This is a genomic window from Ruegeria sp. CH11 (assembly GCF_056537105.1).
In genome coordinates this window covers 1-55,251 of the sequence record NZ_JBQFQX010000003.1, presented here as the reverse complement: position 1 = coordinate 55,251, position 55,251 = coordinate 1, and the positions used below count along the sequence as shown (strand labels likewise).

Below are 55,251 nucleotides of genomic sequence, written 5' to 3'. Positions count from 1 at the left end.
CCGTCTGGCAGGCGGTACGTCCCGGTGCCGTGGCGTAGGCCGCCTTGAAATGTTCCTTCGTAAACACCGCCGACCTCATCATCCTTGGTGACGATCTGGCCATCTTCTTGCGCGACAGCGAGCAGGGGTGTCAGGGCAAAGGCTGTGACAGCTATGAAAGTGCGGATTGCGGTCATGGATCTACCTGCCTGTTTTTTGCGCGGCACTGGTTCGGTTGGGCGCAAAACTAAGATACCGCAGGGGGTAGGGCAACGGCTTTTGCCGCATTGGGCTTTTCCTTGCGGCGTGATCTGATAAACGCGTTCAAGAGACTGACGAAGGCAAGAGGGCAAGCATGGCCGACCGGTTCCGCATCACGCTGGCACAATTGAACCCCACGGTAGGGGATATTGCCGGAAACGCGGCCAAAGCGGTCGAGGCGTGGAAACAGGGGCGCGATGCCAATGCCGATCTGGTGGCGTTGCCCGAAATGTTCATCACCGGCTACAATACGCAGGATCTGGTGATGAAGCCGGTCTTTCACCGGGCCGCGATGGCTGCGGTTCAGGACCTGGCAGAGATTTGCGCGGAAGGCCCGGCGCTTGCCATCGGCGGGCCGTGGGTTGAGGATGACAAACTTTTCAACGCCTATCTGATCCTCAAGGGCGGGCGCATTTCCAGCAAGGTTCTGAAACATCACTTGCCGAACGAAACGGTATTTGACGAGGTTCGCCTGTATGACGTTGGCCCGATGGGCGGGCCATACGCCGTGGGCAATACCCGTATCGGCAGTCCGATCTGCGAGGATGGCTGGCACGAGGATGTTGCCGAAACGCTTGAAGAGACCGGAGCGGAGTTTCTGCTGATACCCAACGGGTCGCCCTATTTCCGCGACAAATACGATGTCCGACTGAACCACATGGTTGCGCGCGTGATCGAAACCGGGCTTCCGGTGATCTATCTCAATATGGTCGGCGGGCAGGACGATCAGGTTTTCGATGGCGCCACATTCGGTCTGAACCCGGGCGGAGAGCTGGCCTTTCGCATGCCGGTATTCGATGAGGCAGTCAGCCATATCGATCTTGCGCGGGCCGATACAGGCTGGCGGATCGACCCAACCGAGGTGGTCCCGCAGCCCGACGCGTGGGAACAGGACTATCGCGCGATGGTGCAATCCCTGCGGGATTACATGGCCAAAACCGGGTTCAAGAAGGCTGTATTGGGCCTGTCCGGTGGCGTGGATTCGGCACTGGTCGCAACGATCGCGGTGGACGCAATCGGGGCCGAGAACGTGCGCTGCGTAATGCTGCCGTCGGAATTCACCAGCCAGGGTTCGCTGGATGACGCCGAGGCCGTGGCCAAGGCGCTGGGCGTTCATTACGACTATGTTCCGATATCCGAGAGCCGGGCGGCGGTGACCGATACTCTGTCGTCGCTGTTTGCTGGCCGCGAGGAAGATCTGACCGAAGAGAACATCCAGTCCCGCCTGCGCGGTCTGCTGTTGATGGCGATTTCCAACAAATTCGGTGAGATGCTGCTGACCACGGGCAACAAATCCGAGGTTGCGGTGGGCTATGCCACGATCTACGGCGACATGAACGGCGGCTACAATCCGATCAAGGATCTGTACAAGACGCGCGTGTTCGAGACTTGCCGCTGGCGCAATGCGAACCACCGCGACTGGATGCGCGGCCCGGCGGGTGAGGTCATCCGGCCTTCGGTCATCGACAAACCGCCAAGTGCAGAGTTGCGGGCCGATCAGAAGGACAGCGACAGCCTGCCCGACTACCCGGTTCTTGACGCTATTCTCGAAATTCTGGTGGATCGGGACGGATCGATTGCCGATTGTGTGGCGGCCGGATTTGCCGAAGCAGACGCGAAGCGGGTCGAACACCTGATCTACATCAGTGAATACAAGCGGTTTCAATCCGCACCCGGAACGCGCCTGACCCCGCGCGCTTTCTGGCTGGATCGTCGATACCCAATCGTGAATCGCTGGCGCGACAAGGGGTGATCTCGCACAGGCTTGGGCCTGATCCACAGGCGCGTGAAGCCATTGTTGCAAATTTGGCTACAGTCCTGCTGAATAGTGGATATTGTTCGTTTATGTAAGCTTTTACAAAGCGTTAACCCAAAAACCAACCTTGCGTTTTGGCCCATATTTTGCCACATTTATGACAGGGGTTTGCCCCTGTTGGGGCGAACGTGACGCAATCCGGCAAGGTGCCGGGTCTGTGGAACTGGGTGAATGCACCTGTGTGTTTGGGTGCAGTGAATGGTATTGGTGGTCAAAATGATTGATAACTATGACAAATCGCTTCATGCGCCGTTGCAGTACAAGACAATGGAATCGCCGGCGCAGGAACTGGATGAGGTTGCTCTGGACGCGGCGATTGCCGATTTGATCGGCGAAGAAACACCTGAAAATCCTCAGGGTGCCGCAAAAACGGTGCATCGTCCGGAGTTTCCCGAATTGCGGCCGCAGGAGCCGCGCGTGTCGCAGACCCGTCAACAGGATACGGGTGTGGCCGCTGTTCTTCGCCAGAAATGGGCGCAGCTTTCCGGCGCAGCTTAATCCAGGCTGATTTCTTAACGATCTGAGCGCCGCTAAACCGCGACGCTTCGACCGATTGGCCACAGGTCTGGCCAATTCCCCTGCTTGCCAGATTTTGAGCATTGCCAGCACTGCTGTCCTTGGGCTCCATACCCATCCGAGGAATTGAAGCTGAGCGGTAGATGCCGGGCCCCAAACCAACCCCCGTTGAGTCTGATTTGCACCTGCCCAAGCAGGTTGATGTTGTCGTTATCGGCGGCGGAATCATCGGCGCAAGTGCGGCGCTCGAACTTACCGAGCGCGGTGTTTCGGTCCTGTTGTGCGAGAAAGGGCATATCGCAGGCGAACAAAGTTCCCGCAATTGGGGCTGGGTCCGGCTGGGCATGCGCGACCCGCGCGAAATACCGTTGATGCAGGAAGCTTCGCGGGCCTGGCAAGGCATGGACGAACGGATTGGTCGCAAGACCGGATACACACGCTCGGGCATTCTGTTCGGGGCATCCGGCACCCGGTCGCGTGGCAATCTGGAACGCTGGATGCAGAACGTAGACGGGATGCAGACCGGGGCGAAACTCGTGTCGGGTTCCGAGTTGGATCACCTGCTGCCGGGCAATACCAACGGGTTTGATTGCGCGCTGTACATGCCGCAGGACGGTCGCGCCGAACCGCAATGGGCGGCCCCTGCGATGGCCGAGGCAGCGCGCGACCGGGGCGCAGTGGTGGTAACGAATTGCGCGGTGCGAAGCCTCGATTTACAGGCCGGTCGCGTTGCCGGTGTTTATACCGAGCGCGGGCGGGTCGCCTGCAACCAGGTCGTATTGGCAGGCGGTGCCTGGTCACGCCTGTTTGCTGGCAACGCCGGGATCGATCTGCCGCAGCTTAAAGTCCTGAACACGGTGCTGAGGACCCCTCCGGTCGAAAACGGTCCCGAGGCCGCATTGTGGTCCGACGATTTCGCCATTCGAAAGCGCGCGGATGGCGGATACTCCATCGCTTCGGGCCATGAAAACACTGTCGATATCGTGCCGGACTCATTTCGGCTGGCCAGACAATTTCTACCGGCGTTCCGGCAAGAGTGGCGTTCCTTGCGGTTCCGGCTGTCGCGCCGATGGGCCATCGAAGTTGGTCAGGACCGCAGATGGCTGCCCACAGATGTAACCCCGTTCGAGCATTGCCGCGTCCTTGACCCCGAGCCCTCGCAAAAGGTGTTGAGGCGTGCCTGGATCAGTGCACGCAAAGGTTTCCCTGCGCTTGAAAGTTCGGAGATCGTGCAAAGTTGGGCCGGGCTGATCGACGTGACACCGGATGCGATTCCGGTGATTTCGCTTGTGGATCAGATGCCGGGCCTGTGCATCGCGACCGGGTTTTCCGGCCACGGTTTCGGTATCGGACCGGGCGCAGGCAAGTTGGTCGCTGATCTGATCACGCAAAGCGAACCTTGTGTTGATCCGACCGCCTTTCGCCTGTCTCGCTTTGTGGACGGTTCGAAAGTGCGGCCTGACCCGGGGTATTAACCCATCATCTGGTAGCTGACGGGTACAAAGCGGAATCCGTCACCACGGGTTTCCACATAACCCGCTGCGGGGAAGGGCATGTGGTATCCGATCATCGGCACCTTGTCTGCAGCCAACAGGCCCAACACGTTGCGGCGCGAGGCTGTGGCGGCGGCCTTGTCCATATCAAAGCGCACTTCCCATTCGGGGTGGGCGAACGACCAGACATAGTGGTTTGCCAGGTCCGCTGTCAGGATCAGCCGTTGGCCATTGCTTTCAAGATGATAAACCATGTGCCCGGGCGTATGACCAAAGGCCCCCATCGCCGTGATACCAGACGCAACTTCTCCGCCATCTTCGATGAAGCTCATCTTGTCGGCAAGCGGGGTTACTTTGGCAGCGACCAGATCGCCGACGCGGTTGCCCGCTTCCTGAGCGGCCCAGAAGTCATATTCCGGTGCAGCCGTTACATATCGCGCGTTCGCAAATGTGGCCGCGTCATTGGTGGTCATTCCGCCGATATGGTCGGGGTGCATATGCGTCAGGACGACGACATTGATCTGGTCTGGTGTGACGCTTGCATCGGCGAGCGCTGCCTGAATGCCGCCCTGCCCAAGCCCGGTATCAAACAGAACCAGCTCCGAGCCCGTATTGACCAGTGTTGGGGTGAAGAAGAATTGCGCCACATCGGGTGAGATGAAGTTGTCGGCGGACACTTGCGCAAAGTCTTCGTCCGAAGCACCGCCGCCGAAGATCTCCTGCGCCCCGTCGCGTGGCAGGCTGCCATCTAGCAAGGTGGTGACGGTGAAATCGCCCAACTGGAACGACTTTGCGACGGTCGAGTTTGCTTTGGTTTCGGTCCCTGCGGCCAGAACCGGAGCTGCTGCGGACGCAAATGGTAGTGCGGCAGCGGCTCCCAGTGCCGCTCTGCGTGTCAAATTGATGGCCATGTCAGTATCTCCCTGTCAGAACGCCATCGGTTGAATTAGCTCGGTATCAGTCGCTTGCCAGTTCATACCGCAACAGATGGGCTGTGCGGATGAACATTACGTGTTAATTTTTGTTTATGTCGCGATCCGAGAATAAAACCATACCCACCGGGCAGAGCGTCAAGGACTTTCTGGCAGGCGTCGCGCCGCCCAGAAAAGCGCAAGAGGCGCGCGTGCTTGATCGACTGTTTCGCAAGGTAACCGGGTTTGAGCCACTGATGTGGGGCCCAACGATCGTGGGCTATGGACGCTATCACTATCGCTATAAATCAGGTCGCGAAGGGGAATTTCTGGCAACCGGGTTTTCCCCGCGCAAGGCGGCGCATTCGATTTACATCATGCCCGGATATGCCGATTTCAGAGAGATACTGGGTCGGTTGGGCAAACACAAACTTGGCAAATCGTGCCTCTATGTGAACAAGCTGGCTGATATCGACCTTCAGGTCCTTTCTGAACTCATTCAAGCCGGTCTTGCGGATCTGGATCGCCACTGGCCGATCGAGCCGACCTGATAACCCCTGCTGGACAAAAACGCGCTCATATGACATGAGCCGCGCCAACAGGAGAACTCCATGACCACGACCCGTTTTGCCCCGTCGCCCACCGGTTACATCCATGTGGGCAACCTGCGCACCGCCCTGATGAACTATCTGATCGCCCGCAAGGCCGGCGGTACGTTCATCCTGCGCATCGATGATACCGACCCCGAGCGGTCGAAAGAGGAATATGTCGATGCCATCAAGCAGGACCTGGAATGGCTGGGCCTTCATTGGGATAAGGTAGAGCGTCAGTCGGATCGGCTGGACCGCTATGCCGAGGCCGCTGACAAGCTGCGCGAGATGGGGCGTTTTTACGAAGCGTTTGAAACGCCGACCGAATTGGACCTCAAGCGCAAGAAGCAACTGAACATGGGCAAGCCGCCGGTTTATGACCGCGCCGCGCTGAATCTCAGCGATGCCGAGAAAGAAGCGCTGCGGGCTGAACGTGGCAATGGCGTCTGGCGCTTCAAGCTGGATCACGAACGTATCGAGTGGACCGATGGTATTCTTGGCGACATCTCGATTGACGCCTCCTCGGTGTCTGATCCGGTGCTGATCCGTGGCGATGGTCAGGTTCTCTATACGATAGCGTCAGTGGTCGATGATACCGAGATGGGTGTCACCGACGTCGTACGCGGGTCTGATCACGTGACAAACACAGCGACTCAGATCCAGATCATCAAGGCGCTGGGCGGAACCTGCCCGCGCTTTGCGCATCACTCGCTGCTGACCGGCCCGCAGGGTGAGGCGCTGTCGAAACGTCTTGGAACGCTGGCCCTGCGCGATCTGCGCGAACAGGGGGTCAAGCCGATGGCCCTGCTGAGCCTTATGGCGCGTCTGGGATCCTCGGACCCGGTCGAGCTGCGCGCGGATATGGCGGAACTGATCGAGGGCTTTGATGTAAGCCGGTTTGGTGCGGCACCAACCAAGTTCGATGCGCAGGATCTGTTCCCGCTGACCGCAAAACATCTGCAGTCGCTGCCTTTGGCCGATGTTGCCGATGCCGTGGCTGACGCAGGCGTACCAGCAGACCTGGCCGAGCCTTTTTGGGCAATGGCGCGTGAGAACATCACCACTCTGGCTGACCTCAAAGGCTGGTGGGAGCTGTGCCGCGACGGGGCCGAGCCGCTGATCGCCGACGAAGATCGCGACTTTGTTGCCGAGGCCGTCGCACTGCTGCCGGAGGGACCGTTTGACGGGGACACCTGGAGCACCTGGACCAAAGTGGTAAAGGACGCCACTGGCCGCAAAGGCAAGGGTCTGTTCATGCCGCTGCGCAAGGCGCTGACCGGAATGGAGCGCGGGCCGGAAATGGCGACGCTGCTGCCGTTGCTGCAAGTGATCCGCGCGCGCGGTTGATCGATCCTAGAATGTGAAAGAGGAAGGCAGTTCATCTGCCTTTCTTTGCTGATCAGGCTGGATGATCCTTACCGACATACGGTTCAGGGATTCATCAACAAACTTGGTCTCGGCCGCGCTGAGTGGCTGGTGGCGCGGATAGCGCGGCGCGGCGCGATCGTCCAGAATCGGCGCATCCCAACCCTCGGTCGTGGCGAAGAACCGATCCGCGCCTTCTGCGCCGAAGGCCCTCAGATACCCCTGCACAACCACATCGATATAGCTGATCAGCAACGGATGGTGATTGTTCGGTGCGGTGTGGCGATCTGTTGGCACGGCGTAGACCGCGATCTCAACCTCATGGCTCAGCGGGTGCGTGACCGATTGCGTGGCAGCAATCCGATCATAGGCCCATTCACGCTCGTCCAGCGCGGCCCAGTCGTTCTTGGGAACATGCGCGATCATGCCGTCGATTTCGCAATCAGGATCCGGCACGGCGGTCAGAAATGCCACTGGACGCAGATCAGTATGCCGCCAGGCGCGCCGCCAGCCTTTCAGCCGGGCCGGGCGCGGGTCTGGGAAATCATGCGTGGAAAGGTTCACAAGGCTGCCATAGCCAAAGAAATATGGGTCTGCCATGGGCTGCCATCTCCGGTTCAAGCGATTGATGTATGTCAAACCGTTTTTTTGCCGGACATGCAATAAGACTGCATCCAAAAATCAGGGAGGTCCTTATGCGGATTACCAAACGGACGAACATTGCTGTGCGGCTGTTGATGTATTGTGCCGCGCATCAGGACAGGCTGGTGACGAAATCCGAGATCGCCGAGGTGTGCAACATCTCGGAAAACCATCTTGCGCAGGTTATCAACCAGTTGAGTCAGCTGAGCTATCTCAACACGCAGCGCGGGCGCAACGGTGGAATTGCGCTGGGCCGCTCCGCCGAACAGATCCGCATTGGTGAGGTCTTTCGTGACGTCGAAGGTGGCTTGCCGATCGCCGAGTGTTTTGCTGATGCGGACAACACTTGCCCATTGACCGACGCCTGCCGGTTGCGGCTGGCCCTACAGGACGCGGCCGAGGTGTTCTATGCCTCGCTGGACGATATCTCGCTGGACGCGTTGATTTGTGACAACGACCCGTTGCTGAAGATCCTGCAACCGGTGGCCTGCGCGCGCTGACCCTAGTCGCTGGCGCGTAGAACCCGCGCTGGACGGATCGCCAGCGGTCGCAGGGCGAATGTGAGTCCTGCGGCAAGCGTTACTATGATGCCAATAGCAATGATACCCAGTGCCGAGGGCCAGATGATCGCAAAATCGGTGTCGAAGATGTAGGTGGCCACAGCCCAGCCGCCCATGATGCCTGCGAATAGCGCGACCAATCCTGCGGCGGCCCCCAGCAGTATCGAGCGTAGTGCAAAGCTGAGCAATATGCGCCGACGGCTTGCTCCCAGTGTTTTCAGCACCGCGGCTTCATAGCGCCGCGCGGGCTCTCCGGCAGCAGCGGCGCCGATCAGGACCAGAAAGCCTGTTAGCAGAGACACGCCAGCCCCATAAGACGTTGCCGCAGCCAGCCCGGCCAACAGCCCGGACACACGGTCAATAGCGTCGCGCACCCGGATGGCCGTGATGTTGGGGTACTGACCGGCCAGATCGCGCAGAATGGCGGCCTCGGCCTGTTCTTCGGCATAGACGGTGGCGATAAAGCTGTGCGGCGCTCCGGACAGGGCCGAGGGGTTCAGAGACATGATGAATCCCAGTTCGGCCGTCGAATAATCCACCTCGCGCAGCGAGGTGATCTGGGCGGTGATATCGCGCCCCAGAATGTTAACGGTCAGCATGTCGCCGAGTTTCAGACCCATCTCTTGCGCTTCTTCGGCTGCGAAGCTGACCTGCGGTGGTCCGTCGTAATCTTCCGACCACCACGACCCGTCGGTGATCCGGGTGTTCTTGGGCGGTTCGACAGAGTAAGTGACGCCACGATCACCTTCCAATACCCAATGATCGCCTGCGACAGAACTGGCGGGCAGGTCATTGATGCGCGTTATGATTCCGCGCAGCATTGGGGCGCTTTCGATGCGGCTGACGGCAGGATCGTTTTCCAGGCGGTTTAGAAAACCCGGCATCTGATCCTTTTGAATGTCCACGAAGAAATAGGACGGGGCCACATCTGGCAGATTGCCCGAGATTGCGTTGCGCAAGGTGCCGTCGATCTGCCCCACTGCTGCCAGAACGGACAGCCCAAGCCCCAGAGACAGAACGGTCGAGCCTGCGCCCTCTTTCGGGCCGGAAATGGCGGAAAGTGCCCATCGCAACGGTGCTTTGCCCCGGGTCCAGACACTGCCTGCGCGGGCCAGCCAACGAATGCCGAAGGCAGCGAGTGACAGCAGCAACAACGCTCCGGCGATGCCGCCCGCCGTCCACAGGGTCAGTCGCGCCGACCCGTTGAACCACGCGGCGGATGCGATCAGCAGGGCTAGGCCCAAGCCTGTGGCAAGAACGTAGATCGGGCGCGGGATGGCGCGGGCCGCGCTCAGCGCATCGCGGAACAGGGTTGCGGCGCGGACATCCTCGGTCCGGGCCAGCGGCCAGAGCGTGAACACAAAGGCAGTCAGCAGGCCGTAAAGGGCAGCCTCGGCCAATGGTCGGGGATAGAGGGTGAAGACCGCTGGAACCGGAAGGCGGCTTTCGATGTGTGGCGCCAGCAACAGAGGCAATGCGCCGCCAATAACCAGACCGATTGCGATCCCCAGAGCGGAAAGCGCACCGATCTGGATCAGGTAGGTCTGGAATATGGTCGCCCGCGCAGCGCCCAACGTGCGCAGGGTGGCGATGGTGTCCGTTTTCTGCACCAGATAGGCCCGAACGGCGGCGGACACTCCGATGCCGCCAACAGCCAGACCTGCCAGTCCGACCAGCACCAGAAAGGCGCTCAGCCGCGCGACGAACTCGGCAATACCGGGCGCGCCGTTGCGGGCGTCGGTCCAACGCATTCCGGTCCCGTCGAAATCCCGAGCGGCTTCCGTTGCCAGCGTGGCCAAATCTACATCAGGTGACAGGTCAAGCCGGTATTTGGTCGAGAACAGCGTGCCCGGCTCCAAGAGGCCCGAGGCTCGCAGATCCTGTGTTCGCACCAATGTGCGCGGACCCAAAGCGAATCCGTCCGCTGCGCCATCGGGCTCGTGTTGCAAAGACGCCATCAGTACAAATGGCTGTGTCCCCAGAGAGAATTGATCACCGATTGCCAGACCGAGCCGATCAATTAAAAGCGGGTCCATAACCGCGCCGGGAAGACCGTCAGCGCCTGCCAGCGCATCGGTCAGGTTTAGGTCAGGCGTCAGCCGTACCGTGCCCAGCAACGGGTAAGCGCCGTCAACCGCCTTGACCTGCGTCAGCCCACGCTGCGCCTCTTCTCCGGTGCCGGTAACGGCCATGGATCGAAAATCGACCACCTCGGATACCGATTGCGCGGTGCCGTCCATCCATGCCCGTTCCTGCTCATCGGCAAACCGGTAGGTGAATTCCAACTGGGCGTCGCCACCCAAAAGCGCAGCCCCTTCCTGAGTCAGTCCTGTCTGAATGGCGTACCTGACCGAGCCAACAGCGGCGATGGCTGCAACCCCCAAAGCCAAACAGGCGAGAAAAATCCGAAATCCGTGCAACCCGCCGCGCAGCTCGCGCCGCGCCAGACGCCCGGCTATGCGCAGGCTCATTCGGCGGCCTCGCGTTGTGTGTCTTCTGCTATCCGACCGTCGCGCAAGCGCACGATACGATCGCATTTCTGCGCCAATGTGTGGCTGTGCGTCACCAGTATGAGGGTCGCACCATGACGGTCTCGCAGCCCGAACAAGAGGTCGATGATCGCGGCCCCATTGGTCTCGTCAAGATTGCCGGTCGGTTCATCTGCCAGCAGAATCTGTGGCCGCGGGGCAGCCGCGCGCGCCAAAGCCACGCGTTGCTGTTCGCCCCCGGACAATTGCGCCGGATAGTGGTCACGCCGGTGCGACAGCCCAACGGCGTCCAGCTCGACCTCGGCCCTTTGGAACGCATCTCGGTGTCCCGCCAGTTCCAGCGGCGTCGCCACGTTTTCAAGCGCGGTCATGGTGGGGATCAGGTGGAAGTTCTGAAACACGACACCCATCGCGTCGCGCCGCAAACGGGCCAGAGCATCCTCATCCATGTCATTCAGATTGTGGCCCAACGCATTTACGCTGCCCGCCGTGGCGCGTTCCAGACCACCCATCAGCATCAGCAGCGAGGATTTGCCAGACCCTGAAGGGCCAACCAGCCCCAGTGTTTCACCCTGACCTACTGTCAGAGAAATCTGGTGCAGAATATCGACCCGCCCGGCATTGCCATCCAGCGATAAAGCGGCATCTTGGAGGGTAAGAACAGGTGTTGTCATCAATCGGCCGATCACAGAGGGGTACAGTCCATTGGGATATGGCGTGAAATGGAAATTGCGCAAGGCTTTGATCCCTGCAGCGTTTGTCTGTTGCGGTTTTGCAGCGACGGCCGAACCGGTTGTGATCGCGGCTTTGGGGGATTCTCTGACACAAGGCTATGGCTTGCCGGAACAGGACGGGTTCGTCCCGCAACTCCAACGCTGGTTGCAGGATCAGGGGGCCGAGGTCCAGTTGATCAACGCAGGTGTATCAGGCGACACCACGGCCGGAGGGGCCGCGCGCGTCGACTGGACCCTGACGCCCGAGGTTGACGGGTTGATCGTTGCGCTGGGTGGCAACGATCTGTTGCGAGGCATCGACCCGGACGTGTCCCGCGCCAATCTTGAGGCCATCCTCAGGGCCGCCGACGCGTCCAGCGCCGAGGTGCTGTTGATCGGAATGCAGGCCCCGGGCAATTATGGCGCTGACTACAAACAGCGCTTTGACGCCATGTATCCCGAACTCGCGCAGCAGTTTGATGCGATCTATGCCGAAAGCTTCTTCGCAGGTCTCGCCAACGCAAACGATCTAGCAGCCGTGCGCCAATACATGCAAGCGGATGGAATCCATCCAAATGCGCAGGGCGTGTCCTTAATTGTCACCGCACTTGGGCCAGATGTTCTGACGCTTGCCGAGGAGGCCGCCAAATAGGAGGGTCCCAATGCCCGGACGGTTCTTTTTGACACGCCCGATATCCCAAATTGCCGAGTATCTGGGCGTTCGGGACAGCCTTCCTGCGCAACCACCTCGCCACAATATTCAACCAGGGCAGGAAGTGGTTGTTCTGACCGCCGACGGGATGGCAATGATGCGCTGGGGCATGATCCCGGTCGGTCGCGTGAATGCGCGTGGGCGTCCGGTGATGGAGACGATCATCAACGCTCGGTCCGAGACCGTTTTTGACAAAAGCGCATTCGAAGGCGTCGGGCGCGCCGTCATCCCCGTCGATGGCTGGTACGAATGGACCGGAGAGAAACGGCGGAAAACCGCATGGCGCATCGCTGCGTCAGACGGGTCACCCTTGCTGTTCGCGGCAATCACCGACGCCTGGCAGGCCCCTGGCGGGCTGCGCGTGGAACAGGTGGCCGCGGTGACCTGCGAGCCAAATGCGGATGTAAAGCCAATCCATCACAGAATGGGAGTGCTGCTTGAACAAAACGCTGTGCAGAAATGGCTGACTGGAACCGAAGAACAGGCCCAAAGCCTGACCAAACCCTGGCCAGACGGTTTACTGAAAATCCAACAGGCTGATGACGTGGATTGGTCGGCGCCTTAGACCACTGTCACCACGGTTCCGATCGGCACACGCGCATACAGGTCGATGACGTGTTCGTTCAGCATCCGGATACACCCGTTCGACACCGCATGTCCGATGGTCTGCGGCTGAGTGGTTCCGTGAATGCGGAAATAGGTATCGACCCCATTCTGGAACAGATAGAGCGCGCGGGCCCCCAAAGGGTTGTCCCCACCGCCCGGCTGAACATAGTCGTTGTCCTTGAACTTGGCATAGGCGATCGGATCGCGCTCGATCATTTCATCGGTCGGGCGCCAGGTCGGCCACTCTTTCTTGACGTCGATTGTAGCGGTTCCGGTGAACTCCAGCCCGGCCTTGCCCACACCGACACCATAGCGGATCGCCTTGCGCGGCTCGGTCACGAAATACAGATAGAATGAGCGGGGCGCGACCAGCAGCTGACCCGGCTGAAACTGCTTCTTGATACGCACATATTGCGGCGTCGGATCGTATTCCACCGGCTTTTTCTTGGCCATTGCCAGACCGGGCAAAAGGCTTGCGGCAGCGGTAGTCGCGATAAATGTGCGGCGTGTGAACATGGCAGGGCTCACCTATCCTTCAAAGAAAACTGAAAGCCAGTTTCCCGAGGATACCCGATTTGGTCAATCGGCGGACACGCATAAAGGGAATGTGATGTATTGCGAGGGCCACACTATGGCAGTGCGCAATGAATGGGGCGGAGAAGTCTCCGCCCCGAAAACCGGCTCAGGCCAGTTCGATGTTGTCGGCGCTTTCGCGGCCGTCACGACCAGCGCGCAGCTCGTACGTGACTTTCTGGTTGTCGGCCAGACCGGTGAGGCCCGAACGCTCGACAGCCGAAATGTGAACGAAGATGTCTTTGCCGCCATCTTCGGGTGCGATAAAGCCGTAGCCTTTGGTGGTGTTGAACCATTTTACGGTGCCTGCAGGCATATCCGTTGTCTCCTGTTTGGTGCTGCCCACGGAGTTGCGGCAGCCCGGCGTCGTTGTCTGTATCGATAGACTGAGCGCCGGAATCGGAGACAGTGGGTCGAAATAGAAAAACGTAAGCGCCTTTGATATGGCATTGGAGGGGGCGTGTGACAAGGGAGATTGTGGGGAATTCACTTTGCTTTCAGGGTTCAACAGGTGTTTTGGTCGGAATTCCGCCGAGCATTGAGCGTCCGACCGATTGGCCGTTTTCGTCAATCCTTCACGATATTCGTGCGGGTCAGGTCGATCCGGAGTGGAGTGGCGGTGTTACCGAACGGACGTATGGGGAACCGTAGGATGGGTGATTTCACCCGTCAATTGAAACGGTTTTGTTTTGTAGAATTGAGGAGTGATGGGTGCGAGCACCCATCCTAAGCTTGCTAGTCGTGCAGAGCAGTATATCGGTCCGATATCCAATCATAGAATAAGATACGGGGTAGTGATTCCGGCCCTCGGATCGGTATCGCGTCATCACACGGCGAAAAAAATCGGTTTGCAATACAGATTGTTTGCTCAGGGCGCTTATTTATCTTGTCGTCGTTGTTTTCCGGCCAAAGCCAATTGATAAGTGCAGTTTCGGTTTGGTCCAAGTCTTTGGCGGCAGATTTTCTTGTATTGCCTGGTTTTGTCCGGCGGCCACTCTTCCCTTGACTGCTGACTATTCCGTACCAAAACGCCCCTTCATTATTTTCCGCCGAGATTTTGTGGTGGGCTTGGAAACGAATATCGGGTCGTTCAGTCATGCCAATGTATTGAGCGCAACTCAGAGCGTCTTCTGCAAAGTAGATCAGTTTAGCGCCTTTAGTTTCATTCGAGATGTCGTCTTTGAATTCGTCGTATGATTTGTAGGGGCCGAACCAGTCTATACATACCCCCAAGCTCGATTCTTCTTCCCAATAGGTTCTTGTTGGCTTGTTCAAAATAAACCTCGCAATTTTCTCTCTTCTTGTCGTGAGGGGCAATACCCCTCACGATAAACCTACCGCGCAAACTTCTTATGCTTCAACCGCTTGGGCTCCAACGCATCCGGTCCCAAGCGGCGCTTTTTGTCCTCTTCGTAGTCCTCGAAGTTGCCCTCGAACCACTCCACATGCGCGTCGCCCTCGAACGCCAGAATATGCGTACAGATCCGGTCGAGGAAGAAACGGTCGTGCGAGATGACCACGGCGCAGCCGGCGAAATCGACCAGCGCGTCTTCCAGCGCGCGCAGGGTTTCGACGTCGAGGTCGTTGGTGGGTTCGTCGAGCAGCAGGACGTTGCCGCCCTCTTTCAGCAGGCGGGCCATGTGGACGCGGTTGCGCTCACCACCCGACAGTAGAGAGACCTTCTTCTGCTGGTCGCCACCCTTGAAGTTAAACGACGAGCAATAGGCGCGGGAGTTGACCTGCGCGTCACCCAATTGGATGATCTCGGCGCCGCCGGTGATCGCCTCCCACACGGTGTCGTTGTCTTTCAGGTCGTCGCGGGACTGGTCGACATAAGACAGCTCGACCGTGTCGCCCAGCGTGATGGTGCCGCTGTCGGGCTGTTCCTGACCGGTCAGCATCTTGAAGAGGGTCGATTTACCCGCACCGTTGGGGCCGATGACGCCGACAATGCCGCCGGGGGGCAGGGCAAAGTCCAGCCCTTCGATCAGTTGCTTGTCGCCCATATGTTTCGAAAGGCCCTCGACCTCGATCACCTTGCCACCAAGGCGCTGGCCGTTGGGGATGACGATCTGGGCGCGGGTCAGCTTTTCGCGTTCAGACTGGTCTGCCAACTCGTTATAGGCGTTGATCCGGGCCTTGGATTTGGCCTGACGGGCCTTTTGACCCTGACGCATCCATTCCAGTTCGCGCTGCAGGGTCTTCTGCTTGGACTTGTCCTCGCGGGCTTCCTGTTCGAGGCGTTTGGCCTTTTGTTCCAGCCATGCGGAGTAGTTGCCCTCGTAAGGAATGCCGCGGCCGCGGTCGAGTTCGAGGATCCAGCCGGTGATATCATCCAGGAAGTAACGGTCGTGGGTGACGATCAGGATGGTGCCCTTGTAGTCGATCAGGTGCTGTTGCAGCCAGGCGATGGTCTCGGCGTCCAGATGGTTGGTCGGTTCATCTAACAGCAGCATGTCGGGCGCTTCGAGCAGCAGTTTGCAGAGCGCCACGCGGCGTTTCTCACCCCCCGAGAGGTTGGCGATGTTGGCGTCGTCCGGTGGGCAGCGCAGGGCCTCCATCGAGACGTCGATCTGGCTGTCGAGGTCCCAGAGGTTTTCGGCGTCGATGGCGTCCTGCAGGGTGGTCATCTCTTCCATCAGTTCGTCCGAGTAGTTCTCGGCGATCTCCGTGGCGATTTCGTTGAACCGGTCGACCTTGGCCTTTTTCGCGGCGACGCCCAGCATGACGTTTTCGCGGACGGTCAGGGATTCATCCAGCTGCGGTTCCTGCGGTAGGTAACCGACCTTGGCGCCCTCGGCGGCCCATGCCTCACCGGTGAAATCAGTGTCGAGACCGGCCATGATCTTCATCAGCGTCGATTTACCCGCGCCATTGACGCCGACAACACCGATTTTCACGCCGGGCAGAAAGCTCAGGTGGATGTTTTCAAAGCACTTCTTGCCACCGGGATAGGTCTTTGAGACACCCTGCATGTGGTAGACATATTGATAGGCGGCCATGTCGCGTCCTCTGGGTCGGGGAAATTGGGTTGGAACGCTGGATATCCGAGCGGGACGGGCGGGGCAAGCTGGTCGCTTTGTGATTTTTATTGACGGGCTGAAGCGACTAAATTCGCTGTACCGCAAAAGGAGTGGATTTTGTCAGAGCTGGCAGAGTTGATTGCAGGATGGGCACAGCCGGGGCGGGTTGAGTGGATCGGAGTTCGACCTGAACGGCGTGCCGCGATGCAGTTAATTGAGACAAGCGTTATCGCGACCGACGGCCTAGACGGGGACCGTAGTTGCGCAGGTAAGAGGGCGGTGACCTTGATCCAGCAAGAGCATCTGGCGGCGATAGGCTCTTTTCTTGGGCAAGCGCCGGTCGCGCCCGAGATTTTACGACGCAATCTCGTGGTTTCCGGGATCAATTTGGCGGCACTCAAGGGGCGAGAGTTGCGCGTGAGCGAGGCAGTTTTACGGATTTCCGTAATTTGTGCACCGTGTAGCCGGATGGAGGAGGCGCTGGGCAGGGGCGGCTATTCCGCCGTACGGGGGCATGGCGGATGGTGTGCCGAAGTCGTCGTGCCCGGACGTGTCAGGCTTGGTGATGTGGTGCGACCGATTGATTGACAACCCCTCTCAGTTCTGAACATCAGCAGGGGATGGAGCGTTACGCTATTCCATATGCGCGGCCCGGGCAGGTTGTGGGGTTGTTCGGGGGGTCTTTCGATCCGCCGCATGTTGGTCATGTGCACGTGACGCGTGAGGCGATGAAGGCCTTTGGGCTGGATCGCGTGTGGTGGCTGGTATCTCCGGGCAATCCGCTCAAGGCGCGCGGGCCTGCGCCTTTGGCAAAACGGATCGCAGCGGCGCGGGATGTGATGCGACATCCGCGCGTTGAGGTGACCGATATCGAAGCGGTGACAGGGACGCGGGCAACGGCGGACACCTTGGCGGCGCTGCGCGCGCTTTACCCGCAGGTCAAGTTCGTCTGGTTGATGGGCGCCGACAATCTGGCGCAGTTCCACCTTTGGAAGGACTGGCGGCAGATTATGGACAGCGTGCCGGTGGGTGTGATTGCACGGCCAGGGGATCGGATATCGGCCAGGATGTCCCCGGCAGCGAGGCTCTACGCCAAATACCGGATCGACGGTCAGGCACGACAGCTGTTGGGCCGGGCCGAGGCACCGGCCTGGTGTTTTGTGAATGTGCCGATGGTCGATGTCAGCTCGACCGAGTTGCGCAGTCGCGGCGGCTGGAGCGATGGGGTGTTGCCGGAATGACTCCTCTCGGCGCATAATCTTAATCAAGTGATTGTCTGTATTTAAACTCTGGGATTCTAATAGACCCATGGTTGATCGTATTTCGCGTCGTTTATTTCTGGGTGGATTGGGGGCGTCTCTGGTTCCGGGAACAGGACTGGCTGAGGCGCCTTTGGTGTCTCTGCGTCCTGTGTTGCGTGGGCCGAAGCCCAGCGGGGCCGAGCGGTTGGTTCAGGCGGCCGGACTGCCCGGAGATGTGGTTTTTGCCGTCGCCGACGTCGAAACCGGCACGCAATTGGAGGCGTTCGGCGAAGGCCAAAGCCTGCCACCGGCCAGTGTCGCCAAAGCGTTGACGGCGCTTTATGCGTTGGATGTGTTGGGGCCGGACTTTCGGTTTGAAACCAGGCTGGTTGCTGACGGACCTCTCGAGAACGGTATTCTCAACGGCGATCTGATTCTGGTGGGCGGTGGCGACCCGCTTTTGGACACGGATGCATTGGCCCGAATGGCTGCCAATCTGCGCGAGGCTGGGATCACCGAGGTCCGGGGTGCCTTCAAGGTCTATGATGGCGCTCTGCCCTACGTGTTCAGCATCGATCCCGGGCAGCCCGATCATGTGGGGTACAGCCCCGCGATCACCGGAATTTCCCTGAATTTCAATCGGGTTCATTTTGAGTGGAAACGTGCGGCGAGCGGGTATGACGTGTCCATGGACGCACGAAGTGCGCGTTACAACCCGTCAGTCGACATGGCGGCGATGCGGGTCGAGAACCGAAGCCTGCCGATCTACACCTATCAGCCCAGTGCCCGGCAAGACCGGTGGACCGTCGCCAAGGGCGCGCTTGGCAACGGGGGGGCCAGATGGCTGCCGGTGCGCAAACCAGCGCTTTATGCTGGCGACGTATTTCGTACATTGGCGCGCGCGAACGGGATCGTGCTGGGGCCAATCCAAGTTACGCGCCAAGCACCGCAAGGCACGGTCCTGGTCGTAAACCAGAGCGACCCGTTGAAAAGCATTCTGCGGGGGATGCTGAAATATTCGACCAACATCACTGCCGAGATGGTTGGGCTAGCGGCATCCAACGCGCGCGGTGCAAAACCGCAGAGCCTGTCCGAGTCCGCGCAGGAGATGAACCGCTGGGCTTTGGAAACCTATGGCGTCGGCGGCATCGCGATGGTCGATCATTCGGGACTGGGTGACATGTCTCGCATGGCACCTGCGGATTTGGTGACGGCCTTCGTCGCCGCCCGCAGGTCGGGGCTGTTGCGACCATTGCTGAAGCCCTTTGCGCTTACCGACAGTCAGGGCCGCACCGTTAAGGATCATCCGATCAAAGTCGATGCAAAGACCGGTACGTTGAACTTTGTCTCGGGGCTGGGCGGGTTCCTGACGACGGCCGATGGGTCCGAGCTGGCTTTTGCAATATTCACGGCGGATGTGGACCATCGAGCGACGATTCCGAGGGCGCATCGTGAGCGTCCGGAAGGCGCCCGCAGCTGGAACCGCAGGTCGCGAAAACTCCAGCGGTCTCTGATCGAAAGATGGGGCGCGCTGTACGGGAGCTGAACAGCTCAGATCGTGTGGCGCGCGCGCGCACCGCGTTCGATGGCTGCGGCGTGCAGCCGGTCGATGTCAAGCTCGTACCGAATTTCTTCCAGCAACCGCAATTCGGTTTCCGCCAGCGTCCCGTCCGCAGCGGCAACGTCACAGGCCAGCGCATAGGCGGTTTCGTTCAGACGCTCAGGCAGATTGTCACGGATCAGGCCGAACATCGCATCCAGACCGTCTTCTTGCTCGAACAAATCAAAAACAATCTGCGAGACCCGCCGGGTGCGGTCGATGTCATAACCCGCAAAAACCGGCAACATATTCACCGCGCCTTCGATCTTTACCAGTTCTGCCGTGCGGATGGTTTCGTCCGAAGCCGAGATCGCAACCATGATTGCCACCAGGCAATCCTGCGGGGACATCGGGTGAGGAGTTTGCTCGGGCATTGGGTCGTCCTGAATATTGGGTCTGTTGGCGCACGATAGGTGGGCGCGAATGCGAGTTCAACAGGTTGTTCAAATCGCTCAAGAACAGGTAGGTTTCGAACGCCAGCTCAAGACTTGTGCGATCGAGCCAGTTCGATCGAGAGATCAGGGTGTCGTGGAGCTACTTTTCTTTCTTGCGGTAAATTTTGTTTTTTGTGATTTCCAAGTAATTCGGATCTGTCTTTACGTAATGGTCGACCAAGAGTTTCACTTGTTTTGCGTCTATTTGCTCGGCTGTATATTGCTCGGCGATTGCAGGTACCTTTTTCGGATCCAGAGATGAGCCGCGTAGCCTCCAATTATAGTCGTCAAAGTCCAGATAACCGCCAGGTCTCAGCAGTCGATCACCCAGAAAATAAGACAGCGCATCGATGCAAAAGGTGTGAGCACCGTCAAGAAAGATATAGTCGAAGAGGGGCTGATGCTGGTTCTTGATATAAAGCTGCATCAAATTCCAGTTGTAGCTGTCGAGGTGGCGCATTGAATTGCCAAAATATTGTACGCGATCTCCAAAATCGGCAAGGCGGGTGCGCGCCGCGTCAATCGTATCATGGAAGTCGAACAGGTAGACTCGGGAGTTCGGAAAGCTGTTCAGTACGAACTCGGCGGTGGAAGCCTGATAAATTCCAAGTTCGGCGTAACGAAGGTTCGCGTCTGCGTTGAATAGTTTGGTCAGTGCTTGTTGGGTTCCGCTGGTGCCGCGCTTTGCGACTTTAAGATTGCTCGGGTACCACTTGTCCAATTTCTGCTCCAGCGTGAAGGTTCCAATGACGCGACCATGTGTGATTTGAGATCGATGTTCAACGGGTGGTTGGCCGTCGTCCGTTCGAATTTTGCTAACGAGACGAACTTGGCGGCACCTGAGGTCGAAACCCACATATGATTGACATATCTAGATTGAGTTAGAGCATCAAATAATCGACAAGTTACGCCAAAGAGCGAAGCTGTATGAGTAACAAAATCCGACGTGCGTTTATTGACTCATACTGCACCTGCACAATAACAGGGGCCGGGTTGGGCGCATGGGGTGTCCGGCGCGTTCCCTATGGAGTATTCAAATGTCTGATCTGCGTGAAACCGCGATGACGTCCAAAGCCTGGCCGTTTGAAGAGGCGCGGCGGTTGCTCAAACGCTATCAGAAGGGTGCTCCGGATAAGGGCTATGTTCTGTTCGAGACGGGGTATGGTCCCTCGGGCTTGCCGCATATCGGGACGTTTGGTGAGGTTGCGCGAACAACGATGGTCAAGCGCGCGTTTGAGGCGCTGTCGGATATCCCTACCAAGCTGATCTGTTTCTCGGACGATCTGGACGGGATGCGCAAGGTGCCGACCAATGTGCCGAACGCCGAAATTCTCGAGCAGCATCTGCAGCGTCCGCTGACTTCGGTGCCCGATCCGTTTGGCGAGTGCGACAGCTTTGGTGAACATAACAACGCGATGCTGCGTCGGTTCCTGGATACGTTCGGGTTCGAGTATGAGTTCTATTCGGCAAAGGAATTCTATGAATCCGGACAGTTCGACGAGGTACTGAAGCGGGCGGTTGAACGCTATGATGAGATCATGGCGATCATGCTGAAAAGCCTGCGGGAAGAGCGTCAGCAGACCTATTCTATCTTTCTGCCACTGCATCCCGAAAGCGGGCGGGTGATGTATGTGCCGATGAAGAAGGTCTGTGCCGAGACCTACACCGTGACCTTTGATGACGAGACCGGCAAGGAATGGACAGTTCCTGTCACCGGCGGCCACGTAAAACTGCAGTGGAAGCCGGATTTCGGTGCGCGCTGGGCGGCGCTGGGTGTGGATTTCGAGATGTATGGCAAGGAACATGCCACCAACGAGAAAATCTATGACGCGATCTGCCGCGCTTTGGGCGGTCGCGCGCCCGAGCATTTCAGCTATGAGCTGTTTCTGGACGAGAACGGGCAGAAGATTTCCAAGTCGTCGGGCAATGGTGTTTCGATTGATGAATGGCTGACTTATGCGCCGACCGAAAGTCTTGCCTATTTCATGTATCAAAAACCCAAGACGGCCAAGCGGATGCATTTCGATGTAATCCCGAAGGCGTATGATGAGTATCATCAGCAGTTGCGCGCCTATCCCGGCCAGGACTTGAAGGCGCAGTTGAACAATCCGGTGTGGCATATCCACGGCGGCGACGTGCCTGAATCCACGCTGATGGTGCCGTTTGCAATGTTGTTGAATTTGGCCTCAGTGTCCGGGGCCGAGGATAAAGAGGCCCTGTGGGGCTTTATCCGCCGCTATGCGCCCGAGGCCACGGCGCAAACGCATCCAGACCTGGATCAGGCGGCGGGCTTTGCGGTGCGCTATTTCAACGACTTCGTCAAACCAACACGACAGCACCGCGCGCCGACGGAGCAGGAGCGCGAAGCGCTGGAGGCGTTGAAAGCGGCTTTGGAAGCCTATGACGGGCCGATGGAAGACGAAGCGTTGCAATCGGTCGTTTATTCCATCGGACGCGAGCGGTTTGATCCGATGCGCGGCTGGTTCACGGCACTGTACGAAGTGCTGCTGGGCGCGTCGCAAGGCCCTCGGTTCGGTGGTTTCATCGCGCTATACGGTGTGCCCGAGACGATAGCCCTGATCGACAAGGCGCTGGCCGGAGAGCTGGTCTGATTTGACCTGGTGGCGCATGGGGCTACCCTTCGGGCAGGAGGATGACCTATGCGCCGTATTTTGCTTGCCGTTGCCCTGAGTGCCGGATTGACGACCTCAGCCTTTGCTCAGAATGCCGAGATTGAGGCCAATATCTCGGCGCAGATACAGGCGTTCAAGGCGGATGATTTCGCAACCGCCTTTACCTTTGCCAGCCCCAATATTCAGCGCCTGTTCGGCACGCCCGAGAACTTTGGCGTCATGGTGCGGCGCGGCTACCCGATGGTCTGGAGACCGTCGGATGTGCGATTTCTGGAATTGCGCGAAATTGCCGGCAACCTATGGCAAAAGGTCATGATCACCGATGGCAACGGTAGGGTACATATCCTGGACTACCAGATGGTACAGCGGGAAAATGACTGGAAGATCAATGGTGTCCAATTGCTGGGCAACGCTGACCCTGCAGCCTGACGCAACACCACCGTGACGGTAACATGAGCGGTAATTAATCCCTTTTCGGTACTCAGACCTTCGCGATCCGGGTTTGGCCCGGACCCGAGGTTTACGCGCGTAGCAATGTATTGCGGCGCATATGGGAAAGGGATTTCTATGAACAAAGCAATCACCGACGGCATTGTGTTCATGCCACCTGCATTTGCGGACGGATTGGGTGTCTGGTCCAGCGGCGATGGCACATCCGGGTCGCCGACTTATGATGGGTCCGGAACCGGCGCATTTGTGCCGGCTGACGCCGATTTCGCCGGGTGTTTGGAGATCTTTAAAACCGAGGCTACCCAACGCCTGCGTTATATGGGCCAGACCCAATTGTTGCCGGGTTGCTATTTGCAGATCAAAGCGCGTGTCAAAGCAATCAGCGGTCCCTTGCCCGAGGTTCGCATCGCTGGTTGGGCTGGCGGCGCGGGTGATGCACATGTGGCAGGTCTGATCGAGCAGGGCCCGGCGACGCAGCTGGCCGCATATGGCCGGGTCTACGAGGTATCGGCCATTGTTGGCAGTGGCAGTCGGCAGGGTGTGGACATGCCCTGGGGTTCGCAGGCGCTGTACGGACATTTTGGATTGGATATCAACGGTACCAACGGTGCGCTTGTTCGCATCGACGATATCGAGATTACGGATGTGTCCGGCGTGTTTCTGCGGGACATGCTCGGCTTGGTTGACGTGCGTGACTTTGGCGCCGTCGGGGACGGGGTGACCGACGACTCGGCTGCTTTTGAAGCGGCGGATCAGGCGGCAAACGGGCGGCGGATCTATGTGCCGCAGGGGACCTATCTGCTTGAACAGCACACCAGCCTGTCCTCGGATGTCGATTTTGATGGCACCGTGACAATGCCCGCAGACCGAATGCTGTTGTTGACCAAGAGTTTCGATTTGCCGACCTATATCTCGGCCTTTGGCGACGAGGAACTGGCGTTCAAAAAGGCGTTTCAGGCTTTACTGAACAACGCCGATCATGACTCGCTGGATCTGGGTGGGCGCAAGATAGCCGTGACCGCGCCGATCGACATGCAGGCGGCGGTCCCGAACCGGGACAGCTATGCCACAAGGCGGGTCATTCGGAACGGGCAATTCGATGTCAAAAGCAGCGCGAACTGGGAGACCGCGACCTATACGTCGGTTGCGACATACAGCCCGTCGAACTCTACCCGATTGTCTAACGTGGCCAATGTCGCGAATATCCCGGTTGGTGCCCTAGTCACCGGCAGCGGCGTCGGGCGCGAGATATATGTGCAGTCCAAAAATGTCGGCGCGGGCGAAATCACGTTGAACGCGCCGATTTATAACGCTGCGGGCACGCAGACATTCACTTTTACCGACTTCAAATACCTGCTGGATTTCAGCGGGTTCAGCTCACTACAGAAGTTCGGCATGGAAGGGATCGAGTTCCAGTGCAACAGCCGATGCAGCGCCATTCGCCTGGCGCCAAGCGGCAACACGTTTTCGCTGAAGGACTGCTTTGTCAGCCGCCCCAAAGATCGTGGCATCACCTCGATCGGGACCGGTTGTCAGGGCATGCTGATCGACGAATGCCAATTCCTGTCCAGCGAAGAGGGGCTGGAGGTCGCGGATCGCAGCTCGATTGCCGTGAATTCCAACGCGAACGACGTCAAGTTGCGCCACAATCGTGCGAACCGGTTCCACCACTTTGCCGTTCTGGGCGGTGACAATAATCTGGTCCTGGGGAACCACTTTTTTCAGGGCGACAACGGAACGAGTGGCGTGCGAAACGCCGGGCTGGTTCTGATCGGGGGCTACAACAGTTCCTCGATCGCAGAGAACTATGTGGACAATTGCTTTATCCAGTGGACAAACGAGCGGGATGCGTCGCCTGGCTACAGCTCGGGCTATTCGTTCAGTGCGCTCAGCATCACCGATAACATCTTTTACGCCAGTGGTGTTGCGTCGTGGTTCAGCTATATCTCGATCCGCCCATATGGCACCGGGCATTTCCTGAACGGATTGACCGTGACCGGAAACAAGTTCCGCGTGAACGCGGGCAATGTTTCCCGTGTCGATCGGGTGGATACCACTTTTGCCTCTTTGAACCCGGATCGGTACTCGAGGTTGAACTTCGCGAGCAATACGTTTCACGGGATTACCACGGCTTGTGAAAACCCGCTTCGGATCAAGCACAAGCGTAGTTCGAGATCATCTTCGTGGTCTATTGGCACCAGCGGTCGGCTGCCTTTTGGAGGGCGCACACGAGGCTGCGATTCGGTGGTCGCGATTGCGCCTCTGCGGAACTCGCTGAACTCGACCAGATACACCGCGCCTTATGTCGAGCTGAAAGAGGGATCGAATCAGAACGCGATCCGGCTGCGTTGGACAGAATCGCTGAGCGGTGAGGTTTCGGTCATCGTGCGCGCCGATAGCTGAAAACAGATCGTACAGGCTGCTCTGATCGAAGGGCAGCCTTTCCCTCAATAGGTCAGCCACAGAGCAAATTTGAACCCTGTTTTGTCGCGAAAGGAATTGCGCTCGGCCCCGAAGATCCAAGCGGTTTTGCCGTTCTTTGGACGATACATTATCGAGGGCCGCGCGCTCCAATAAAATGGTTGGTCCGGCGTATAGGTGGTTTCGATCTGAAGCAGCGGATCAAATCGTCGCCCCGATGACAGACCTGCGGTCAGATCCAGCTTGCGAAACAGCGCATCATGCGTGCGGTATTCCAACGCCGTATCTACAGCAATCCAGCCATTGCCGAGCCGTGTCCGAATACTTTTGCCATAAGACAACGTGGCCTTGTACATGGCCCAGGTATCAAGTTGGCGGTGATGCGCGCCGACGCCGAATTCGGCGGCCAGCCGACCGGCGCGACCGAAATCGGCCACTGGCACTCGCGCAAAGACAAGGGCGTGGCCATAGAGGTCCTGATGTTCTTCGGCATCCAGCCCCAGCGTAAGCTTGTGGCCCGCGCCCCATTCCGCATAGAGCGACGTCTTGTATTTGGTTTCGTCTTCGTCTTCCTTGAACACGGCCACCGCCGTGGCCGCAAACGCCGCGCCCTTTTCGCGCAACCATGCCCCGGCCAGAACCGGCCCGCAGGAGGTCAGAAACAGCAGAATTGCGCATAAGACACGTACCATGTCGGCAGCATCGTCAGACATGGTTAATGGATCGTTAGTAATCGATTCATTTTTTGGAAAGAAACATTTAGGCCTTGAGCAGAGGAAACAGGTTGCGATTTTCCAAGCTGTGTTAGGCTGGTCTCAGCCAAAGGAGAAGCCACATGCCACAGATATCAAAAACCGACGCCTCTCAGACTGTGATCACGACATTCGAGATGACCCCCGGCACCTGCCAGGATCTGCTCGAGGCGTTGACGGATGCCTATGCCGAATTCATCTCGAAACAGCCGGGTTTCATTGCTGCGGGCCTGCACGTCAATGACGCCCAGACCAGAATTGCCAACTACTCGCAATGGGCACGGCGCGAAGATTTCCTGGCCATGCTGCGAACACCGGAAATGCGCGAACGCAACCGGCGTATCAATGAACTGTGCAAAAGCTTTGAGCCCGTGATGTATGACGTGGCCGAGATATTCTGATCGGCCTGATGTGAATCAAGGACTCTCCGGCGACCCCGCGCCACTCTGGGGGCGCTGAGACGGAGGTAATTGCGATGTATCACAACATACTTGTTCCGATTTCCTTTGACGCCGAGCGCGACACTTCGGGCCCGCTGAAACTTGCGCAAATTCTGTCCACGCCGGACGCGCAAGTGACCCTGTTGCACGTGGTGGAACACATTCCGGATTACGCGATTTCCTACATGCCGACCGAATACATGTCCGAGGCGCGAAAGGCCATTCAGGCCGAGCTGGATGGCTTGGCCAGCAAGGTCCCCAATGCCAAGGGTGTTCTGGTTGAAGGCCATTCGGGCCGGACCATTCTGGACTGGGCCGAGGTTAACAAACCCGATCTGATCATCATGGCATCGCACCGGCCTGGTATGCAGGATTTGCTGCTGGGGTCCACGGCAACCCATGTGGTGCGCCACGCGAATTGCGCGGTGCATGTGGTGCGTTGATCCGATACGATCCAAGCCGTGCGTCAGTACCAAAATTGGCACAGGGGGTGAATTCCTTGTCCCGGTCACCGGCGGGTCACGGGATTGCCACATCTGGCCTTTATGCACCGCCCTATGACGACAGACGATTCTCAGGACCAGGTGATGTCTCGCCGCTCAATCCGGCGTCAGCGCCGCGCGGATGAACAGCGCCGACGGGCGCTGTCGCCTGTTCGTATTCTGGTGATGGTGATGGCCTTGCCGCTGACGACAGCGATCATCGCGGTTGGCACCTATTTCCGCGCGACCGAGCGTGACCGGCCCGAAGCGGTGCTGCACCTCGTGGCGCTGGCGGGCTGCGACGTGACCCAGGCGATGGGGTTCGGCGCATTCCGCGAGGGCGAGGCGGGCTATCACAAGCGCAACGACCCCGACGGAAACGGCATCGCCTGTGATCGCGCTGCACCAGCGTCCGCGCCAACCCAATCGATCTTGCCGGGAAACGAAGCCCCAAAACAGCGCATGGTCGGTAACGCCAAATTCGTACGCCCCTGAGACGATCCTTACCCTTGCCTCTCGCAAGCCCGAAGGTCAGGATCGGACCATGACCCGAGACGAGTTCAACACCTTCTGCGCAGGCCTCAATGCGACCACACATGTGGTGCAATGGGGCAATGCGGATGTGTGGAAAGTGGGCGGCAAAGTGTTTGCAATCTGTGGCTGGAATGACGGAAAGGACGCCTTCACCTTCAAGGCCACCGATCTGGCCTTTGAGGTGCTCAGCGACGAACCCGGTATCCGCCCTGCGCCCTATCTGGCCTCGCGCGGGATGAAGTGGCTGCAGGTCTACGAGCCGCGCGGGATGAGCGACGCCTCCCTGCGCGAGCATATCGTGACGTCGTATGATCTGGTGGTGGTGAAGCTGACCAAGAAGACGCGGGCGGAGTTGGGAGTGTAGGCGGGGCGATAACCTATCCCGCCATCTGACCGATCAGGACAGCTGAGCCCCGGCGCAATCGCGAAAGATGCGGACCTGCGGTGCTGCGCCGTCCAATGGAAACTCGGTCAACCGATCCTGCGTAAAGGCATAGGCGGTCTGATTGTATTCCAGCCCATTCAGAACATTACCGAACCCGGTATCCGTGACAGTCAGGGCCAAAGCGTTCTCCGACAAAACATGGCGCGGTGTGGCGATTTCGATGGGGTTCGGGCCATCGAACAGCATGGCGAACCAGGGGGCTTGAGTCCAGCCGTCGGTCTTTCGGGTGATGGTCAGCGTATAGAGCGGCTGCGCTGGGTCGTATGTCAGGAGTATCCCGGCCTGTTCGGTGTTGTGTGAGAGGGTGCAGATCTGGCCCACCGTGGCCTCCCATGCGGTGGCTGGGGTGGCGAGGAGCAGAGAGAGTAGAACGATGCGCATGTGCGGTTACTTAGCTGCCGACTACATGTGGACAACCGTTAACTCACTTTAAGTGAAAGTTTGATATCCTCGATTGCACCAATCTGAGAGTGGGAAAGCTGGTCGCCGGCCAGCGGCAACAACACGTCTTGCAAGCGATCCCAGGATTGCCCACTGTCGATTTTTCTCAGACGGCGTCCCAAGCGCGGGACTGCATCTGCGGGTCCATTGCATTGGGTCATCAACCAGCGCCCGAGAACTTCCATTTCTTGCGCTTCTTCTTCGGAGCAACGCAGTTTTGTACGCAGTAGAACGTGCAATTGCTGACGTTGTTCGGCGGTCGGAAGGGCGTCCAATTCGATGAATGCTTGCGCAATGGCACAGATGGCGATGCGTTCATCATCAATGCCTTCAACAGGATGGGCGTTGGCGACACTGCGAAATGCCAGCCTTCTTGGAGCGTTCTTGAGCGTCGTGGCAACGTCTTGCGCAGTATTGAGCGCTTCTCGTGGGTTGTTGCGAACCCACCACCAAATCGCGCCGCCAATGGCGGTCAGGATCAGAATGACAATAGGCAAATCAATAATCTCCGGCAGTATTCTTGGAGGCGATCATTTATCGCTTTGCTGCGGATTGCAACTCTGTGTCGTGCCCAGGAGTGGGATGGGTGGGTTCACCGATCACCGATTGGCCGTGAAGTAACATGGGTGCGAACACCCATCCTACGCTTGCCTCATATTGCGAACACTAATTGTAAACGCAGACTGCCTTGACCTGTTCCGGAGTGTCTCCGCCGTATCGAGACGTAGTCGGCAAGGCGACCCATGTTCGTTTTCGATAACTCCACAAATACGGCCAATTTCTGTCGTCACACGCAACCCCATGAGGCGGTTGATACGCATCGGATAGTTCCTGGACAGATTGCAATAGAGAGCGTTGTTCGATGATACGAAGGTCTTCTTCCGCGGCATACTTAGTCATCTGTGCCTGCACTCTAGCGTTCTGTAGTGACGCGGGACCAATTACCGCAATGAATGCTCCGAACGCGGCTGTTGCAAGTCGTGCCCGATCTTGCACGGCCAATGAAACCGCAGCGACAGCGGTTAGCAGCGCCATAGAAGTGAGCACGAATATGAATAGCTTTGCAGAAAGCGCTGCAGCGACGATGAAAGGAACCGTGATAGGCCAAGCGAACAACACCAACAGAGTGTTTCCGGAGGAAGCGTCAACGCCAAAGTATAAGATGGCAATAGTCGAATATAAGAAAGGCAAAAGACAAAGCGCACGCAAAGGGGTCGCATCTCGCTTACCGCTTAAAACTGATATCAGCATGCCAACAAAAACCGAGTTTATAGCCAAGAGCACCAAACCACCGCTAATTAGAATAGGTGCAGGTGTCAGAAACCACATCACCGCTTCCGCCGCTTCACATTCCCGCCTCTCTGCCCCGGCCTTCCAGCCGTTGACCGCCCGCGCGATTTCACTGCGTCTTCCGAGGCCTTCTCGACTGCCCATTGCCGCGCCATGGGGTCGTCGGCGACGGCGAGGTCGACCGCTTCCAGACGTTTGATCTCATCTCTGATATTGGCGGCCTCTTCGAATTCCAGGTTCTCGGCGGCTTTGCGCATCTGGTCGCGCAACCCGTCCAGATGGGCTTCCAAATTCGCCCCGTGCATCGGTTTGTCGATGGTAGCGGTGACGCGGTTCATGTCGACGTCGCCCTCATAAAGCCCAGCCAGAACGTCCTCGACATTCTTCTTCACCGTCTCGGGGGTGATTCCGTGTTCCTCGTTATAGGCGAGCTGTTTGGCGCGGCGGCGGTTGGTTTCGTCCAAGGCGCGCTCCATGCTGCCGGTGATCTTGTCGGCGTACATGATCACCCGGCCATCGGCGTTGCGCGCGGCGCGACCGATGGTTTGGATCAGCGAGGTTTCCGAGCGTAGGAAACCTTCTTTATCCGCGTCCAGAATGGCGACCAGCCCACATTCCGGAATGTCGAGCCCTTCACGCAGAAGGTTGATGCCGACCAGCACGTCGAACGCCCCCAGCCGCAGGTCGCGCAGGATTTCGATGCGTTCCAGCGTGTCGATGTCCGAATGCATGTAGCGCACCTTGATGCCCTGTTCGTGCAGGTATTCGGTCAGGTCCTCGGCCATGCGTTTGGTCAGCGTCGTAACCAGCGTGCGGAAGCCGTTGGCGGCCACTTTGCGCACCTCGTCCAGCAGGTCGTCCACCTGCATGGATACCGGGCGGATTTCAACCTCGGGGTCCAAAAGCCCTGTGGGGCGGATCACCTGTTCGGTGAAAACACCGCCGGTCTGTTCGATCTCCCACTTGGCCGGGGTGGCCGAGACGAAGACGGATTGCGGGCGCATGGCGTCCCATTCTTCGAATTTGAGGGGTCGGTTGTCCATGCAGGACGGCAAGCGGAACCCGTGTTCGGCCAGCGTGAACTTGCGCCGATAGTCGCCCCGGTACATGCCGCCGATTTGCGGAACGCTGACATGGGATTCGTCGGCGAAGACAATGGCGTTGTCGGGGATGAATTCGAACAGGGTCGGGGGCGGTTCGCCGGGGGCGCGACCGGTGAGGTAGCGCGAATAGTTCTCGATCCCGTTGCAGACACCAGTGGCCTCAAGCATTTCCAGATCGAAGTTGGTGCGTTGCTCCAGACGTTGCGCCTCAAGCAGTTTGCCCTCGCCGACCAGTTGATCCAGCCGAATGCGGAGTTCCTTTTTGATCCCGATAATCGCCTGCTGCATCGTCGGTTTCGGCGTGACGTAGTGGGAATTCGCATAGACCCGGATGTGCTCCATCGTGTCGGTCTTTTCGCCGGTCAGCGGGTCAAACTCGGTGATCTGTTCCAGTTCCTCACCGAAGAAGGACAGCTTCCAGGCGCGGTCCTCAAGGTGCGCGGGCCAGATCTCCAGACTGTCGCCCCGCACCCGGAAAGAGCCGCGCTGAAACGCCTGATCGTTGCGGCGGTATTGCTGGGCCACCAGATCGGCCATGACCTGCCGCTGGTCATAGTCTTTGCCAACTTTGAGGTCCTGCGTCATCGCTCCGTAGGTTTCGACCGAACCGATACCGTAGATGCACGACACCGAGGCGACGATGATCACATCGTCCCGCTCCAACAGCGCGCGGGTGGCCGAGTGGCGCATCCGGTCGATCTGTTCGTTGATCTGGGATTCTTTCTCGATATAGGTGTCGCTGCGCGGCACATAGGCTTCGGGCTGGTAGTAGTCGTAATACGAGACGAAATATTCTACCGAGTTTTCAGGGAAGAAGCCCTTGAATTCCCCATAAAGCTGCGCCGCCAGTGTCTTGTTGGGGGCAAGGATGATCGCCGGACGCTGGGTTTCCTCAATCACCTTCGCCATGGTGAAGGTCTTGCCGGTGCCAGTGGCGCCCAGCAGAACCTGATCGCGTTCACCGTCGAAAACACCACCCGCCAATTCCTTGATCGCCGTCGGCTGGTCGCCTGCTGGGGCAAATTCGGTGTGCATGGCGAACTGCTTGCCACCCTCCAGCTTCAGGCGGGCGCGCACGTCTTCGGCGGTCAGCTGGGTCTTGTCGGAATGGGCATAGGGCATAGGCAGGCTCCGGATCAGACCCCTACATTTGTTCTTATTTTGTCCAACTGCAAGGGTTGATCAGGCATGGAAACCTCGGATTCAGTAATAGGCGGTTGCGCAACTGAAATGTTAGCCGAAACCACCTTGTCAGCCAGTGCCTTCAGGTTGCCGTCGAGTACCTTGGACATCATCATTTTAAGCAGAGTCTGTCCCATCAGCCAGCCCAAGGGCCCGTACTTCATGCTGAAATCCATGCTCCAAATGACGCGGCTGCGCGTATCGGACAAAGGCGCGATGTCGATCGCGGCTTGGGCTTCTTGCAGCGGCATCGCCATCTGCGACAAGCGAACGGAATAGCCCCGATTGACCTGCCATTCGGTGACTTCCTCGACCAAGGATGTGCCATTTGCGAAATGGCACCGGCGTTTGGAGCCAACCCCATTCGCCCCCGTTGTCAATGCGTCAACGGATGTCACCTGTGGGGCGAAATCGTCGATATGCATAAAGCGGCTCAGTATGGCCCAGATATCCTCGGGCCGGGCGTCGATATCCAGGTGGCGTTCATGGTGAATCATCTTGCTGTTCCTTTCATCTGTTGCCGCCTGAGTAACCCGGACTAATGTCAGTTTCTGTCATCAGGCTTCGGATAATGCCCGCGACAATTGTCATCTTGTCCCATCGCGCGCGGTGTCGCATAAACGGTCTCAGCCAAGCGAATACGGAGAGGCCACATGCGCGCACGGATTTACCAGCCTGCACGAAATGCGATGACGTCGGGGATGGCCAAGACCCGCAAGTGGGTTCTGGAATATGCCCCTGCATCCGCGCGCGAGGTTGATCCGCTGATGGGCTGGACCTCGTCCAAGGACACGCAAACCCAGGTGCGCCTTAAGTTCGATACCAAGGAAGAGGCGCTTGACTACGCCAAGGACAATGGCATCGACGCGCAGGTGAGCGAGCCGCATAAACGCAAGCCCAATCTGCGCGCGCGTGGCTATGGTGAAAATTTTGCCACGGACCGCCGCAGCCCCTGGACTCACTGAGTGATTGAGATCCGGCAGGCCGACCCGACCTCGGACGCGCTGCGCCCCGTGGTCGAGGCGCATTTTGCACATAGTCAGACAGCGGGTCCGGCGGACAGCAACCATACGATGGATGCCCAGTCTCTTGCCGCTCCCGAAATTCGGTTCTGGGCTATTTTCGAAGCCGGGCAAGCGTTGGGTTGCGGTGCGTTGAAACCTCTTCCCGATGGCACTGCCGAGGTCAAATCCGTTCATATTCTGCCACAGGCACGCGGGCGGGGATTGGCCAAGGCGATGATGCAATATCTGGCGGAACAGGCCCGCGCTGACGGGTTTGAGGCGTTGGTTCTAGAAACCGGCGCCGCGCACCTGACCGAGTATGACGCGGCGCGCAAGCTCTATGAGGCCCTCGGGTATTCCTATTGCGGTCCGATCTACGGCTATGGCGATGACCCCCACAGCGCCTTCATGCGCTTGTCGCTGAAAAATGAAACTTGCGGGCAAAGGTGACGCTAAGTTCTGGTACGACGGCCCCACGGGTGCAAATTCACATCTACCAGCCTTCCGTTAGCTTCAGGCATCGGTCATCGCTCTTTGGGCGAGCACCAGAAAAAAGCAGACAGCCTCTCCAAAAAAACACCGTCGTTACGATCCGACCCGATATGCAGTTGGTGTCATGCCGACCTGCCCTCGAAAAAAGCGCGTGAAGTGGGATTTGTCTGAATAGCCAAGCGTCAGACCGATCTCTGCGATTGTCATTTTGTGCTCTTTGAGGTGCGCCTTGGCGACATCGACGCGCAGCCGCTTTACCTCGCGGTTTAACGTGGTTCGTTGTTGCTTGAGCGCTTTCAGCAACCGCTCGGGCTGTATGCCCAGCAATCCTGCGACGACCTGCGGCCCCAAATCTGTTTCATCCAGCTTGTCGCGCAGGACAGATCGCAAAGCCGCCACCACGGTTACTTCCTCGTCTTGCTGAACCGCGGCCAGGGGCGCGGCGACCTCCTCTGAGGCATGGTGCAAAAACAACCATTCCGCAGGGAAACTTATCTGCATCCCGGCGTCGGGTCCAAGACCGACGTCGATCCCCTTGTAGTCCAGCGGCAGGCCATTGATGTACCTGCTCTCCCACCGCACGCGGGACGGATCCCAGGACTTTCCGACAACGGTCTGCAACAAACGCACATAGATCGCGGCCCCGAACCCAGTGACCTGAATGGGCGGAACGGTTGGCTCCTGTTGCCGCTCAATCCGATAGGTTGCCTTGTCAGCGTCGACAACAAGGCTGTGCCGTACGGAATTTGTTTCCTGCGGTACAAGGCCAACGAAACGGGCAAAAAACTCGAACAGCGTTTTTGTCGATTGCAGCGCCTGCGCGAACGGAGGCCATCCTTGCAGGTCAAACGTCTCTCCGACATTCAGTCCAAGGTACCGATCGCCTGACAAATCAGCGAAGGCATTCAGCAAACCGTAGACCAGTTCGGAATGGACGTAGACAGATGGGTCAGACAGCAGTTCAGCCTTCAGGCCGACCTGATCGAAGGCCGGTTGCGGGTCGATTTTGCGGTCGATGAGATATTGCAGGAACGGAGCAGCCAAGGCGAGGCGAATGAAGCCCTCGCTATGCTCTTGAGAGGTCGAGTTGAAAGGCAAGCGCGTCACCTTTGAATTGGTTAACAGTTTGTATAGTGGCCACTTTTGCAATCACATTCGAACATTCTAAAGCAAAAGAGGCAACCGAACCAAGAATTTCCGAACTACACTTAGATAAATTTGAATGTGACGGAGGTGCCTATGTCCGCCCTACGAATGCCCCTTTGCGCGGCAGCAGTATTTGCAGCAAGTCTTTCACTTTCCGCATCAGCGCAGGCTCAGGACCAAGAAAAGCCACTAACGCTGTTTACCAACGTGCATGTCTTCGACGGCGTGAATGAACAACGCATCGAGAATGCCAGCGTTTTGGTCGAGGGCAACCTGATCAAGACCGTATCGACCGATGCGATCGATGCCCCCCAAGCCACAGTCATTGACGGTGAAGGCCGGACACTGACACCCGGATTTATCGAACTGCACGCGCACCTCATGCTGATGGGGCCAACGCTGCCAGCGATGGAGGCAAACACGACCTGGGAAGATTTTGCCATACATGGCGCTCGGATGGCCGAGATGTATCTGATGCAGGGCTTTACCACGGTCAGGGATGCCGGCGGCGCCAATGGCGGGCTGCGTCGGGCAATTGACTCGGGGCAGATCGATGGCCCGCGCTACTACCCCTCCGGCGCCTTTATCGGGACGCGCGGCGGTCATGCCGACTTTGCGAATTTCACCGCGCCGCCGGGTTCAGAGACCAATATGAGCCGTCTTAACCTGGCGCAGGAGGTTAGCGGTGTTGACGACGTCTACAAATTTGCGCGCAACAATTTCCGCATGGGCGCAACACAGTTGAAATTCATGCAATCCGGGGGTGTCGTTTCGGCCTTTGACCCGTGGCAGTTGCTGGCTGGGTCGCCCGAAGAAATCCGAGCCGCAGTACAGGTTGCGAATGAATATGGCAGCTATGTCATGGCGCATTCCTATCGTAAGGAAGCGATCGTCAACGCGCTCGACGCTGGTGTGATGTCAATCGAACATGGCTTCTCGTTTGATTGTGATATTGCCCAGGTCATGAATGACAAAGGGGCTTACATTACCACGAACCTGACAGCCTTCGATCCCGGATTGCTCGACATTCCGGCGGTGGCGAGCGTCCCGTCGAGCCTTGCCAAGGCAAAGTCGGCCTCGGCCACCTTTGCAGGCTACATCGACAATATGAAGGAATGTCCGGTAAAGCGTGGGTTCCAGACCGACTGCGTTGGTTCGGTTGAGGCGTGCAACATCCAGATCGCCTACGAGAAGCACCTGAACAATGAATTTTTCGGTCCATATACGTCTATGGTGACATTGACATCGACAGGTGGCGAAGTTGTCGCTCTGTCGGGTGACTTCATGAACCCCTATACCGGCGGCAAGCTAGGTGTGATCGAAGAAGGTGCCTATGCGGATATTCTGCTGATCGACGGCAACCCGCTTGAGGATTTCTCGGTCGTTGGCACGGGTGATCAGTGGTTTGGTGCGGACCCGAGGCCGGACAGCCCGGAAACGATCCGTCTGATTATGAAAGACGGTGTGATATACAAGAACACGTTGGATTGATTAACAAAGGTAACCAGAAAACGTTCATGCGACATTGGATCCGTTCTGCATTGGTATCAGGGTTGATCTGGTACGGTCATACAGCCGTGGCAGCGCCCGGTGTCGCGCTGGATTGGTCTGACCTTCCGGACCCGTCTGTGCAGGACTATGACGACCCCTATCGCGATCTCAGCCCTGAACAATTCGACGATATTCTCTTTGTCGTACGATTGCGTGGCAGGCTAGAGCAGGAGGCCGGCAGCGATGAAGAAAGGAAGAAATGGCAAAATCTTCTGACCGAGACCGAGGAGGCCTTGGTGGCAGATGATATCGACATCGATTGGTTGCTTGATCAACGAGAGGTCGTGACGGATCGTCGAAGAAAGGCAGGAACGGAAGGTAATCCAGACTTTGATGGTCGGACGATTACCCTGGCGGGTTTTGCCATTCCCGCCCCAAACGATCCTGACGGACGATCCGTGGTGTATCTGGTGCCCGAACGCGGGATGTGCAGCCACTTGCCTCCTCCTTCGCCGAACCAGATGATCCGCGTGCGGTTAAATGACGATTGGTCCCCCGGCTATTTCCACGAACCCGTTCGGCTGACGGGAACGCTAACGATTGATCCTACGGTTCAGCATATGATGGTCGTGGACGGCCCTATGGCCATGAGTGCGACCTTCCAGTTGGAGACGCAGAGCGTCGAAACGCTCGAAACCGAGGCAGACCGCCTTGAATGGAAACAGCGTACGGCTGATCGCATCCGCGCGGCAGGTAACCGCAAAACCGGCGGCGCAAAGGCGTCTGAATGATAAGATTTCTGGTTGCAGCATTAAGCATTGCAACTGCGGGCACTGCGTCGGCGCAGGGGCTTTCCGGGCCCTCGTCTGTTGAAGCCGACCTTGACCCCGGAGATGGACTGACCGATCCGCAATACCGCACGGATTTTCCGCGTAACATCGCACCGGGTTGGTTCCAATGGAAAGACCGGCTGGCGGAAGATGGGTTTCGCTTTAACGTCGACTATCTGGCGCTGGGCCAGACCACGGACGCGGATTTGGGTGCGGGCGAAGCCGCAAGCGGAATAGCTCGGTTTTATGGAAGCTGGCAGGCGACCAAATCTGGTTCTCTGACGTTCAAGATCGAAGACCGGCACAGCTATACCGATGTTGCCCCGCAGTTTCTTGGGTTGGATGGCGGTGCCCTGTCGATCACCGGGACAGCCTTCAATGACAGTGGCCTGCTGCTGACAAACCTTTTCTGGACCCAAAGAGCTGTCGATGGCACTTGGACGCTGCAATTCGGTCAGATCGACGTGACGGATTTCGTGGACATCTATGGGCTGGTCAGCCCATATAGCGGGTTCCAGAATCTGTCCTTCAACACCAACCCGACGATCAACGCGCCCAACCAGGGCCTGGGCATTGCAGGCGGGATAAAGTTGAGTGAACACTTTTATGCCGTTGCGAGCGTCGCGGACGCGAATGCCGATCCGTCGGACCCAAATTTCGACGTGTTCAGCGATGGCAACCTCTTCAAATCACTGGAACTTGGCTATACTTCCGGCTTCGATCGCATCTATTTCGACAATATCCATCTGACCCTTTGGCATGCGGATGCCGCCGATGATGGCAGCCGCGCGGAAGACTACGGTGCTGCGTTTTCGGCGGCCTGGTTTGTCGAAAACAAATGGATGCCGTTCTTCAGGGCAGGGGCGTCAAAAGGGACAGCAGCCCTCTATGATCGATCTGTGTCGGCTGGATTGGGTTACTACGGTCGCAATACCGATCTGGCAGGTCTGGGCCTGAACTGGGCCGAGGCAAGAGGTATAGACGGCGATCAATTCACACTGGAAGCGTTCTACCGCTTTTCAGTCTCACCCGGGCTCCAGATCACGCCTTCGGTGCAATTCATTTCCGACCCGCTTTTGAACCCTGATCAGGACAGCATGACACTGTTCGGCCTAAGAACCCGGCTCGTTTTTTGATGCGGCTTGAGTGCAGCAACTGACATGAAACTAGTTTGGGAGGTTCCGGGATGAAAACGCTATTGGCAGCAAGCGCCATCGCAATCGTATTCGGTGCCGCGCTGCACGCGAGCGAGGAAAGCAAATCATGGGATGCGACAGATGAGGCGAAGCAATTTGTGAAGGACACAATTGTCCTTGGCATGTTGGCCAGTCCCTACGGCACCGGTTGGACTGAAGATGAACAGTTGCACACTTACTTCGCGCGCGCCCGGGACAACGGTATCACGGGGCATGAGATGACGCTGGCCGCAGCGGATATGTCTTTTGAGACCTTTCTTGATCAGCATTATCACTTTCGGTCTGCTATGGCGCAGCAGCCGGAGAACTACCTGATCGTGAACGAAACCCGCGATATCGAGGCCGCTCATTTGCAAGGCAAAACGGCGGTCATTTGGAACAGCCAAACGGCGACGATTCTGGATGGCGACCTTAAGAAGATGTCAGTGCTCAAAGATATGGGGATCAAGAGCATGATCCTGGCCTACAATGACATTTTCCGCACCGGTTCAGGCCAACTCGCGGCCTATAATGGACGCGACATCGGTCTGACACCTTGGGGAAAGTCGGTCATCGATGAGATGGTGCGTTTCGGTATCCTGCTGGACCTGAGTCACACGGGTTCCAAAACGGCCAATGACGCGATGGACTACATGGACGAAAACTATCCCGGCGTGCCCTATGTCTATACGCATTCTGTCCCCGCTGGTCTTTACGCGAACGGGCCCAATGCCACGCCGAAAGGCTGTTATCGTGCCATTCCTGACGACGAGGCGCTGCGTGCGGCCAAGTCGGGCGGATACATTTCTCCGACTTTCACCGAATGGATGATGGACGGCGTTTGGCCCGAAGATATCTCGCCCGAGCAGGCCGCCGACATGATCGACTATTATGTACAACTGGTGGGTGTCGACCATGTCGGGATCGCAACGGATGACATGTTCTCACTTGAACTCGTCGTGCAGTGGGCGACCGATAACGCGAGTATGTACGACGATGGCGGCTACATGATCGACGCGTTCAACAAAGGCGCCACCGGCAATGGCGAACTTGCCAAAATCCTTGCAGCGATTACCGATGATCTTTGGGCGCGCGGTTATTCGAACGAAGACCTTGAAAAGATCTATGGCGGCAACAAGATGCGCGTTTACGCCCAAGTCTGGGAAGGCAAACCACCCGAACAATTTCTAAGAGAATACCCCGAGCGTTTGCGCCTAAGGCAAGAGCTTCGCGATGGGTTCTATTCGCGCTGAATGTTTGGAACTTGCCGCGACCGCCTACTTGGCCTCAGCCGCCCACGCGCGCGTTCCCCAACGAAACAGGGCCGAAAGCTATCACTAGGTTTTTGGGGAAAGGATGGTGGGTGATGAGAGACTCGAACTCCCGACATCTTCGGTGTAAACGAAGCGCTCTACCAACTGAGCTAATCACCCGTGAGGGGGGATTTAGCCAAGCCTGCGGGCGGTTGCAAGAGGGTACCGGCGAAATTCTTTCGTGGTTTCGCCGTTCATCACGTTCAGGGGCGCATATCCTTGAGGGCGGCCAGCAGTTGCGCCACTTCGTGTTCAGTATTGTAGTGGCACAGTGAGATACGGATGCAATCGCTCAGACCCAGAGGATCCAGCACATTGCCGCTATAGTGATCGGCCTTGCGGGTGTGGGTTCTGATGCCTTGTGCGTTCAGCTTGGTCACCACATCGGCCGAGGGCGTGTCGCGCACCACAATTGAGACCAACCCCTCGCGCGCGGGATTGTCGGCTCCGGCCAGAATCGTGATGTGGTCCATATCGCGCAGGCCGGGCAAATTGCCGGTGCCATCGATCATCGCGCGGGTCAGATGCGTTTCATACGCGTGGATGGCATGTCCGGCTGTCTCGAGTCGTGTGCGCCGGTTGCTGGCATCGGTCAGCTGCGATCCCAGCCAGTCGAAATACCCCACCACATCGGACATCGTTGCATAAGCGCCGGTGTCGCGGGTGCCGAACTCCCACCCATTGGCCGGAGCGTCGATTAGCTGATCATGCGGTAAATCGGTCATCCGGTCCGAGATCCACGCCACCCCGAACCCGTGGCGCGAGAACACTTTGTAGGGAGAAATCGCATAGCCATCGACCCCATAGCTATCCAGATCCATCTGGCCATGGGCAGCATGCTGGATGCCGTCGACGATGATGAAACAGGCAGGTGCGACGTCGCGTATCGCCTGAGCGATCGCTGCCACATCCATGCCCATACCGGTCACGGGCGAGGCATGCAGAATCGTTGCCACGGCAACATCCGGGGTCATCAGCGCGCGATAGTCGTCCGCGGTCACCAGCCCCGTCGCGTTGTCGTGCGGGACGTTGACATAATCCAACCCGGCGATTTCAGCCCAGCGGCGCGCGGCGCTGCGGCTGGCGGGGTGTTCGATGGAGCTGCCAATCACCTTACCGCCCTTGGCGGCGTTGATGCAGGCGGTACGGATCATGCGGAACAAAAGCTCGGTGCCGCTTTCGCCGACAAAGAACTGCCCACCCCGTACGTTCATGAACTCGGACAAATCTGCTTTGGCTGTGTTGATGATGTCGACCAAGGCATGGCTGGCCACGTTGTCGCGCCCCTGATTGTCCGGGATAGCGGCGAACTTGGCCGAGGTTTCGATCACCGAATTCAGCGTCAATGCCCCACCTGCGTTTTCAAAGAAGATACGGGGGCCCTGAAACGGGCATTCCTCGACATGAGCGAACCGGGCGCGGATAGCCTTGATAAGATCGGGGGACTGTTGGAGCATGTGAACCTTCCTGACGTCAGCCCTTGCAGATCAGCCTGAATTCGATGCCTGATCAATCCCGTTCGCGACAAATCCCGGGCAATTTCAACCGGGGCAATGTGGGTGAGGGGCCGACATTGGGGCCTTGCCTGTCCCATGCCGCCTCCGATATGCCCAAAGGAACCGCAACCCTTTGAGCCGGAGGCACAACATGACCAGCGTGTTTCGCTGCCTGATCGCTGTGCTGGCGATCTGCGCCATGTCGGCGACGCGTGTCAGCGCGGATGGGGTTTTGGTGTTTGCCGCCTCAAGCCTGAAAACGGCGCTGGATTCGATTGCCGAGCAGTATGAGGAACGGGGCGGACAGCCGGTTACGGTCTCTTATGCCGCCTCGTCGATCCTGGCCCGGCAAATTCAACAGGGTGCGCCTGCGGATCTGTTCATCTCGGCAAACGAGGACTGGATGGATCTGCTGCAGCGTGACGGCGTCCTGAAGGAGGGTTCGCGCGTTGATCTGATTGGAAATCAGTTGGTGCTGATCGGATCAGAGGACAAGGAACACGCGGATATCGGGTCTGGTTTTGACCTCGCTGCCCGATTACAGGGCGGGTATCTGGCGATGGCGCTTGTGGATGCGGTGCCGGCCGGGCTTTATGGCAGGTCAGCGCTACAGTCGCTGGGCCTCTGGAACAGTGTACAGGGACAGATCGCGCAGGCCGACAACGTTCGCGCTGCTCTGGCTCTGGTCGCAACTGGCGCAGCCCCGTTGGGGATTGTCTACCGATCAGATGCGCATGCGGAACAGCGCGTCAGTGTCGTGGGGGTTTTCCCGCCGAATACGCACGCTCCGATCATTTATCCAGCGGCCCTGACACAGGCGGCGGGTCCCGAGGCGCAGGGGTTCCTGACCTATCTGCAATCCGATGCCGCCCGGGCAGAGTTCTTGAGGCAGGGCTTCTCCCTGCCGGGTCGGTAGCGGTATGGGTTGGCTGGGACCGGCAGAGCTGGAAGCGCTGCGCCTGTCGCTGCGCGTGTCGTTCTGGGCGACCCTTGCCACTTTGCCTTTGGGGATATTCGTCGCCTATGCGCTGGCCCGCTGGCGCTTTCCGGGGCGGCAGGTTTTGAACGGGTTGGTGCATCTGCCCCTGATCCTGCCCCCCGTCGTAACGGGCTATCTGCTTCTGTTGACCTTCGGTGTGCAGGGGCCTTTGGGCCGTCTGTTGTCCGAGGTTGGAATCGTAGTGGCCTTTCGCTGGACGGGCGCCGCGCTGGCGGCAGGCATCATGGCCTTTCCGTTGATGGTTCGCGCCATCCGCCTGTCGATCGAAGCGGTTGATCCAAAACTGGAACAGGCGGGCGCCACGCTTGGGGCCTCGCGCCTTTTGGTCTTTGCGACCGTAACGCTGCCGATGATCCTGCCTGGTGTCATTGCCGGGGCCATTCTGGCCTTCGCCAAGGCGATGGGAGAGTTCGGGGCCACGATCACTTTTGTGTCGAACATCCCAGGGCAGACGCAAACCCTGCCATCGGCGGTCTATGCCTTTCTTCAGGTACCGGGGGGTGAGGCTGCGGCGACCCGCCTTGTCATCATCTCAATCGTGATTGCCATGTCGGCCTTGCTGCTGTCAGAGTTCGTCGCCCGTCGCGTGGCGCAAAGGGTGGCCGGGTCATGAGCCTGTCGGTCCGTGTGCGACACCAATTGCCTGGTCTGGCGCTGGATCTGGATTTCGACGCACCACCGGGCGTGACGGTTCTGTTTGGTCGGTCGGGCTCGGGCAAGACAACAATTGTCAACGCCGTGGCCGGATTGCTGCGTCCAACTGCGGGACGCGTGGCCGTCGATGACTGGGTTCTGTTCGACACCGCAACCGGTGTATGGCTGCCGCCGCACCGCAGGCGTCTGGGCTATATCTTTCAAGAAGGCCGTCTGTTCCCGCATCTGAACGTGCGCCAGAATCTGGCCTATGGAAGATGGTTTGCACCGCGCGGAGCGCGCCGTGAAAACCCGGATCGCGTGATCGAGATGCTGGGGATCGGGCACCTGCTGACCCGTCGGCCCGCGATGTTGTCGGGCGGAGAAAAGCAGCGTGTCGCCATCGGTCGCGCCCTGCTGGCGGCCCCGCGCCTGATTTTGGCGGACGAACCGCTTGCCGCCTTGGATGAGGCGCGAAAGGCCGAGATATTGCCCTATTTCGAGCGTCTGAGAGACGAGGTCTCGGTCCCGATTCTGTACGTTACGCATTCGGCAGCCGAAGTTGCGCGGCTGGCGACCTCGGTGGTGGCTTTGCAGGATGGCAAGGTTGTTCGACACGGCCCCGCGTCCGAGGTTCTGGCGGATCCGTCCGTTGCGCCTGCGGGCGTGCGCGCGGTTGGCGCAGTGCTGCGGGTCAAGGTCGCGCAGCACCACGACGATGGCCTGTCAGAGTTGGATGCTGGCGGTGCGCGGCTGTTTCTGCCTCATGTGCCGCACCGCATTGGTCAGGACCTGCGCATCCGCATTCCTGCGCAAGAGGTCATACTGTCCAGTGTGAAGCCCGAAGGGTTGTCGGCGTTGAACGTGCTTGAAGGACAAGTCGAGGCGATCCGCGCAGGCGACGGGCCCGGAGCAATCGTGTCGGTGAAAACCCGAGCCGGGGTCGTGCTGGCGCGTGTCACCCGTCGGTCGGTTGCGGCCCTGAATCTGCAACAGGGTCGCCAATGTTACGCCGTCATCAAAACCGTTGCGCTGGCGCCCGAGGATGTCGGCGGCAAGGTATCAGGCTAGGCCAGGGCCAGCGCCTCATGCTCGCGCAGGATCAGCCGGGCCGCACGCCCGAAACCTGGGTTTTCGGGGGTCGGCCGGTCCGGGAAGATCGCCGCCAATTCCTGCAACGCATCCGAGGACAGGGAATGCAGCGCTTCGTCCCCCAGAAACAGGCTTTCGGCCAAGGCCCCCTCGGCGGTCAGAATCTCATGACGGTCCAGCAGGATATGCAGGTATTCGACCGGGGTGTCCGACTTGTCGATCCCGATCCCCGGCCAGGAACAAAGATGTTTGGCAGCAACCAGAACTTCGGGCGCACCGAACAGGATTTCGACCTTTGGTCCGTTGATCAGAATGCGGTGTTGCTGCGACACCAGCAGATCGCGCCGGGGTCTGCCATCTCCAAGACTACCTGCGGATATACGGACGGGTCGCATCGCCGGGTTTTGTCGCAACTGCACTGTGCTGAGCCAGCTGCTTTCGATCCAGCGGATCGGTTGTGGCCCGCGATCCAGGGTCTGGACGCTGTCCCCGGCGGCCAGCGTTTCGATCAACCGCGGCCCGCCTGCGGTCTCGATCCACGTCCCGGCGGTGAAACAGACACCTTCGATGGTAATGGTGATGGGTTCAGGGTCCGACGTAACCGGTATTGGCCCGAAGATGGTGCTGATAGTTGCGGTGACCTGAACCTCGAATGTGTCGATCAGAATCTCGCCATCGTCCAGATTGTCAAACACCGCAGGGTCCACGGTGTAGGTCCACTCACCCGTATCAGGGTCAATCGAGGCGGTGCCAAAGGTTGGTTGCGATGAAATCTGCCAAAACTCATCTAGGATAGGCGCAAAGCTGGTGGCATCCAAATCGCCCGTGGCCTCATTCGGCGGGTCCCCTGTGACCGAACCTGTGGTGTCGCCGGTGATCGAAACCATCTAAGCGTTCCCTTCTTTCAAAGCCTGGGCGAATTCCTTTTTCCGATAGAGCCGCATATGCACTTCGCCCTCGCTATCCCGAGTCCACTCGACAATGCGGTTGCGCGTCAAGTCACTGTCCATCCTGTTGGTGCGCACCCTTGGATGGGGAATTTCGGTTTTCAGGATGTCGACAATCTGGTTGGTCTGACCAAACGGTGCCACCAGATCAACGATCCAGAACGAAGACCCGCTGGTGAAGTCGACCTCTTTCAAGGGTTTTTCCTGCACGGCGTACCGGTGTTCAGCCTCGGGGCTGAGACCTGCAAAAGTCACAAAGCCGCGGGGAAATCCGTTCTGCCGAAAAATATGATACTGGCCCAGCCGCAGCGGTGTTTCAAAGGCATAAAGCACCTGACCCAGAGTGCGGTTGCGATGTGTTTTGGTCAGCGACGCCAGATAAAACAAAGCGCCAAAATCCGCATATTTTTCAGGCGTCAGATCGAACCAGTCTTTTGGAAACGGCTTTTTCAAATGGCACCTGATTTGGTGAAGCTCTCAAAATAATACCCGGTATCATATTCAAATAAAGGTTTTTGTTCTAAGGCGCTTCGTCCTGCGGCTTACTTATCAAGGCGGGTGTTTCCCAAGCGGGCGGAATGTCGTAGGTTTGACGGGTTAATTGGCGAAAGCACTTAAATCCGATTATTAGCAACGGGATGCGCGGCGATGCGATTTGGCATGATTTTGACTTTGGTTGCCTTTGGGGCAACGTCGGCCTTGGCTCAGGGCGTTGGTTTTGGCTATAAACTGCGACCGCAATTCAGAACCCAGATCACGCCGCTGCAGGATGGGACTTATCAGGTTAAACCTGTCGGGGGGTCCTCTGCCGCCGTGACCTATTGGTGCGGGATCGGGGACTATGCGATCCGCACGCTGCGCGTTTCGAACTCGCAGCGGATCTACGTGTCGAAAGCCTATGAAAAAGGCGTCCGCACGGTCAATTTTTCGTTCACGCCGCCACCAGGTGCGGACACCAACCCGGGATATTCCCTGACGGTCAACAAGGTCGGTGAGAACCTGTCGGCCGCTTCTGCGCAAAACTACTGCTATGACAATTTCATAGACATGGGGTTCTAGGCGTCAGACCCATTTGGCAAGCGGGGGCAGGCTCATCAGAACGGCGTCTGGGTCGTGGCCGGTTTCCAGTCCGAATTTCGTGCCCCGGTCGTAGACGAGGTTGTATTCGGCATAAAGCCCGCGATGCACCAGTTGCGCGTCCTTGTCGGCTTCGGAAAAGCTCTGGCCCCGCCGCTTTTCGACAAGCGGCAGAAACGCGGGCAGGAAAGCGCGACCAATATCCTGCGTCAGACTGAAATCAGCCTGCCAGTCGCCGGTGCAGTAATCGTCCATGAATATCCCACCTACGCCGCGCGCGCGCTTGCGGTGAGGGATATAGAAATACTCATCCGCCCAGTCTTTCAGGCGGGGATAATGAGACGGTCCGTGCGGGTCCAGATGGGACTTTTGCGTGGCATGGAAATGGGCGGTGTCATCGTCGTATTCGATGCAGGGGTTGAGGTCCGAACCACCACCGAACCACCAGGCATGCGGGGTCCAGAACATACGCGTGTTCATGTGAACCGCTGGCGCGTGCGGGTTCTGCATATGCGCTACCAGACTGATGCCAGAGGCCCAGAATTGCGGATCATCCGCCATGCCGGGGATACCTTTGCGCGCGGCCATTGCCTGCTGCGCCCGTTCGCCAAGCGTGCCGTAAACGGTCGAGACATTGACGCCGACCTTCTCGAATACCCGCCCGCCGCGCATGACCGACATCAGGCCACCACCGGCATCCGAGCCGTCATCAGAGTGCCGCTTGGTCTGTTTGACCTCGAACCGGCCCGGCGCGGCGTCCGAAAATGGGCCGGTGTCGTGGCTGTCTTCAAGGTGCTCGAACGCGGAAACGATATCGTCGCGCAGCTGGCGGAACCAAGCCGAGGCAGTGGATTTTTCAGTGTCGAACATGGTACTCAATGGGCTGGAGCGGCAACGGGGTCCAGCAGGGTGCGGCCTCCGTCGATGGTCAGGATTTGTCCGGTCATGAAACCTGCGGCATCCGAGGCCAGGAATTGCGCGGTCTCTACCAACTCATTTGGCGCGGCGATGCGGGCCAAAGGCGTATGTTTCTCGATATCATCCCGAAAATCGCGGTTTTCCTTGAGGGTCGATTGCAGCGAGGCACTCATCACCGACCCCAGCGCGATCGAGTTGACGCGAATGCGGTTCGGGGCCAACGCCACCGCCAGCGACCGTGTCATCTGATCCAGCGCGGCTGTGGAAACGGAATAGGCCATCAGGTCCGGATGCGTGCGCCGTGCCGCAATCGAGGACAGGTTGATAATCGAACCGGCCGGGTTTTCGCTGTCGCCATCCGCCTGTTTGATCATGCGCTTTGAGATTAGCTGACTCAAACGCAGGGCAGGCATAAGGTTTTGGTTAAGCAGGGTGCGGACCGAATCGTCCTCCATATCCATTGGATCGGACGGGATGACCTGACGCGCGCCGTTAACCAGAATATCGACCTGATCAAATGCGTCCAGCGTTGCCGACAGCAGATTGGCAAGGGTCAGCCGTTCGCGTAGGTCGCCGGCAAAAAACCGGATGTTGCTGTCATCGAGGTCATCGCCCAGTTCCTCGGCCAGGCGTTTTTCGTCCATGTCGGCAAACATGACATTCGCACCGGCATCCGCAAAGTGGCGACCGATGGCCAGACCGATGCCGTTGGCGCCGCCTGTGACGATTGCGGTTTTGCCCGCTATGGAAAAGGACATGAGTTTCCTCCTGAGTTGCGGTGCAGGTTAGCCGGGATCACCGGCGGGGGCGAGAGGCGTGGAACACCTTGAACCGATTGTCGCCGGTGATTTCCTCGACGCGGGTGAACATGTCGCTCAGCGTTGCCTCATAGGGCAGATGGCGATTGGCGACCATCCACAACGAACCGGACCGTTTCAGATTGCGGGCGGCAGATTGGATAAAGCCTTGCCCCAGACTCGGATCGGCGGCGCGAGAGGTATGAAATGGCGGGTTCATGACCACCGAATCCACCGGTTCCGGCGCGCGCCAGCTGACCGCGTCGGCCCAGTGAAACCGCGCGCGCGGGTCTTGAACATTGGCGCGCGCACAGGTCAGGGCGGTGTGATCGGCCTCGACCAGATGCAACTCGGTCACGGTGTCGTCCGCAAGCAGCCCAGCGGACAGATAGCCCCAGCCCGCACCCAGATCGGCAACCCGAGGACCCAGTTTCTGCGGCAGTGATTGTCGCAACAATCCCGAGGCCGGATCGATCCCATCGGCGGAAAACACGCCCGGAGCTGTGCGAAAGCCTTCAACGGTCTGCGCACCCGGCGCGGCCCAATCCGCAAAGGCTTGCGCGTCCGTCTGAAACCAGAAGATCTTGCCATGAGCTTTGGACAGCGGACCGTCGATTGGGACCCGTTTACGGATATCCTTCATCAAGCCGTCCACGCCGTCGGTCTTTGCGCCATCGACCACGACGGTTCCGCTGGCGCGCTGACAGGCCAGGTGTATCAAAGCCCGCGCCAGTGCCTTGGCGCGCGGAAGAAACACAACGACGTCCTGACAGGCCGTATCCGCTTGCGCGACGGTGTTGAAACCCAATGCCGCGAAATGATCGTGAAACGGTTTGAACGGCTGCACGACCTGAGACCCGGTCGGCACCTCGGCCAAATCGTGCGTCGGCGTTGCGCCGATCACCGAAACGGGCGAGGTCAGGGTCAGGCCATTCTCAAGGGCAAGGCTGAGGCGAAGGGACATGGGCGGGTTGTGCGAACGCAACGGGAAGGGGCAGGGCCTGACTTCGCCTTACTCTTCGCGTTCCATTGTGCATTGCAGGGGGTGCTGGTGGCGGCGCGCAAAGTCCATGACTTGCCCGACTTTGGTTTCGGCAATCTCGTGGCTGAAAACGCCCACAACGGCGACGCCTTTCTTGTGGACGGTCAGCATGATCTCGAACGCCTGCGCATGGGTCATGCCAAAGAACCTCTCGAGCACGTGAACAACAAACTCCATCGGCGTATAGTCATCGTTCAGCAGCAGCACCTTGTACAAGGGTGGGCGCTTGGTCTTTGGACGCGTTTGTACCAGGACTGACGTATCGTCGTCCTCGTCTGGTTTGTCAGACATCATCCACAGCGTTTCGAGCATGTCTTGTGAGAATCCGATTAAAGCTTCGGTTTGTTTCTGCGCTTATATAACGTCAGAACCGTCAGAGAAAAGAGTTACCGGGCGGATTCGGAATGGACAGTCAGTTGACCACAATCGGCTTTGATGCCGATGACACGCTTTGGCACAACGAGCGGTTCTTTCAGCTGACCCAGGATCACTTTGCCGAGTTACTGTCGGATCATGCTGGAAAAGATCATCTGATGGATCGCCTGCTGGCTGCGGAAAAGCGCAATATTCAACACTATGGCTATGGCATCAAAGGTTTCACATTGTCGATGATCGAAACGGCCATCGAGGTGACCGATGACCGGGTGCCCGCGTCAGTCATCCGCCAACTGATCGAGGTCGGGCAAGAGATGCTGGCCCATCCGATCGAGTTGTTGCCGCACGCCCGCGAAGCCATCGAAGCCGTTGCCGCGACACATCGAGTCGTTCTGGTCACCAAGGGTGATCTGATTGATCAGGAACGGAAACTGGCGCAATCGGGGCTGGGCGATCTGTTTGATGCGGTCGAGATCGTCTCGGAAAAGACGCCTGACATTTACCGGTCGGTCTTTGCCCGGCACGGTGACGGACCCCATTCTGCGATGATGGTCGGCAATTCGATGCGGTCGGATGTGGTGGCACCGATTCGGGCCGGCTGTTGGGGCGTTTACGTGCCGCATGGCCTTGTCTGGGAGATCGAGCAGGCTGATGCACCGGACGACAACCCACGCTATCGCGCGTTGGCCGATCTTGGAGAGCTGGCTGGGTTGGTTCAGGCGCTGGCATAATGTTGCCATTAAGACCCACTTGCGAATTATTCCCGGACAATGCGGCCCAGATCCCTTCACTATCGCGGGTTTGGTATGTTGCCGGTGCGCAGCTACAACATCTGGGTATTTTCAGAACCGCCTAGATTTGGTGAATCTGTTAGCTTTCGGTTTATCTGACGGCGAGTCTGTGATAGCCTGACCTGTAATAAAATAAGTAATGCTGACTGGGAAAACCCGGCGGCCCGAGGCAGACAGAGGCAAAGATCGTGCAGGTTCGGCGGACAGTTCCGGCCCGGATGGGCTTCCTTCTCATGGTATTGATGTGGGCGCTTTCGTTTGCGCCGATGCAGGTACAGGCCGCGCCCTATGCGGCCATGGTAATCGACGCGCGCACCGGCGAGGTCCTGCATTCGCGAAACGCGGATACGCGGCTGCACCCGGCCTCGCTGACAAAAATGATGACGCTCTACATCGCGTTCGAAGCGGTGCGGAATGGCGAGATCACGTTGGACACGCCCGTTCGCATCACAAAAAAGGCGGCGTCCGAGCCTCCCTCGAAACTGGGGTTGCGGTCTGGGCAGACGATTGCGTTCCGCTATCTGATCCGGGCAGCAGCCGTGAAATCGGCCAATGACGCAGCGACAGCAATCGGGATCACGCTCAGCGGGTCCGAGGCTGCCTTTGCTCGGCGCATGACCCGCACGGCCAAGGCGATGGGGATGAGCCGAACCACTTTCAAAAACGCCCATGGTCTAACCGAGTCAGGGCATTTGTCGACCGCGCGCGACATGACCACGCTGGGGCGGCATCTGCTGTATGACTTCCCACAATATTACAACCTGTTCTCGCGCAAATCGACGGATGCCGGGATCAAGACCGTGCCCAATACCAACCGCAGATTGCTGGCGGCTTACAGGGGCGCGGATGGCATCAAGACCGGTTATACCCGCGCGGCGGGTTTCAACCTTGTGGCCTCGGCCAAGCGTAAGGACGAGCGAATCATCGCAACCGTATTCGGCGGCAAATCGGGTGCGTCGCGCAATGCCCGGGTCGCCGAGTTGCTGGACATGGGGTTCCGTCGTGCGCCTTCGCGCGCGCCGATCCGAAAGCCTGCCCGCCCGTCCTATGCGGGCAATGCCGGTCTGGAGGGGGCCGCAAAGATCGCTCGACTGACAGGCGCACCGAAATCCAGCCTGCGTCCGGTATTGCGTCCGGGGCCGGGGGCCGCCATTCAAGTCGCTGGCGCTGTTGCTGAAACCGCGGCCAAGAACGGTTCGCGCATTCAGGATGGAATCGCCGCTGCGATCGCGGCGGCCGACGTAAAGCCATCGGATGACGCGGGCCAAACCAACGAAGATCTGGTCCTGGCCTCGGTCGCGCCTGCGAAACAGCCCGAACCGGAGCCCGAAGTTGTCACACGTCTGTCGACGTCCGGTGGGCATCTTTGGGGCGTCAATGTGGGGCGCTATACCACCCGGTACGAGGCCGAGAAGGTCCTGCTGAAAACCGCGCTATCGGAAATGACCACGCTGGAAGGCACGCTGCGCAAGGTGAACCAAAGCACGCGTGGATTTGATGCGACGTTTCAGGGCATGACCCGGGAACAGGCCGATCTGGCCTGTCGCCGGTTACAGGCGCGAAACGTCACCTGTTTCATGATCGGGCCATCATAAGGTCCGGCACTCACTCTTGAACCTGGGCTGCGAAGGAAACTTCGCAGCCTTTTTCGTTCCCGAGCTTCAGTCAAATACATGCCCGTGTTCATATTGCTCGTCCTGCCCGGCAGCGGCGGTCAAGGCGGCGACATTGTCCTTGGTGAAGAACCCGTCATATTTGTGGCACCGCTCAATATACTCGGTGATCAGCAGCGTATTCTTCGAGTGTTTCGAGAAAATCTGCTTCAGGTTTGGGTCGTCTTTGCACTCCCCCACCACATGGGCCAGGAAGGGAACACCTTTGTCTTTGAGCGTGTTGACCACGAAATCCACGTTCTTTTCACCCGCGCCGTGATCGCCGTCCTGAATCTCGACGGCCATGTGATGCAGACGGCGACCGAAGTTCCGAACAAAATCCTCGGTCGGCATGGGCAGCTTTTCGAACGAATTCACGAAGGATGGTGTGTTGTTGGCAGTAAACACCTTGGCGGGCGATTTCTTGTCGTCGTCCACATTGGCGTTGCGATTCACATTGGTCGACGAATTCATGTCAAAGATATTGTACGCCCCCCAGAAGTAATAGGGCACCATGGTCAGGAATTCGAGGATCGCGTCCTCTCGCTCACCGGCCAGAACGCGCGTGGCCAGATGATCAAGCCCCAGCATCAGCGGCGCAATCTTGGTGTCCGAACCAAATGCGGCAGCCGCGTCAAGGCGCGCTTGTTCGGCATCGCTCAGCAAGATCCGGTCGCCCAAGCCCAGACTGTCGGGATCGTTGAAATCCAGCGTGGAATAGCCAACGCGATTGCAGGTGAAATCCGAGGGCGAGGTGAACAGAAAGCCGTCCTGCGTATAAAATGGGTTCTCGGTATCTCCACGGTATTCAAAGCGGATGTTCTGCTCTTCCAGGGTTTTGCTCAGGGCCTTCAAGTCGGAAGCGCCAAACACCTCTCCGACATAGCGCGTTTGCGGGGTGCCACGCGCCAGAGGGTACATTCTGTTTATACGTGGGATGAAATCCTCGAACGTTTCACTAAGTGGCGCCATCAGGATCAGCGCCGGATAATCGGGATGCGAATGCATGACCGAATATTTGTGCGTGCTGCCCAGGTAACTGGCCGAATGCCGGTAGGGCGTCATGACATACAGCTCAACCAGCGTATCAATCAGTGATGCAGGTTCGACCTGGATGACAATGGCGCGCATGGGGCCGACCTGATCCGCCACGCCGGACCGGATCCGCCGTTCATAAATCATTGGCAGGTATTCGGCGAAAAACTCCGAATTCTTCTTGTCGCCCCTTGGTTGATAGGACATCAGATCGAATGACATATGCGTAGCTCCTTGCGAAAACTGGTTGTGTCAGGGCCGGGCTGCGGGGATTTGTGGTATTCAGAACATGTACTTGCGGGCATGCTAGGGCCCTAAACCTTTCCAGGCAACACACAGAATCTGGGCAATCGGGATTACGGATGCCTTTCTATCGGGTGAATTTTGACACTTCGACGCCGGATGTGATCAGAGCCTCCCTGACCGAACGCGCAATCTGAACGGCGGTCGGGCCGTCGCCATGCAGGCAGATCGTGTCGATCGAGGTTTCCAGGCGCTTGCCGCTTTCCGTTATGATCGCGCCCTGGCGCACCATATCCGCGATACGTGGCCCGGCAATGTCGGGGTCATGGATCACCGCACCGGGCAGGCTGCGGTCGACCAGCGTGCCATCGTCGTTATAGGCGCGATCGGCAAAGATCTCGCCAACCCATTTGCATCCCAGGTCGCGCGCGGCCTGTTCCTGTTCCGTCACGGCCAGAACCATGATGATGATGTCCGGGTCGACCTCGAGCGCGCCTTCATAGCAGGCCCGCGCCATGCCCGCATCGACCGAGCACATATTGGCCAGTGCTCCGTGAAGCTTGAGGTGCCGGACCTGGGTACCCACCGCCCGGGCCATCCCTTGTGCCGCACCCAATTGGTACCGCACAAGGTTGCGCAGGCTGTCATGCGGAACTTTCATGTTGCGGCGTCCAAATCCCTGCAGATCAGGAAAGCCCGGATGTGCCCCGATGCCGACATCATGTTCGGCGGCCAGTGTCATTGTCCTGGCCATCACATCGGGATCGCCTGCGTGAAAGCCGCAAGCTATGTTGGCCGATGTAATGATCCTGAGCAGGCTTTCGTCATCGCCCATCTTCCAAGGGCCGAAGCTTTCGCCCATATCGGCATTCAAATCGACGCGGGGCATAAGTGAAACTCCTTAATCCGTGGCAGAGACCATACCGCTGATCAACTGATAGGACAGCAGGTCAGGAATGTCGTGAGGGTTGCGCAACAGTGGCTCGACCCGGCTGCGCAGGCGCGCCAGCTCTGCCATGTGGGCAGATTGCAATGCAGTCGCCTCGTCCAGCGACACAAATTCGAATCGAACCGGGCCGTTGGCGGGGGTTTGGGCAGCGCGCGGAAGATCGCAGGGCAGGACGGTTGCAATGCGCGGATACCCTCCGGTCGTCTGACATTCGGGCAGCAGGATGAACGGCCGCCCTGTGCCGGTCATCTGGATGTCACCAGCGGTGATGACTTCGGACAGGATGTTCAACTGGCCTGTTGCGGCAAAGCTGTCTCCGTCACTTTCCAATTGCATCCCCATCCGGTTGGCGCGCGGGCCGCGTCGAAACTCGGTTGCCGTGAATCGGTTCAGCGTCTCCTGATCGAACAATTCGGTTTGAAAGCTGGCCACGATCCGTAATGTGCCGCCCGAGAACCGATCCTCAATACCCAGCGTCAGCCCGGTTTCACCGGTCGAGATGTTGGCGGGCAGCGTGTCACTGGCCTGAACAGCGCGCCCGACATTGGCTGTCAGATGTGTGGATCGGGACCCGAGGAAAGCCTCTGTCTCAATCCCTCCACCAAGATGCAGATAGCCATAGTTGCCCCGCAAGACGGATCCGAGCGTCAGACGCTGCCCCTTGTACAGCAGGTGCGACGCATTCCAGCGCACGGTCTCACCGTCGATGCTGGCCTGCATGGGCGCACCGGTCAGCGCAATGCGTGTATCCTGCTTGGCCTCGAATTCTCCACCCAACCCCGCCATTTCAAGGGCGGCGCAGTCCGCGGATTGCCCCAGCAACGCCGCGCCTTCGTGCAAGGCGATGTGGTCGGCTGCGCCCGAGCGTGACAGACCCTGCGCCAAATACCCGGTCCGCCCCTGATCCTGAACCGTGCAGGACGGGCCTATGCGATGAACAAGCAGGCTCACGCAGTGATCTCCTCACAGGTTGCGCCGCCGGCACCACTGGCGTTGTTGGCGCTGATCTGGGTGAGTTCATCCGGCGTTATCGGAACGAATTGCATCTCATCCCCCGGGTTCAGGGCGAAACTATCAGGCATCCCAGGCCGGAAACACCGGAACGCGGTCTGGCCGATGTGACGCCAGCCGGTTGGAGTTGGGTTCGAGAAAAGCACGAATTGCGATATTGCCAGCACCAATGCGCCGGCTGGAACCTGGGGGTTCAAATCCTGAAGCCTGGGAATATCGAACTCGGGTCCGAGAGGGCCAAGGTAAGGTTGGCCCGGTGCAAATCCAATTGTCAGAACGCGGACGCGGGCGTCACTTAACCGCCGGACCGCCTCGTCTCGCGTCAGCCCCGCTGCTTCCGCTGCTTCATCCAATTGCGGCGCAAGCTCGGTTCCGAATACTGTTGGCACGCGCCATAGTCTGCGTCCGGTTGGCAGCGGCGCCGTGTACCAATCGCGCGCGTCCAGCAGGTCGCGCACTCGTGGAAAGAGTTCAGCCAGGGGCAGACGTGCGATATCGACCCGAATATAGGTCGACGCCAGCGATGTGGATGTCTCTGCAACGCCTTCCCATGCCTGTTTGTCGATCTCGTCGCGCAGGGCCAGCGCGGCCCTGTTCGCCTCCTCGGCCATCCTGTCTGCAAACGAGATGAGAATACCGTCGACACCGACCGTGCGAATTTGAGGGGTTTGTTCTGTCCGGGTCATTCATCCTCGACCTGTGGCGATCGGCTGCGTTGGTCAGAGATGAGCCCATCTGACCCCCGGACGCAAGCGTGGCGGAGAAACATCTGCCCTTTGGTGCGTTGCGAGTCGCCGGAATCGGTTCATTTTTGGGGGCGCAATGCTTTCGCCTCTAGTGTCGAGTCGCAACGGTAACTCAATATATTGTGGTACCGGCTTTCGGGGACCGCTAGGCGGAAGGCAATGGTCGTTCGTTGGTGCTATGATTAGAGGCTTCCCACTGTATTTAGCGCCCCTTAACGTTATGATTTAATTTAGATTTTATTGATTTGTTTGTTTTTTTGTATTTTTGTGTTTTTTCCACTTGCGCGTGGTTTGGGTTA

The 55,251-nt window shown here is 58.5% G+C and carries 59 protein-coding genes and 1 tRNA gene (1 of these 60 only partly in view); 30 read left to right on the top strand and 30 right to left on the bottom strand.

What is annotated here, in order from left to right:
* On the bottom strand, positions 1-176 hold the beginning of the coding sequence (locus ACR0LX_RS06080; RefSeq protein WP_480782958.1) for an MORN repeat-containing protein. Its footprint begins 1,312 nt before the window's first position; only the first 176 of its 1,488 coding nucleotides appear in the window; the start codon lies at positions 174-176; its stop codon lies beyond the left edge, outside the window.
* Between the two features lie 158 nt (positions 177-334).
* Here ACR0LX_RS06080 and ACR0LX_RS06075 point away from each other — a divergent pair, with 158 nt between their 5' ends.
* The 3 genes from ACR0LX_RS06075 to ACR0LX_RS06065 all read left to right on the top strand — a co-directional run bounded on the left by ACR0LX_RS06075 (position 335) and on the right by ACR0LX_RS06065 (position 4,047).
* Complete coding sequence (locus ACR0LX_RS06075) at positions 335-1,993, top strand: NAD+ synthase (protein ID WP_480782957.1); 1,659 nt, start codon at positions 335-337, stop codon at positions 1,991-1,993.
* 279 nt (positions 1,994-2,272) lie between these two features.
* Positions 2,273-2,554 (top strand): hypothetical protein, encoded by a 282-nt coding sequence (locus tag ACR0LX_RS06070; RefSeq protein WP_480782956.1) that lies wholly within the window; start codon positions 2,273-2,275, stop codon positions 2,552-2,554.
* Positions 2,555-2,715: 161 nt separating this feature from the next.
* Positions 2,716-4,047, top strand: coding sequence for an NAD(P)/FAD-dependent oxidoreductase (locus tag ACR0LX_RS06065; protein WP_480782955.1), 1,332 nt, complete (start codon positions 2,716-2,718; stop codon positions 4,045-4,047).
* On the opposite strand, the gene ACR0LX_RS06060 is transcribed toward ACR0LX_RS06065, so the two are convergent.
* Entirely contained in the window at positions 4,044-4,976 is a 933-nt protein-coding gene (locus ACR0LX_RS06060; protein ID WP_480782954.1) for an MBL fold metallo-hydrolase, read from the bottom strand. The two genes, ACR0LX_RS06065 and ACR0LX_RS06060, sit on opposite strands and share 4 nt — an antisense overlap.
* Before the next feature lie 212 nt (positions 4,977-5,188).
* Here ACR0LX_RS06060 and ACR0LX_RS06055 point away from each other — a divergent pair, with 212 nt between their 5' ends.
* Together ACR0LX_RS06055 and gltX are read left to right on the top strand one after the other, a co-directional pair.
* Positions 5,189-5,527: a DUF1801 domain-containing protein gene (locus ACR0LX_RS06055; RefSeq protein ID WP_480782953.1), complete on the top strand. Its 339-nt coding sequence runs from the start codon at positions 5,189-5,191 to the stop codon at positions 5,525-5,527.
* A gap of 60 nt (positions 5,528-5,587) precedes the next feature.
* Positions 5,588-6,913 (top strand): glutamate--tRNA ligase, encoded by a 1,326-nt coding sequence (gltX, locus tag ACR0LX_RS06050; protein ID WP_480782952.1) that lies wholly within the window; start codon positions 5,588-5,590, stop codon positions 6,911-6,913.
* Positions 6,914-6,919: 6 nt separating this feature from the next.
* Here gltX and ACR0LX_RS06045 read toward each other — a convergent pair whose 3' ends face one another.
* Complete coding sequence (locus ACR0LX_RS06045) at positions 6,920-7,531, bottom strand: gamma-glutamylcyclotransferase family protein (protein ID WP_480782951.1); 612 nt, start codon at positions 7,529-7,531, stop codon at positions 6,920-6,922.
* Between the two features lie 95 nt (positions 7,532-7,626).
* Here ACR0LX_RS06045 and ACR0LX_RS06040 point away from each other — a divergent pair, with 95 nt between their 5' ends.
* Positions 7,627-8,073: an RrF2 family transcriptional regulator gene (locus tag ACR0LX_RS06040; RefSeq protein WP_480782950.1), complete on the top strand. Its 447-nt coding sequence runs from the start codon at positions 7,627-7,629 to the stop codon at positions 8,071-8,073.
* A gap of 2 nt (positions 8,074-8,075) precedes the next feature.
* Here the strand turns inward: ACR0LX_RS06040 and ACR0LX_RS06035 are convergent, their stop codons facing one another.
* Positions 8,076-10,604, bottom strand: a complete 2,529-nt coding sequence (locus tag ACR0LX_RS06035; RefSeq protein WP_480782949.1) for an ABC transporter permease — start codon at positions 10,602-10,604, stop codon at positions 8,076-8,078.
* A complete protein-coding gene (locus ACR0LX_RS06030; RefSeq protein WP_480782948.1) occupies positions 10,601-11,296 on the bottom strand; it encodes an ABC transporter ATP-binding protein in 696 nt (231 codons plus the stop codon). Before ACR0LX_RS06030 ends, ACR0LX_RS06035 begins: the two co-directional genes overlap by 4 nt.
* Before the next feature lie 43 nt (positions 11,297-11,339).
* Between ACR0LX_RS06030 and ACR0LX_RS06025 the strand changes: the two genes are divergently transcribed.
* On the top strand, positions 11,340-11,987 hold the full coding sequence (locus tag ACR0LX_RS06025) for an arylesterase (RefSeq protein WP_480782947.1): 648 nt from the start codon (positions 11,340-11,342) through the stop codon (positions 11,985-11,987).
* A 10-nt stretch (positions 11,988-11,997) separates the two neighbouring features.
* Positions 11,998-12,612: an SOS response-associated peptidase gene (locus ACR0LX_RS06020; protein WP_480782946.1), complete on the top strand. Its 615-nt coding sequence runs from the start codon at positions 11,998-12,000 to the stop codon at positions 12,610-12,612.
* Here the strand turns inward: ACR0LX_RS06020 and ACR0LX_RS06015 are convergent.
* The 4 genes from ACR0LX_RS06015 to ettA all read right to left on the bottom strand — a co-directional run bounded on the left by ACR0LX_RS06015 (position 12,609) and on the right by ettA (position 16,228).
* Positions 12,609-13,169, bottom strand: a complete 561-nt coding sequence (locus ACR0LX_RS06015; RefSeq protein ID WP_480782945.1) for a L,D-transpeptidase — start codon at positions 13,167-13,169, stop codon at positions 12,609-12,611. The two genes, ACR0LX_RS06020 and ACR0LX_RS06015, sit on opposite strands and share 4 nt — an antisense overlap.
* Positions 13,170-13,335: 166 nt before the next feature.
* Positions 13,336-13,542, bottom strand: a complete 207-nt coding sequence (locus tag ACR0LX_RS06010; RefSeq protein WP_010442474.1) for a cold-shock protein — start codon at positions 13,540-13,542, stop codon at positions 13,336-13,338.
* Between the two features lie 419 nt (positions 13,543-13,961).
* Positions 13,962-14,501, bottom strand: coding sequence for a hypothetical protein (locus tag ACR0LX_RS06005; protein ID WP_480782944.1), 540 nt, complete (start codon positions 14,499-14,501; stop codon positions 13,962-13,964).
* Between the two features lie 59 nt (positions 14,502-14,560).
* A complete protein-coding gene (gene ettA / locus ACR0LX_RS06000; protein WP_480782943.1) occupies positions 14,561-16,228 on the bottom strand; it encodes an energy-dependent translational throttle protein EttA in 1,668 nt (555 codons plus the stop codon).
* Positions 16,229-16,366: 138 nt separating this feature from the next.
* Between ettA and ACR0LX_RS05995 the strand changes: the two genes are divergently transcribed.
* From ACR0LX_RS05995 to dacB, 3 genes are all read left to right on the top strand, one after another.
* The gene (locus ACR0LX_RS05995) at positions 16,367-16,837 is read left to right on the top strand and encodes an MOSC domain-containing protein (RefSeq protein ID WP_480782942.1); all 471 of its coding nucleotides are present in this window, start codon (positions 16,367-16,369) and stop codon (positions 16,835-16,837) included.
* 32 nt (positions 16,838-16,869) lie between these two features.
* Positions 16,870-17,490, top strand: coding sequence for a nicotinate-nucleotide adenylyltransferase (locus tag ACR0LX_RS05990; protein ID WP_480782941.1), 621 nt, complete (start codon positions 16,870-16,872; stop codon positions 17,488-17,490).
* A 67-nt stretch (positions 17,491-17,557) separates the two neighbouring features.
* Positions 17,558-19,036: a D-alanyl-D-alanine carboxypeptidase/D-alanyl-D-alanine endopeptidase gene (gene dacB / locus ACR0LX_RS05985; protein ID WP_480782940.1), complete on the top strand. Its 1,479-nt coding sequence runs from the start codon at positions 17,558-17,560 to the stop codon at positions 19,034-19,036.
* 5 nt (positions 19,037-19,041) lie between these two features.
* On the opposite strand, the gene ACR0LX_RS05980 is transcribed toward dacB, so the two are convergent.
* Both ACR0LX_RS05980 and ACR0LX_RS05975 read right to left on the bottom strand, forming a co-directional pair.
* Positions 19,042-19,464, bottom strand: coding sequence for a tellurite resistance TerB family protein (locus ACR0LX_RS05980; RefSeq protein WP_480782939.1), 423 nt, complete (start codon positions 19,462-19,464; stop codon positions 19,042-19,044).
* 160 nt (positions 19,465-19,624) lie between these two features.
* Positions 19,625-20,245 carry an O-methyltransferase gene (locus tag ACR0LX_RS05975; protein WP_480782938.1) on the bottom strand — a complete coding sequence of 207 codons (621 nt, stop codon included), beginning with the start codon at positions 20,243-20,245 and terminating at the stop codon, positions 19,625-19,627.
* A gap of 316 nt (positions 20,246-20,561) precedes the next feature.
* Here ACR0LX_RS05975 and ACR0LX_RS05970 point away from each other — a divergent pair, with 316 nt between their 5' ends.
* The 3 genes from ACR0LX_RS05970 (at position 20,562) to ACR0LX_RS05960 (ending at position 25,010) form a co-directional block, all read left to right on the top strand.
* Positions 20,562-22,136, top strand: coding sequence for a lysine--tRNA ligase (locus tag ACR0LX_RS05970; RefSeq protein WP_480782937.1), 1,575 nt, complete (start codon positions 20,562-20,564; stop codon positions 22,134-22,136).
* 48 nt (positions 22,137-22,184) lie between these two features.
* A complete protein-coding gene (locus ACR0LX_RS05965; protein WP_480575030.1) occupies positions 22,185-22,586 on the top strand; it encodes a DUF4864 domain-containing protein in 402 nt (133 codons plus the stop codon).
* 138 nt (positions 22,587-22,724) lie between these two features.
* Positions 22,725-25,010, top strand: coding sequence for a glycosyl hydrolase family 28-related protein (locus ACR0LX_RS05960; protein ID WP_480782936.1), 2,286 nt, complete (start codon positions 22,725-22,727; stop codon positions 25,008-25,010).
* A gap of 44 nt (positions 25,011-25,054) precedes the next feature.
* Here ACR0LX_RS05960 and ACR0LX_RS05955 read toward each other — a convergent pair whose 3' ends face one another.
* Positions 25,055-25,741, bottom strand: a complete 687-nt coding sequence (locus ACR0LX_RS05955; protein WP_480782935.1) for a hypothetical protein — start codon at positions 25,739-25,741, stop codon at positions 25,055-25,057.
* Positions 25,742-25,863: 122 nt separating this feature from the next.
* On the opposite strand from ACR0LX_RS05955, the gene ACR0LX_RS05950 reads away from it, so the two are divergent.
* The 4 genes from ACR0LX_RS05950 (at position 25,864) to ACR0LX_RS05935 (ending at position 27,600) form a co-directional block, all read left to right on the top strand.
* Entirely contained in the window at positions 25,864-26,181 is a 318-nt protein-coding gene (locus tag ACR0LX_RS05950) for an antibiotic biosynthesis monooxygenase family protein (RefSeq protein ID WP_480575039.1), read from the top strand.
* A 74-nt stretch (positions 26,182-26,255) separates the two neighbouring features.
* Complete coding sequence (locus ACR0LX_RS05945; RefSeq protein ID WP_480575042.1) at positions 26,256-26,663, top strand: universal stress protein; 408 nt, start codon at positions 26,256-26,258, stop codon at positions 26,661-26,663.
* A 144-nt stretch (positions 26,664-26,807) separates the two neighbouring features.
* A complete protein-coding gene (locus tag ACR0LX_RS05940) occupies positions 26,808-27,197 on the top strand; it encodes an excalibur calcium-binding domain-containing protein (protein ID WP_480782934.1) in 390 nt (129 codons plus the stop codon).
* A gap of 49 nt (positions 27,198-27,246) precedes the next feature.
* On the top strand, positions 27,247-27,600 hold the full coding sequence (locus ACR0LX_RS05935) for an MmcQ/YjbR family DNA-binding protein (protein ID WP_480782933.1): 354 nt from the start codon (positions 27,247-27,249) through the stop codon (positions 27,598-27,600).
* A gap of 33 nt (positions 27,601-27,633) precedes the next feature.
* On the opposite strand, the gene ACR0LX_RS05930 is transcribed toward ACR0LX_RS05935, so the two are convergent.
* From ACR0LX_RS05930 to ACR0LX_RS05910, 5 genes are all read right to left on the bottom strand, one after another.
* Positions 27,634-28,062, bottom strand: coding sequence for an excinuclease ABC subunit B (locus tag ACR0LX_RS05930; protein ID WP_480782932.1), 429 nt, complete (start codon positions 28,060-28,062; stop codon positions 27,634-27,636).
* Between the two features lie 38 nt (positions 28,063-28,100).
* Positions 28,101-28,619: a hypothetical protein gene (locus ACR0LX_RS05925; protein ID WP_480782931.1), complete on the bottom strand. Its 519-nt coding sequence runs from the start codon at positions 28,617-28,619 to the stop codon at positions 28,101-28,103.
* Positions 28,620-28,788: 169 nt separating this feature from the next.
* Positions 28,789-29,451 carry a hypothetical protein gene (locus tag ACR0LX_RS05920; protein ID WP_480782930.1) on the bottom strand — a complete coding sequence of 221 codons (663 nt, stop codon included), beginning with the start codon at positions 29,449-29,451 and terminating at the stop codon, positions 28,789-28,791.
* A complete protein-coding gene (uvrB, locus tag ACR0LX_RS05915) occupies positions 29,451-31,637 on the bottom strand; it encodes an excinuclease ABC subunit UvrB (protein WP_480782929.1) in 2,187 nt (728 codons plus the stop codon). The genes ACR0LX_RS05920 and uvrB overlap by 1 nt, the downstream gene beginning before the upstream one ends.
* A 14-nt stretch (positions 31,638-31,651) precedes the next feature.
* Positions 31,652-32,194 carry an SRPBCC family protein gene (locus ACR0LX_RS05910; RefSeq protein WP_480782928.1) on the bottom strand — a complete coding sequence of 181 codons (543 nt, stop codon included), beginning with the start codon at positions 32,192-32,194 and terminating at the stop codon, positions 31,652-31,654.
* A 156-nt stretch (positions 32,195-32,350) separates the two neighbouring features.
* Here ACR0LX_RS05910 and ACR0LX_RS05905 point away from each other — a divergent pair, with 156 nt between their 5' ends.
* Positions 32,351-32,662, top strand: coding sequence for an ETC complex I subunit (locus ACR0LX_RS05905; protein WP_480575068.1), 312 nt, complete (start codon positions 32,351-32,353; stop codon positions 32,660-32,662).
* The gene (locus ACR0LX_RS05900) at positions 32,663-33,151 is read left to right on the top strand and encodes a GNAT family N-acetyltransferase (protein ID WP_480782927.1); all 489 of its coding nucleotides are present in this window, start codon (positions 32,663-32,665) and stop codon (positions 33,149-33,151) included.
* A gap of 135 nt (positions 33,152-33,286) precedes the next feature.
* On the opposite strand, the gene ACR0LX_RS05895 is transcribed toward ACR0LX_RS05900, so the two are convergent.
* Positions 33,287-34,291, bottom strand: coding sequence for an AraC family transcriptional regulator (locus tag ACR0LX_RS05895; RefSeq protein ID WP_480782926.1), 1,005 nt, complete (start codon positions 34,289-34,291; stop codon positions 33,287-33,289).
* Positions 34,292-34,432: 141 nt separating this feature from the next.
* Here ACR0LX_RS05895 and ACR0LX_RS05890 point away from each other — a divergent pair, with 141 nt between their 5' ends.
* Genes ACR0LX_RS05890 through ACR0LX_RS05875 form a run of 4 tightly spaced genes read left to right on the top strand, consistent with a single transcriptional unit; the run spans position 34,433 to position 39,088 of the window.
* Entirely contained in the window at positions 34,433-35,830 is a 1,398-nt protein-coding gene (locus ACR0LX_RS05890) for an amidohydrolase family protein (protein WP_480782925.1), read from the top strand.
* 26 nt (positions 35,831-35,856) lie between these two features.
* A complete protein-coding gene (locus ACR0LX_RS05885) occupies positions 35,857-36,621 on the top strand; it encodes a DUF3299 domain-containing protein (protein ID WP_480782924.1) in 765 nt (254 codons plus the stop codon).
* Entirely contained in the window at positions 36,618-37,796 is a 1,179-nt protein-coding gene (locus ACR0LX_RS05880) for a carbohydrate porin (protein ID WP_480782923.1), read from the top strand. Before ACR0LX_RS05885 ends, ACR0LX_RS05880 begins: the two co-directional genes overlap by 4 nt.
* 50 nt (positions 37,797-37,846) lie before the next feature.
* Positions 37,847-39,088, top strand: coding sequence for a membrane dipeptidase (locus ACR0LX_RS05875; protein WP_480782922.1), 1,242 nt, complete (start codon positions 37,847-37,849; stop codon positions 39,086-39,088).
* A gap of 104 nt (positions 39,089-39,192) precedes the next feature.
* Here the strand turns inward: ACR0LX_RS05875 and ACR0LX_RS05870 are convergent.
* Positions 39,193-39,268 (bottom strand) — tRNA-Val (locus ACR0LX_RS05870).
* Between the two features lie 83 nt (positions 39,269-39,351).
* Positions 39,352-40,605: an aminotransferase class V-fold PLP-dependent enzyme gene (locus tag ACR0LX_RS05865; RefSeq protein ID WP_480782921.1), complete on the bottom strand. Its 1,254-nt coding sequence runs from the start codon at positions 40,603-40,605 to the stop codon at positions 39,352-39,354.
* A gap of 190 nt (positions 40,606-40,795) precedes the next feature.
* Here ACR0LX_RS05865 and modA point away from each other — a divergent pair, with 190 nt between their 5' ends.
* Genes modA through modC form a run of 3 tightly spaced genes read left to right on the top strand, consistent with a single transcriptional unit; the run spans position 40,796 to position 43,348 of the window.
* Positions 40,796-41,560 carry a molybdate ABC transporter substrate-binding protein gene (modA, locus tag ACR0LX_RS05860; protein WP_480782920.1) on the top strand — a complete coding sequence of 255 codons (765 nt, stop codon included), beginning with the start codon at positions 40,796-40,798 and terminating at the stop codon, positions 41,558-41,560.
* Between the two features lie 4 nt (positions 41,561-41,564).
* Positions 41,565-42,257 (top strand): molybdate ABC transporter permease subunit, encoded by a 693-nt coding sequence (gene modB / locus ACR0LX_RS05855; protein WP_480782919.1) that lies wholly within the window; start codon positions 41,565-41,567, stop codon positions 42,255-42,257.
* Positions 42,254-43,348, top strand: coding sequence for a molybdenum ABC transporter ATP-binding protein (gene modC, locus ACR0LX_RS05850; RefSeq protein WP_480782918.1), 1,095 nt, complete (start codon positions 42,254-42,256; stop codon positions 43,346-43,348). The genes modB and modC overlap by 4 nt, the downstream gene beginning before the upstream one ends.
* On the opposite strand, the gene ACR0LX_RS05845 is transcribed toward modC, so the two are convergent.
* Positions 43,345-44,256: a Hint domain-containing protein gene (locus ACR0LX_RS05845; protein ID WP_480782917.1), complete on the bottom strand. Its 912-nt coding sequence runs from the start codon at positions 44,254-44,256 to the stop codon at positions 43,345-43,347. The two genes, modC and ACR0LX_RS05845, sit on opposite strands and share 4 nt — an antisense overlap.
* Positions 44,257-44,769 carry a toxin-activating lysine-acyltransferase gene (locus ACR0LX_RS05840; RefSeq protein ID WP_480782916.1) on the bottom strand — a complete coding sequence of 171 codons (513 nt, stop codon included), beginning with the start codon at positions 44,767-44,769 and terminating at the stop codon, positions 44,257-44,259.
* A gap of 207 nt (positions 44,770-44,976) precedes the next feature.
* Here ACR0LX_RS05840 and ACR0LX_RS05835 point away from each other — a divergent pair, with 207 nt between their 5' ends.
* Positions 44,977-45,375, top strand: coding sequence for a hypothetical protein (locus ACR0LX_RS05835; RefSeq protein WP_480782915.1), 399 nt, complete (start codon positions 44,977-44,979; stop codon positions 45,373-45,375).
* A 3-nt stretch (positions 45,376-45,378) separates the two neighbouring features.
* Here the strand turns inward: ACR0LX_RS05835 and hemF are convergent, their stop codons facing one another.
* The 4 genes from hemF to clpS are packed head-to-tail and all read right to left on the bottom strand — an operon-like array spanning position 45,379 to position 48,462.
* A complete protein-coding gene (gene hemF / locus ACR0LX_RS05830; RefSeq protein WP_480782914.1) occupies positions 45,379-46,263 on the bottom strand; it encodes an oxygen-dependent coproporphyrinogen oxidase in 885 nt (294 codons plus the stop codon).
* 5 nt (positions 46,264-46,268) lie between these two features.
* The gene (locus ACR0LX_RS05825; protein ID WP_480575118.1) at positions 46,269-47,069 is read right to left on the bottom strand and encodes an SDR family NAD(P)-dependent oxidoreductase; all 801 of its coding nucleotides are present in this window, start codon (positions 47,067-47,069) and stop codon (positions 46,269-46,271) included.
* Between the two features lie 37 nt (positions 47,070-47,106).
* On the bottom strand, positions 47,107-48,072 hold the full coding sequence (locus ACR0LX_RS05820) for a class I SAM-dependent methyltransferase (RefSeq protein WP_480782913.1): 966 nt from the start codon (positions 48,070-48,072) through the stop codon (positions 47,107-47,109).
* 48 nt (positions 48,073-48,120) lie between these two features.
* Positions 48,121-48,462 (bottom strand): ATP-dependent Clp protease adapter ClpS, encoded by a 342-nt coding sequence (gene clpS, locus ACR0LX_RS05815; protein WP_480782912.1) that lies wholly within the window; start codon positions 48,460-48,462, stop codon positions 48,121-48,123.
* Between the two features lie 92 nt (positions 48,463-48,554).
* Between clpS and ACR0LX_RS05810 the strand changes: the two genes are divergently transcribed.
* Together ACR0LX_RS05810 and ACR0LX_RS05805 are read left to right on the top strand one after the other, a co-directional pair.
* On the top strand, positions 48,555-49,256 hold the full coding sequence (locus ACR0LX_RS05810) for an HAD family hydrolase (protein WP_480782911.1): 702 nt from the start codon (positions 48,555-48,557) through the stop codon (positions 49,254-49,256).
* A gap of 278 nt (positions 49,257-49,534) precedes the next feature.
* Positions 49,535-50,911 carry a D-alanyl-D-alanine carboxypeptidase family protein gene (locus ACR0LX_RS05805; RefSeq protein WP_480575152.1) on the top strand — a complete coding sequence of 459 codons (1,377 nt, stop codon included), beginning with the start codon at positions 49,535-49,537 and terminating at the stop codon, positions 50,909-50,911.
* 66 nt (positions 50,912-50,977) lie between these two features.
* Here ACR0LX_RS05805 and ACR0LX_RS05800 read toward each other — a convergent pair whose 3' ends face one another.
* The 4 genes from ACR0LX_RS05800 to ACR0LX_RS05785 all read right to left on the bottom strand — a co-directional run bounded on the left by ACR0LX_RS05800 (position 50,978) and on the right by ACR0LX_RS05785 (position 54,892).
* Positions 50,978-52,225 carry a hypothetical protein gene (locus ACR0LX_RS05800; protein ID WP_480782910.1) on the bottom strand — a complete coding sequence of 416 codons (1,248 nt, stop codon included), beginning with the start codon at positions 52,223-52,225 and terminating at the stop codon, positions 50,978-50,980.
* A 148-nt stretch (positions 52,226-52,373) separates the two neighbouring features.
* A complete protein-coding gene (locus ACR0LX_RS05795; protein WP_480782909.1) occupies positions 52,374-53,135 on the bottom strand; it encodes a LamB/YcsF family protein in 762 nt (253 codons plus the stop codon).
* 12 nt (positions 53,136-53,147) lie between these two features.
* Positions 53,148-54,146, bottom strand: coding sequence for a 5-oxoprolinase subunit C family protein (locus tag ACR0LX_RS05790; RefSeq protein ID WP_480782908.1), 999 nt, complete (start codon positions 54,144-54,146; stop codon positions 53,148-53,150).
* On the bottom strand, positions 54,143-54,892 hold the full coding sequence (locus ACR0LX_RS05785; RefSeq protein WP_480782907.1) for a 5-oxoprolinase subunit B family protein: 750 nt from the start codon (positions 54,890-54,892) through the stop codon (positions 54,143-54,145). The genes ACR0LX_RS05790 and ACR0LX_RS05785 overlap by 4 nt, the downstream gene beginning before the upstream one ends.
* Positions 54,893-55,251: the final 359 nt, after the last annotated feature.

Excerpts from the sequence above, each read along its gene's own strand:
- ACR0LX_RS06075 (WP_480782957.1), top strand. The coding sequence starts at position 335 with ATGGCCGACCGGTTCCGCATCACGCTGGCACAATTGAACCCCACGGTA.
- ACR0LX_RS06070 (WP_480782956.1), top strand. The coding sequence starts at position 2,273 with ATGATTGATAACTATGACAAATCGCTTCATGCGCCGTTGCAGTACAAG.
- ACR0LX_RS06065 (WP_480782955.1), top strand. The coding sequence starts at position 2,716 with ATGCCGGGCCCCAAACCAACCCCCGTTGAGTCTGATTTGCACCTGCCC.
- ACR0LX_RS06060 (WP_480782954.1), bottom strand. The coding sequence starts at position 4,976 with ATGGCCATCAATTTGACACGCAGAGCGGCACTGGGAGCCGCTGCCGCA.
- gltX (WP_480782952.1), top strand. The coding sequence starts at position 5,588 with ATGACCACGACCCGTTTTGCCCCGTCGCCCACCGGTTACATCCATGTG.
- ACR0LX_RS06045 (WP_480782951.1), bottom strand. The coding sequence starts at position 7,531 with ATGGCAGACCCATATTTCTTTGGCTATGGCAGCCTTGTGAACCTTTCC.
- ACR0LX_RS06040 (WP_480782950.1), top strand. The coding sequence starts at position 7,627 with ATGCGGATTACCAAACGGACGAACATTGCTGTGCGGCTGTTGATGTAT.
- ACR0LX_RS06035 (WP_480782949.1), bottom strand. The coding sequence starts at position 10,604 with ATGAGCCTGCGCATAGCCGGGCGTCTGGCGCGGCGCGAGCTGCGCGGC.
- ACR0LX_RS06030 (WP_480782948.1), bottom strand. The coding sequence starts at position 11,296 with ATGACAACACCTGTTCTTACCCTCCAAGATGCCGCTTTATCGCTGGAT.
- ACR0LX_RS06020 (WP_480782946.1), top strand. The coding sequence starts at position 11,998 with ATGCCCGGACGGTTCTTTTTGACACGCCCGATATCCCAAATTGCCGAG.
- ACR0LX_RS06015 (WP_480782945.1), bottom strand. The coding sequence starts at position 13,169 with ATGTTCACACGCCGCACATTTATCGCGACTACCGCTGCCGCAAGCCTT.
- ACR0LX_RS06010 (WP_010442474.1), bottom strand. The coding sequence starts at position 13,542 with ATGCCTGCAGGCACCGTAAAATGGTTCAACACCACCAAAGGCTACGGC.
- ettA (WP_480782943.1), bottom strand. The coding sequence starts at position 16,228 with ATGGCCGCCTATCAATATGTCTACCACATGCAGGGTGTCTCAAAGACC.
- ACR0LX_RS05990 (WP_480782941.1), top strand. The coding sequence starts at position 16,870 with ATGGAGCGTTACGCTATTCCATATGCGCGGCCCGGGCAGGTTGTGGGG.
- dacB (WP_480782940.1), top strand. The coding sequence starts at position 17,558 with ATGGTTGATCGTATTTCGCGTCGTTTATTTCTGGGTGGATTGGGGGCG.
- ACR0LX_RS05980 (WP_480782939.1), bottom strand. The coding sequence starts at position 19,464 with ATGCCCGAGCAAACTCCTCACCCGATGTCCCCGCAGGATTGCCTGGTG.
- ACR0LX_RS05970 (WP_480782937.1), top strand. The coding sequence starts at position 20,562 with ATGTCTGATCTGCGTGAAACCGCGATGACGTCCAAAGCCTGGCCGTTT.
- ACR0LX_RS05965 (WP_480575030.1), top strand. The coding sequence starts at position 22,185 with ATGCGCCGTATTTTGCTTGCCGTTGCCCTGAGTGCCGGATTGACGACC.
- ACR0LX_RS05960 (WP_480782936.1), top strand. The coding sequence starts at position 22,725 with ATGAACAAAGCAATCACCGACGGCATTGTGTTCATGCCACCTGCATTT.
- ACR0LX_RS05955 (WP_480782935.1), bottom strand. The coding sequence starts at position 25,741 with ATGTCTGACGATGCTGCCGACATGGTACGTGTCTTATGCGCAATTCTG.
- ACR0LX_RS05950 (WP_480575039.1), top strand. The coding sequence starts at position 25,864 with ATGCCACAGATATCAAAAACCGACGCCTCTCAGACTGTGATCACGACA.
- ACR0LX_RS05945 (WP_480575042.1), top strand. The coding sequence starts at position 26,256 with ATGTATCACAACATACTTGTTCCGATTTCCTTTGACGCCGAGCGCGAC.
- ACR0LX_RS05940 (WP_480782934.1), top strand. The coding sequence starts at position 26,808 with ATGTCTCGCCGCTCAATCCGGCGTCAGCGCCGCGCGGATGAACAGCGC.
- ACR0LX_RS05935 (WP_480782933.1), top strand. The coding sequence starts at position 27,247 with ATGACCCGAGACGAGTTCAACACCTTCTGCGCAGGCCTCAATGCGACC.
- ACR0LX_RS05930 (WP_480782932.1), bottom strand. The coding sequence starts at position 28,062 with ATGCGCATCGTTCTACTCTCTCTGCTCCTCGCCACCCCAGCCACCGCA.
- ACR0LX_RS05920 (WP_480782930.1), bottom strand. The coding sequence starts at position 29,451 with ATGTGGTTTCTGACACCTGCACCTATTCTAATTAGCGGTGGTTTGGTG.
- uvrB (WP_480782929.1), bottom strand. The coding sequence starts at position 31,637 with ATGCCCTATGCCCATTCCGACAAGACCCAGCTGACCGCCGAAGACGTG.
- ACR0LX_RS05910 (WP_480782928.1), bottom strand. The coding sequence starts at position 32,194 with ATGATTCACCATGAACGCCACCTGGATATCGACGCCCGGCCCGAGGAT.
- ACR0LX_RS05905 (WP_480575068.1), top strand. The coding sequence starts at position 32,351 with ATGCGCGCACGGATTTACCAGCCTGCACGAAATGCGATGACGTCGGGG.
- ACR0LX_RS05890 (WP_480782925.1), top strand. The coding sequence starts at position 34,433 with ATGTCCGCCCTACGAATGCCCCTTTGCGCGGCAGCAGTATTTGCAGCA.
- ACR0LX_RS05885 (WP_480782924.1), top strand. The coding sequence starts at position 35,857 with ATGCGACATTGGATCCGTTCTGCATTGGTATCAGGGTTGATCTGGTAC.
- ACR0LX_RS05880 (WP_480782923.1), top strand. The coding sequence starts at position 36,618 with ATGATAAGATTTCTGGTTGCAGCATTAAGCATTGCAACTGCGGGCACT.
- ACR0LX_RS05875 (WP_480782922.1), top strand. The coding sequence starts at position 37,847 with ATGAAAACGCTATTGGCAGCAAGCGCCATCGCAATCGTATTCGGTGCC.
- ACR0LX_RS05865 (WP_480782921.1), bottom strand. The coding sequence starts at position 40,605 with ATGCTCCAACAGTCCCCCGATCTTATCAAGGCTATCCGCGCCCGGTTC.
- modA (WP_480782920.1), top strand. The coding sequence starts at position 40,796 with ATGACCAGCGTGTTTCGCTGCCTGATCGCTGTGCTGGCGATCTGCGCC.
- modB (WP_480782919.1), top strand. The coding sequence starts at position 41,565 with ATGGGTTGGCTGGGACCGGCAGAGCTGGAAGCGCTGCGCCTGTCGCTG.
- modC (WP_480782918.1), top strand. The coding sequence starts at position 42,254 with ATGAGCCTGTCGGTCCGTGTGCGACACCAATTGCCTGGTCTGGCGCTG.
- ACR0LX_RS05845 (WP_480782917.1), bottom strand. The coding sequence starts at position 44,256 with ATGGTTTCGATCACCGGCGACACCACAGGTTCGGTCACAGGGGACCCG.
- ACR0LX_RS05835 (WP_480782915.1), top strand. The coding sequence starts at position 44,977 with ATGATTTTGACTTTGGTTGCCTTTGGGGCAACGTCGGCCTTGGCTCAG.
- hemF (WP_480782914.1), bottom strand. The coding sequence starts at position 46,263 with ATGTTCGACACTGAAAAATCCACTGCCTCGGCTTGGTTCCGCCAGCTG.
- ACR0LX_RS05825 (WP_480575118.1), bottom strand. The coding sequence starts at position 47,069 with ATGTCCTTTTCCATAGCGGGCAAAACCGCAATCGTCACAGGCGGCGCC.
- ACR0LX_RS05820 (WP_480782913.1), bottom strand. The coding sequence starts at position 48,072 with ATGTCCCTTCGCCTCAGCCTTGCCCTTGAGAATGGCCTGACCCTGACC.
- clpS (WP_480782912.1), bottom strand. The coding sequence starts at position 48,462 with ATGCTCGAAACGCTGTGGATGATGTCTGACAAACCAGACGAGGACGAC.
- ACR0LX_RS05810 (WP_480782911.1), top strand. The coding sequence starts at position 48,555 with ATGGACAGTCAGTTGACCACAATCGGCTTTGATGCCGATGACACGCTT.
- ACR0LX_RS05805 (WP_480575152.1), top strand. The coding sequence starts at position 49,535 with ATGGGCTTCCTTCTCATGGTATTGATGTGGGCGCTTTCGTTTGCGCCG.
- ACR0LX_RS05800 (WP_480782910.1), bottom strand. The coding sequence starts at position 52,225 with ATGTCATTCGATCTGATGTCCTATCAACCAAGGGGCGACAAGAAGAAT.
- ACR0LX_RS05795 (WP_480782909.1), bottom strand. The coding sequence starts at position 53,135 with ATGCCCCGCGTCGATTTGAATGCCGATATGGGCGAAAGCTTCGGCCCT.
- ACR0LX_RS05785 (WP_480782907.1), bottom strand. The coding sequence starts at position 54,892 with ATGACCCGGACAGAACAAACCCCTCAAATTCGCACGGTCGGTGTCGAC.